General features: G+C 41.1%; 55 protein-coding genes, 2 tRNA genes, 1 pseudogene and 1 riboswitch (2 of these 59 running past the window's edge). Of the genes and pseudogenes, 40 read left to right on the top strand and 18 right to left on the bottom strand.

Translation table 11 applies throughout. The features are described 5' to 3' along the window. The 3 genes from nagA to NYR25_08855 all read left to right on the top strand — a co-directional run. Positions 1-974, top strand: the 3' portion of a protein-coding gene (gene nagA / locus NYR25_08865) for an N-acetylglucosamine-6-phosphate deacetylase (protein ID UWF33677.1). Its footprint begins 172 nt before the window's first position; only the last 974 of its 1,146 coding nucleotides appear in the window; its start codon lies off the left edge, out of view; its stop codon occupies positions 972-974. A gap of 566 nt (positions 975-1,540) precedes the next feature. Next, complete coding sequence (locus NYR25_08860) at positions 1,541-1,747, top strand: hypothetical protein (protein ID UWF33676.1); 207 nt, start codon at positions 1,541-1,543, stop codon at positions 1,745-1,747. A gap of 57 nt (positions 1,748-1,804) precedes the next feature. After that, on the top strand, positions 1,805-2,032 hold the full coding sequence (locus tag NYR25_08855; GenBank protein ID UWF33675.1) for a DUF2922 domain-containing protein: 228 nt from the start codon (positions 1,805-1,807) through the stop codon (positions 2,030-2,032). Between the two features lie 69 nt (positions 2,033-2,101). Here NYR25_08855 and NYR25_08850 read toward each other — a convergent pair whose 3' ends face one another. From NYR25_08850 to NYR25_08830, 5 genes are read right to left on the bottom strand one after another with little or no spacing between them, the layout of a single operon-like run. Next, positions 2,102-2,389, bottom strand: a complete 288-nt coding sequence (locus tag NYR25_08850) for a PTS sugar transporter subunit IIB (GenBank protein ID UWF33674.1) — start codon at positions 2,387-2,389, stop codon at positions 2,102-2,104. Between the two features lie 17 nt (positions 2,390-2,406). After that, a complete protein-coding gene (locus tag NYR25_08845; protein ID UWF34736.1) occupies positions 2,407-3,750 on the bottom strand; it encodes a PTS galactitol transporter subunit IIC in 1,344 nt (447 codons plus the stop codon). A 48-nt stretch (positions 3,751-3,798) separates the two neighbouring features. Then, positions 3,799-4,254, bottom strand: coding sequence for a PTS sugar transporter subunit IIA (locus NYR25_08840; GenBank protein ID UWF33673.1), 456 nt, complete (start codon positions 4,252-4,254; stop codon positions 3,799-3,801). Between the two features lie 14 nt (positions 4,255-4,268). After that, positions 4,269-4,622 (bottom strand): PTS sugar transporter subunit IIA, encoded by a 354-nt coding sequence (locus tag NYR25_08835; GenBank protein UWF33672.1) that lies wholly within the window; start codon positions 4,620-4,622, stop codon positions 4,269-4,271. Between the two features lie 49 nt (positions 4,623-4,671). Continuing rightward, positions 4,672-6,147 carry a PRD domain-containing protein gene (locus NYR25_08830; GenBank protein UWF33671.1) on the bottom strand — a complete coding sequence of 492 codons (1,476 nt, stop codon included), beginning with the start codon at positions 6,145-6,147 and terminating at the stop codon, positions 4,672-4,674. A 316-nt stretch (positions 6,148-6,463) separates the two neighbouring features. Here NYR25_08830 and NYR25_08825 point away from each other — a divergent pair, with 316 nt between their 5' ends. The 3 genes from NYR25_08825 to NYR25_08815 all read left to right on the top strand — a co-directional run bounded on the left by NYR25_08825 (position 6,464) and on the right by NYR25_08815 (position 9,056). Beyond that, positions 6,464-6,676, top strand: coding sequence for a hypothetical protein (locus tag NYR25_08825; protein UWF33670.1), 213 nt, complete (start codon positions 6,464-6,466; stop codon positions 6,674-6,676). A 437-nt stretch (positions 6,677-7,113) separates the two neighbouring features. Beyond that, entirely contained in the window at positions 7,114-8,316 is a 1,203-nt protein-coding gene (locus NYR25_08820) for a GGDEF domain-containing protein (protein UWF33669.1), read from the top strand. An 11-nt stretch (positions 8,317-8,327) separates the two neighbouring features. Next, positions 8,328-9,056, top strand: a complete 729-nt coding sequence (locus tag NYR25_08815; protein UWF33668.1) for an EAL domain-containing protein — start codon at positions 8,328-8,330, stop codon at positions 9,054-9,056. 192 nt (positions 9,057-9,248) lie between these two features. Here the strand turns inward: NYR25_08815 and NYR25_08810 are convergent. Continuing rightward, positions 9,249-10,667 (bottom strand): annotated as a pseudogene (locus NYR25_08810) (C69 family dipeptidase). 117 nt (positions 10,668-10,784) lie between these two features. Here NYR25_08810 and NYR25_08805 point away from each other — a divergent pair. The 7 genes from NYR25_08805 to gltX all read left to right on the top strand — a co-directional run bounded on the left by NYR25_08805 (position 10,785) and on the right by gltX (position 17,575). Further along, on the top strand, positions 10,785-11,372 hold the full coding sequence (locus NYR25_08805; GenBank protein ID UWF33667.1) for a DNA-3-methyladenine glycosylase: 588 nt from the start codon (positions 10,785-10,787) through the stop codon (positions 11,370-11,372). A 204-nt stretch (positions 11,373-11,576) separates the two neighbouring features. After that, positions 11,577-11,648: transfer RNA gene (locus NYR25_08800), tRNA-Glu, on the top strand. A 6-nt stretch (positions 11,649-11,654) separates the two neighbouring features. Next, a tRNA-Gln gene (locus NYR25_08795) sits at positions 11,655-11,726 on the top strand. A gap of 239 nt (positions 11,727-11,965) precedes the next feature. Beyond that, positions 11,966-12,547 carry a TetR/AcrR family transcriptional regulator C-terminal domain-containing protein gene (locus tag NYR25_08790; protein ID UWF33666.1) on the top strand — a complete coding sequence of 194 codons (582 nt, stop codon included), beginning with the start codon at positions 11,966-11,968 and terminating at the stop codon, positions 12,545-12,547. Between the two features lie 480 nt (positions 12,548-13,027). Next, positions 13,028-14,551 carry an amino acid permease gene (locus NYR25_08785; GenBank protein UWF33665.1) on the top strand — a complete coding sequence of 508 codons (1,524 nt, stop codon included), beginning with the start codon at positions 13,028-13,030 and terminating at the stop codon, positions 14,549-14,551. A 62-nt stretch (positions 14,552-14,613) separates the two neighbouring features. Further along, positions 14,614-16,050: a glutamate decarboxylase gene (locus NYR25_08780; GenBank protein UWF33664.1), complete on the top strand. Its 1,437-nt coding sequence runs from the start codon at positions 14,614-14,616 to the stop codon at positions 16,048-16,050. 19 nt (positions 16,051-16,069) lie between these two features. Next, positions 16,070-17,575 (top strand): glutamate--tRNA ligase, encoded by a 1,506-nt coding sequence (gene gltX / locus NYR25_08775; protein UWF33663.1) that lies wholly within the window; start codon positions 16,070-16,072, stop codon positions 17,573-17,575. A 228-nt stretch (positions 17,576-17,803) separates the two neighbouring features. On the opposite strand, the gene NYR25_08770 is transcribed toward gltX, so the two are convergent. From NYR25_08770 to NYR25_08760, 3 genes are all read right to left on the bottom strand, one after another. Then, on the bottom strand, positions 17,804-18,700 hold the full coding sequence (locus NYR25_08770) for a hypothetical protein (GenBank protein UWF33662.1): 897 nt from the start codon (positions 18,698-18,700) through the stop codon (positions 17,804-17,806). Between the two features lie 614 nt (positions 18,701-19,314). Beyond that, positions 19,315-21,120 carry an FtsX-like permease family protein gene (locus NYR25_08765; GenBank protein UWF33661.1) on the bottom strand — a complete coding sequence of 602 codons (1,806 nt, stop codon included), beginning with the start codon at positions 21,118-21,120 and terminating at the stop codon, positions 19,315-19,317. A 12-nt stretch (positions 21,121-21,132) separates the two neighbouring features. After that, on the bottom strand, positions 21,133-21,891 hold the full coding sequence (locus NYR25_08760) for an ABC transporter ATP-binding protein (protein ID UWF33660.1): 759 nt from the start codon (positions 21,889-21,891) through the stop codon (positions 21,133-21,135). Positions 21,892-22,056: 165 nt separating this feature from the next. On the opposite strand from NYR25_08760, the gene NYR25_08755 reads away from it, so the two are divergent. Further along, positions 22,057-22,347: a hypothetical protein gene (locus NYR25_08755; protein UWF33659.1), complete on the top strand. Its 291-nt coding sequence runs from the start codon at positions 22,057-22,059 to the stop codon at positions 22,345-22,347. Here NYR25_08755 and NYR25_08750 read toward each other — a convergent pair. Next, complete coding sequence (locus NYR25_08750) at positions 22,344-22,907, bottom strand: TIGR00730 family Rossman fold protein (GenBank protein ID UWF33658.1); 564 nt, start codon at positions 22,905-22,907, stop codon at positions 22,344-22,346. The two genes, NYR25_08755 and NYR25_08750, sit on opposite strands and share 4 nt — an antisense overlap. A gap of 303 nt (positions 22,908-23,210) precedes the next feature. Here NYR25_08750 and NYR25_08745 point away from each other — a divergent pair, with 303 nt between their 5' ends. Next, positions 23,211-25,136, top strand: a complete 1,926-nt coding sequence (locus NYR25_08745) for an acetyltransferase (GenBank protein UWF33657.1) — start codon at positions 23,211-23,213, stop codon at positions 25,134-25,136. A gap of 128 nt (positions 25,137-25,264) precedes the next feature. Here NYR25_08745 and NYR25_08740 read toward each other — a convergent pair whose 3' ends face one another. From NYR25_08740 to NYR25_08730, 3 genes are all read right to left on the bottom strand, one after another. Beyond that, entirely contained in the window at positions 25,265-25,987 is a 723-nt protein-coding gene (locus NYR25_08740; protein UWF33656.1) for a hypothetical protein, read from the bottom strand. Positions 25,988-26,009: 22 nt separating this feature from the next. Beyond that, complete coding sequence (locus NYR25_08735) at positions 26,010-26,219, bottom strand: PLDc N-terminal domain-containing protein (protein ID UWF33655.1); 210 nt, start codon at positions 26,217-26,219, stop codon at positions 26,010-26,012. Between the two features lie 61 nt (positions 26,220-26,280). After that, entirely contained in the window at positions 26,281-26,898 is a 618-nt protein-coding gene (locus tag NYR25_08730; GenBank protein UWF33654.1) for a DedA family protein, read from the bottom strand. Positions 26,899-27,091: 193 nt separating this feature from the next. Between NYR25_08730 and NYR25_08725 the strand changes: the two genes are divergently transcribed. The 3 genes from NYR25_08725 (at position 27,092) to NYR25_08715 (ending at position 29,895) form a co-directional block, all read left to right on the top strand. Next, positions 27,092-27,973 carry an ABC transporter ATP-binding protein gene (locus NYR25_08725; protein UWF33653.1) on the top strand — a complete coding sequence of 294 codons (882 nt, stop codon included), beginning with the start codon at positions 27,092-27,094 and terminating at the stop codon, positions 27,971-27,973. Then, positions 27,966-28,724: an ABC transporter permease gene (locus tag NYR25_08720; protein ID UWF33652.1), complete on the top strand. Its 759-nt coding sequence runs from the start codon at positions 27,966-27,968 to the stop codon at positions 28,722-28,724. Before NYR25_08725 ends, NYR25_08720 begins: the two co-directional genes overlap by 8 nt. Positions 28,725-29,379: 655 nt before the next feature. Beyond that, positions 29,380-29,895, top strand: coding sequence for a response regulator transcription factor (locus tag NYR25_08715; GenBank protein UWF34735.1), 516 nt, complete (start codon positions 29,380-29,382; stop codon positions 29,893-29,895). Between the two features lie 66 nt (positions 29,896-29,961). Here NYR25_08715 and rlmD read toward each other — a convergent pair whose 3' ends face one another. Beyond that, the gene (rlmD, locus tag NYR25_08710) at positions 29,962-31,434 is read right to left on the bottom strand and encodes a 23S rRNA (uracil(1939)-C(5))-methyltransferase RlmD (GenBank protein ID UWF33651.1); all 1,473 of its coding nucleotides are present in this window, start codon (positions 31,432-31,434) and stop codon (positions 29,962-29,964) included. A gap of 206 nt (positions 31,435-31,640) precedes the next feature. Between rlmD and NYR25_08705 the strand changes: the two genes are divergently transcribed. Further along, positions 31,641-32,180 (top strand): MerR family transcriptional regulator, encoded by a 540-nt coding sequence (locus NYR25_08705; protein ID UWF33650.1) that lies wholly within the window; start codon positions 31,641-31,643, stop codon positions 32,178-32,180. Between the two features lie 204 nt (positions 32,181-32,384). On the opposite strand, the gene NYR25_08700 is transcribed toward NYR25_08705, so the two are convergent. Next, on the bottom strand, positions 32,385-32,945 hold the full coding sequence (locus NYR25_08700) for an NlpC/P60 family protein (GenBank protein UWF33649.1): 561 nt from the start codon (positions 32,943-32,945) through the stop codon (positions 32,385-32,387). Between the two features lie 86 nt (positions 32,946-33,031). Here NYR25_08700 and NYR25_08695 point away from each other — a divergent pair, with 86 nt between their 5' ends. The 3 genes from NYR25_08695 to rihC all read left to right on the top strand — a co-directional run bounded on the left by NYR25_08695 (position 33,032) and on the right by rihC (position 37,835). Continuing rightward, positions 33,032-35,383: an ATP-dependent DNA helicase gene (locus NYR25_08695; protein ID UWF33648.1), complete on the top strand. Its 2,352-nt coding sequence runs from the start codon at positions 33,032-33,034 to the stop codon at positions 35,381-35,383. Positions 35,384-35,547: 164 nt separating this feature from the next. Beyond that, positions 35,548-36,819 (top strand): NupC/NupG family nucleoside CNT transporter, encoded by a 1,272-nt coding sequence (locus NYR25_08690; GenBank protein UWF33647.1) that lies wholly within the window; start codon positions 35,548-35,550, stop codon positions 36,817-36,819. Between the two features lie 101 nt (positions 36,820-36,920). Continuing rightward, on the top strand, positions 36,921-37,835 hold the full coding sequence (gene rihC / locus NYR25_08685) for a ribonucleoside hydrolase RihC (GenBank protein UWF33646.1): 915 nt from the start codon (positions 36,921-36,923) through the stop codon (positions 37,833-37,835). Between the two features lie 103 nt (positions 37,836-37,938). On the opposite strand, the gene NYR25_08680 is transcribed toward rihC, so the two are convergent. Further along, on the bottom strand, positions 37,939-38,412 hold the full coding sequence (locus NYR25_08680) for a GNAT family N-acetyltransferase (GenBank protein ID UWF33645.1): 474 nt from the start codon (positions 38,410-38,412) through the stop codon (positions 37,939-37,941). Positions 38,413-38,519: 107 nt separating this feature from the next. Between NYR25_08680 and rsmG the strand changes: the two genes are divergently transcribed. From rsmG to NYR25_08620, 12 genes are all read left to right on the top strand, one after another. Then, positions 38,520-39,251 (top strand): 16S rRNA (guanine(527)-N(7))-methyltransferase RsmG, encoded by a 732-nt coding sequence (rsmG, locus tag NYR25_08675; protein UWF33644.1) that lies wholly within the window; start codon positions 38,520-38,522, stop codon positions 39,249-39,251. 9 nt (positions 39,252-39,260) lie between these two features. After that, entirely contained in the window at positions 39,261-40,112 is an 852-nt protein-coding gene (locus NYR25_08670) for a ParB/RepB/Spo0J family partition protein (protein ID UWF33643.1), read from the top strand. Between the two features lie 13 nt (positions 40,113-40,125). Further along, positions 40,126-40,326: a DUF951 domain-containing protein gene (locus tag NYR25_08665; protein ID UWF33642.1), complete on the top strand. Its 201-nt coding sequence runs from the start codon at positions 40,126-40,128 to the stop codon at positions 40,324-40,326. Positions 40,327-40,712: 386 nt separating this feature from the next. Next, positions 40,713-41,819 carry a redox-regulated ATPase YchF gene (gene ychF, locus NYR25_08660; protein ID UWF33641.1) on the top strand — a complete coding sequence of 369 codons (1,107 nt, stop codon included), beginning with the start codon at positions 40,713-40,715 and terminating at the stop codon, positions 41,817-41,819. A gap of 26 nt (positions 41,820-41,845) precedes the next feature. Next, complete coding sequence (locus NYR25_08655) at positions 41,846-42,544, top strand: DUF1129 domain-containing protein (protein UWF33640.1); 699 nt, start codon at positions 41,846-41,848, stop codon at positions 42,542-42,544. 26 nt (positions 42,545-42,570) lie between these two features. After that, on the top strand, positions 42,571-43,713 hold the full coding sequence (locus tag NYR25_08650) for an IMP dehydrogenase (GenBank protein ID UWF33639.1): 1,143 nt from the start codon (positions 42,571-42,573) through the stop codon (positions 43,711-43,713). 234 nt (positions 43,714-43,947) lie between these two features. Further along, positions 43,948-44,442 (top strand): methylated-DNA--[protein]-cysteine S-methyltransferase, encoded by a 495-nt coding sequence (locus NYR25_08645; GenBank protein ID UWF33638.1) that lies wholly within the window; start codon positions 43,948-43,950, stop codon positions 44,440-44,442. Positions 44,443-44,560: 118 nt separating this feature from the next. Beyond that, positions 44,561-45,250, top strand: coding sequence for a response regulator transcription factor (locus NYR25_08640; GenBank protein UWF33637.1), 690 nt, complete (start codon positions 44,561-44,563; stop codon positions 45,248-45,250). Positions 45,251-45,268: 18 nt separating this feature from the next. After that, entirely contained in the window at positions 45,269-46,414 is a 1,146-nt protein-coding gene (locus NYR25_08635; protein ID UWF33636.1) for a HAMP domain-containing histidine kinase, read from the top strand. Between the two features lie 144 nt (positions 46,415-46,558). Next, the gene (locus NYR25_08630; protein UWF33635.1) at positions 46,559-47,806 is read left to right on the top strand and encodes a D-alanyl-D-alanine carboxypeptidase; all 1,248 of its coding nucleotides are present in this window, start codon (positions 46,559-46,561) and stop codon (positions 47,804-47,806) included. A 204-nt stretch (positions 47,807-48,010) separates the two neighbouring features. Continuing rightward, positions 48,011-48,799, top strand: coding sequence for an AzlC family ABC transporter permease (locus tag NYR25_08625; GenBank protein UWF33634.1), 789 nt, complete (start codon positions 48,011-48,013; stop codon positions 48,797-48,799). A gap of 21 nt (positions 48,800-48,820) precedes the next feature. Next, the gene (locus NYR25_08620; protein ID UWF33633.1) at positions 48,821-49,153 is read left to right on the top strand and encodes an AzlD domain-containing protein; all 333 of its coding nucleotides are present in this window, start codon (positions 48,821-48,823) and stop codon (positions 49,151-49,153) included. 128 nt (positions 49,154-49,281) lie between these two features. Here NYR25_08620 and NYR25_08615 read toward each other — a convergent pair whose 3' ends face one another. Both NYR25_08615 and NYR25_08610 read right to left on the bottom strand, forming a co-directional pair. Beyond that, positions 49,282-49,725 (bottom strand): GNAT family N-acetyltransferase, encoded by a 444-nt coding sequence (locus NYR25_08615; GenBank protein ID UWF33632.1) that lies wholly within the window; start codon positions 49,723-49,725, stop codon positions 49,282-49,284. 628 nt (positions 49,726-50,353) lie between these two features. Continuing rightward, positions 50,354-51,529, bottom strand: a complete 1,176-nt coding sequence (locus NYR25_08610) for a cyclopropane-fatty-acyl-phospholipid synthase family protein (GenBank protein ID UWF33631.1) — start codon at positions 51,527-51,529, stop codon at positions 50,354-50,356. 154 nt (positions 51,530-51,683) lie between these two features. On the opposite strand from NYR25_08610, the gene NYR25_08605 reads away from it, so the two are divergent. The 6 genes from NYR25_08605 to NYR25_08580 form a co-directional block, all read left to right on the top strand. Then, entirely contained in the window at positions 51,684-52,577 is an 894-nt protein-coding gene (locus NYR25_08605) for a hypothetical protein (protein UWF33630.1), read from the top strand. 140 nt (positions 52,578-52,717) lie between these two features. Beyond that, a riboswitch (Fluoride riboswitch) is annotated at positions 52,718-52,784 on the top strand. Positions 52,785-52,838: 54 nt separating this feature from the next. Further along, complete coding sequence (eno, locus tag NYR25_08600) at positions 52,839-54,125, top strand: phosphopyruvate hydratase (protein UWF33629.1); 1,287 nt, start codon at positions 52,839-52,841, stop codon at positions 54,123-54,125. Positions 54,126-54,217: 92 nt separating this feature from the next. Then, positions 54,218-54,907 (top strand): 2,3-diphosphoglycerate-dependent phosphoglycerate mutase, encoded by a 690-nt coding sequence (locus tag NYR25_08595; protein UWF33628.1) that lies wholly within the window; start codon positions 54,218-54,220, stop codon positions 54,905-54,907. 141 nt (positions 54,908-55,048) lie between these two features. Next, complete coding sequence (locus tag NYR25_08590; GenBank protein UWF33627.1) at positions 55,049-55,738, top strand: phenylalanine--tRNA ligase beta subunit-related protein; 690 nt, start codon at positions 55,049-55,051, stop codon at positions 55,736-55,738. Between the two features lie 275 nt (positions 55,739-56,013). Continuing rightward, positions 56,014-56,877, top strand: coding sequence for a DUF3737 family protein (locus NYR25_08585; protein ID UWF33626.1), 864 nt, complete (start codon positions 56,014-56,016; stop codon positions 56,875-56,877). 2 nt (positions 56,878-56,879) lie between these two features. Beyond that, on the top strand, positions 56,880-57,671 hold the 5' portion of the coding sequence (locus NYR25_08580) for a pyridoxal phosphate-dependent aminotransferase (protein UWF33625.1). It continues 396 nt past the right edge of the window; 792 of the gene's 1,188 nt are visible here — the first part of the coding sequence; it begins with the start codon at positions 56,880-56,882; its stop codon lies off the right edge, out of view.

Raw genomic sequence — 57,671 nt, 5'->3', positions numbered from 1 at the left:
TTCACGGATTGTTAAATCACGATGTGATGGATGCCGACGCCGAAGGGATCAACGCCATGTCTAAGGGATTGTTGGAATGCGGGGTAACTTCGTGGTTGCCAACTACCTTGACCGCTAGCTCGGATCAATTAAAGCAAGTGGTTCAAACGATTAGTGATCACGTGGACGACTTCGAAGGTGCCAAGGTTCAAGGAATCCATTTTGAAGGACCTTATTACACCGAAAAACACAAGGGTGCCCAAAATCCGAAGTACTTTGAGAATCCGAGTGTTGACGAATTTCACGCTTGGCAAAGTGCCGCCCAAGGAATGATTCGGAAAACCTCAATTGCTCCTGAACGAGAAGGGGCAGTAGAATTTACCGCTAAGATTAGCTCCGAAGGCGTAGTGGTTGCTTTAGGACATAGCGATGCGACCTTTGACCAAGCTAAGGCCTGTGTAGAGGCTGGCGCGACGATGTTTACCCATACCTTTAATGGAATGAGTGGGCTTAACCACCGTGAACCAGGGATGGCCGGCGCGGCAATGAGTTTAGATGGGGTAACTGACGAATTAATTTGCGATGGACATCACGTTAACCCTTATGTGGTTAAAATCTTGATGCAAACCAAGACTTCGCAAAATATTGCTTTAGTGACTGGCTGCATGAAGGCGGGCTTAATGCCGGACGGCAACTACATCTTGGGTGAATTCCCAGTTAAAGTAGCCAATGGGACAGCCCGACTAACGGATGGCAGCAACAGTTTGGCTGGTAGCATTTTATTGCTGAAGGACGCGGTAAAGAACGTGGTTGATTGGAACGTGGCTACTCCTGAACAGGCCATCATCATGGCGTCGGCAAATGCTGCCGATAGTGCAGGCGTTGGCGACCAATGCGGTCACATTTTACCAGGTCGGGATGCTGACTTCATCGTCCTTGACCACGAATTGAACTTGAACAAGACGTATTTGGATGGAATTAAAGTATTTGGTTAACAAACCACGCTAACCGTAAAACTAAGGCTAGGAGTCTCTGTAAAGAGGCCCCTAGCTTTTTTAGGTTAAATGAATTTTTGAACGCAAAAAAAGAGGTCGGAAATAATTCCAACCTCTTTAGCGTTGTCCCAGTATGAGACAGGACTTCAGTTTGAAGAAGTCTTATTGAAAGAAAGTAAAAAAAGGAGATGAAGTAGCCAACTCCTTGGGTAGAAGAATTAGCTACAGGAAAAAATGATATAACTTAAACACTCAGTACAGGGAACGGGCTCTCTGTACAACTAATAATATAGCTTGTTGTAAAAACGTTGTCAATAGTTTTTATTTATGCACCCGTTAATTATTTTCTTATTATAGTACGATAAGTTTTTCTTTAAAACACGGGTACAGGTTTAATTAACGGGGTTTCATTTTTATGTCGTAATCGAAATTCCGGTGAAAACGATTAAAAAAAGAATCTCAAATTTAAAAAAGTAGGTTTACTTTTTTACCGCGCAATTGTTATTAGTAAATGTAAGTCGTCGCGACACTTATAAACTTAAGACTTAAGAAATGAGGACAGTGAAATGAAAAAAACTTGGTTAAAGACGGGAATTAACTTCACAATGGAAGGAACCGGGCATGATAAGAAAGTACGGCGTTCCTTTGCTAACGTGGATAAAGACGTCAGTGCTGTACAAGTAGAAGAATTAGCACGGGCCTTAGAAATGCTTTCAGAAGACGAAGTGACGGAAGCACAAGTCGTCACTACCGAACAAGTAATTTTAAATTAAAACACGCGACGCGTTGGTTTATATATCGTTTAAGAATAACTCGGGAGGATCAATTCAATGAAACAATTAGATTTAGAATTTTTGAACGCTGCGGGAAAGACGCAACACTTAAAGTTAAAATATGCCAAGCAAGATCTTGACGAAGGTACGGTACGTTTAGCAATGGAAAAAATGATTGACACCAAGCTTTTCCAAAAGGAAGGGCAGTTACTATACGTAACGCCTAAAGCAGCTCAGTACGTAGAAACCATGCATGAACCAATTTTTGACGATGGTGAACTTTAGAAGATAAGTAAAGCGGTTAGGAAGAACCACGGAAGTTCTTTCTAACCGCTTTTTTGTAAGATCAATAATTTATTTAAGCTGTAGTTGATCAACAATTTGAGCAAAAACTTTATCCTGATTTACTCCGGTAAGTAATGGTACACCACTAATAACTTTATCTTTAATATTATCTGGCACCATTGTAGTACTTACAAATGCATCATAATCATCTACGTGGTTAACTTGCTCAGCAATGTTTCCCTTATATATTTTTACTTGGTTAGCAAAACCCTTTTCTTTAAGAAATTTCTGAATTTTTCCTTCTGCAAGTGTAGATGTTGCGATTCCGCTACCGCATACGACCATCAGTGTTTTCATTATAAGTCCTCCTTAAATTAAGCGCTTTTGATAGTTGTTTTTGAATTGTTATGAAATTTGTTCAACCAGATCATTAGTGTTAAAGTAACTAAACCGATTAGACCAATTCCACCCCACGAAATTAATTTACCAAGCCCAACGATTAACCAAGTGGTCCAAACTCCTCCATCACTCAGGACGGAAATTGACGAGTTACCTTGAAGGTTGAATTTGGCGACTTTAGCAGCTCCAGTTACGAGTGGAGCTACCCAAGAAGCAATATATAGACTCACAATAATATTTATACTTCCGGTAATAATTGTACGGAAAATATCCCCGCGGCATACTGCGGCAATTACTGCAATCATGTATACAATGGTTGCTAAGTCACCAAAAGGTAAAACATTATTGCCTGGTAAAATTACAGACAAGAATAAAGTGATTGGTACTAAGATTAGTGAAGAGGATAATACAGTAGAGCTCCCGGTTGCTAGAGCACTGTCCATTCCAATGTATAAATCACGTCCAGGGAATTTAGATGAGACGAACTTATTTGCTCCTTCAGAGATTGGAGCAAGACCTTCCATTAGTAGTGATACCATTCGTGGCATTAATACAAGAACAGCTGCAGTACTAACTCCTAGTTGGAGAATCTTAGAGATTGGATAACGTGCTAAGATTCCGATAACAATTCCAATAATTAATCCCATAACGGAAGAATCGCCGAAGATACCCATTTTCTTTTGGATAGTTTCTGGAGTGATTTTAATTTTATTAATACCAGGGATCCTATCCAGTAGCCAATTAATGGGTAAAGCTAAGAGATACCCAGGGGCTGAAGCTCCTTGAGGGAAGGAAACACCTTCTAGACCATATTGTTTTTGGACTATAGGTGCGGCCATGTCTGCCAACAGGTAAATAATCATTACATGTACTACCATAGTAAATAGTCCAAGTGCAAAATTGTGCGAAACTACGTATATTAATGAACCGGTAAAAGCGATGTGCCAGTAATTCCATACATCAACGTCTAGTGTTTTAGTGAGACCTAAGAGTAATAGGATAACATTTGTGATTACTCCTACAGGGATAGCTAATCCTCCAAGTACGGTTCCGTAAGCTATTGCAGAAGCTGCTGGCCAACCAATATCAATAGTTGCTAAGTGGAGACCAAAATTTTTAACCATTGCTTGGGATGCAGGACCTAAATTTTTAGTTAGAACACCAATAACTAAATTTAATCCAATAAAGCCGATCCCGATAGTTAAGCCAGCTTTGAAAGCTTTACTGGGTTTAATACCTAAAATTAAAGCGAAAACAAATAATAGAATTGGAAGCATTACACTTGCTCCCAAATTAACGAACCATTGTAATCCGTTCATAATAGCATCCACGAGAAATCCTCCTTGATAATTATTAATGTTTGAGTATTATTTTTCGATACCATTTTTTTTCATTAGTGCAATGAATGATTCTTTAGAACTAACTTGTTCAATTTCCTTGATTACTTGTTGGTTTTGGAAAAGGAGCATTAAATTCTGTAACATTGTTAGTTGTTCTTCAGATTTTTTCAAAGCAAGCATAAAGATAAATTTTACTGATACATCAGCATTGTCACCCATTTGCTTAAAAATGACGGGTTCTTTTAAGCGCATGAATCCGATCTGTGGTACAAGTACTTTGTCGGCATCGGTATGTGGTATTGCAACACCAACTGTTTCTGTTTGTAATCCAGTTGGAAAGTGTTGTTCTCTTTTTAAAACAGCATCCTTAAATTGTGTGGTTACGACATTTGACGTATATAATTTAGTTGCTATAAGTGTTTCTGCGGTGACACGGTCTGGAACTACGGTGTCCAACATAATTATTTTTCTATCAAAATACATAAATAAGTTCTCTCCTATACAAAAAGTGACAAAATTTGGTCACTTGAAGTTTGTGGACCAGTGATTGTATCTATATTTGATTGTTCTGATAATACATGCATCACTTCATCTATGAAAGTATCGGAATTAGATACAAGCAGAAAGGCGACTACCTTAACCTTGTTAGTATTCCAATTAATTGGTATTTTAAAGCGAATTATGCAAAATATATTTTGGAGTATATATTTTGCTTTTATATGTGGTAGGGCAAAATTTTGATAAATCAAAGTACTTCCTATATCTTCTCGATGAAGTAAATCTTTAATAAGTGTGTTCTTGTAGGCAATGGCTTTCTTTTTTACTAGGTAGTTAGCAAGCCATCTAAACAAGTCCTCTTTGGTAAAAAAATCTTCATTGTGGTTAAACACAATAATGTCATTAGAAATAATTAATCACCCCTTCCAAACGTTGCCGATCAGTTTTAGAAAAAATGGCGCTTGAAATAATCACTTTTGCATGGTTCTTGGGCTGGACATCTACAGTAGTAATGATTAGATCAATGTCTAAATACTTTTCCGGATTTTTTTCATATTCCACTTTAGAGATAACACCAATAATATTTAAATTTGGAAAGGCCTTATGGACTTTCGCATACAGTAATTTGGATGTGCCGATTCCGCTTGCACACATTATTAACGTGTTGATAAAACGAGAACGGTTTTCGAAATAGTTTGCAAAATATAATGTGATAAAACCAATTTCATCATCTGAAATATGGTTTTTTAGCCGGAATTTACGCTCTACTGCACAAGAAGCTCTTTTAATTTTTAAAAACAATTGGTGGTATTCAGTCTTAATGTCTTGCAGCAGTTTATTAAAAACCACTATTCGATTATTCAGGCGATTGAGCATAGGCTTAATGTGTCCAATTAAATCATTTCGTAAAACCTTGACGGATTTTTCTTGAGGGTCAAGATCTAAATATTCTATATAATAGTCAACAATTTGGATAACTAATGCAGGAACTTGTCCTTTAAAAGCTAAATCATGTACATAACGCATAGAAATTAGGTATTGTAATAAATTATATTTTTCAACATCTGGAAGCTGATAGTGGAGATAATCACTAATATTTTTTATTATATTAGAAGCAATTTTAAAAAAATTAGAATTATCAGTAATTACTTGTTTAACTTCGTCACAGTCATAGTTTTTATAATCTTGTAGGTGCACATATCCAATACGAAAACGTTTGATTAAAATGTATAAATGAGAAAAAATATTAACGTTATACGGATAGGGAATTTTAGTTCCCAACGCACGTTGAATCCATGACAATTGCGTAATTATAAAATGACGATCATAGTTATTGATATCTTCAATTTGATCTGCAAAATCACCTACGCTTTCTTGGCTCATGGCACCGCTATCAATTAAAATGCCATTGATAGCTTGTCGAATTGCTTCTTCGCTACCCTCAGCGGCTACGTTCCCATTTTTGTTGAAAAGTTTAATGTTATATTTTTTGAGTATATGGCTTATTTGCATGAGATCGCGTCGGATTAAATCAGTACTAACATAGTAGGATTGATATAAGTTATTCAAAGATTTACTCATCGGAGCATTGAAGAGAATGTTTGAAATCACTTGATTGCGACGTTCAACAGGGGAAAAGGTAACCTGTTGTGAAGTTGACGGGTGGCTTATTAATTGAGCATAAATATCAAGATCTAAACTATAACCCAACCCTCGACGGGAAATGATTAATGGTTTGTTAAGTTTAGAATTTATTTCTTTAACTGCACGATAAACAGTTTTTGTTGAGATACCTAATTTTTTAGCCAAAACATCAGCAGTTATTGGTCTAGTGTAATCGTTTAAAATTCTTACAATGCTATCAAAATATTTACCCAAAACATCAGCCCCTCACTAATAGTGTATTCTGAAAGCTAATAATGAACGTTAATTAAATGTCCATTGCAACGGACATTGTCTAGCGTTTATGTAAGAGATAATAATGATTATATTTTAGTGTATGTTTTACTTTTACGGTTGATTTTGTTTTTTATGTTGTTTTTATATAGATATATGCTGTTAAAATGTATTTTAAATCTTCTATATTAACAAATCACCCAACCAGTGGTATAACAGAGTTGTGGGGTGCAATAATAAAATGAACGGCATGGCTAAGCTTTAGTCATGGTCACCCAGTTTATTGGAGGCTTTTATTATGGCAGAAACATTGAAGACACAACTTTTGGATAAACAAATGAAGGAAGTATTTGATTGGAGTGACGATTCAACTCCAGTACGTGATGCAATGTGGAACCACGTTATGGACTCAAATGGCCACAACACAGTTAAGACAATTGCGGAAGCCAAGAAATGGGAAAGCATGAGCGATGCTGACCTAAAGAAGACCGCCGAAGATATGTTAAAATAAGCACTACTGTCTCGGACAGATAAATACCCTTGAAGCAGCGACATACCGTAGCTTCAAGGGTATTTTTTACGTGCAAAAGTTGCAAGCAGAAAATAATACTTAGATAAGTTAATTTTTAATAATATTAACTTGCAAATTATTTAATAAAAATCGTATACTTAAGAACGGTAATTGAGTCGTCGATATCGGGGAAATGACGCGATTTTAGCGACGTTGGAGGATAGCGGGGATAATTACTTTAAGGATTGACTTTTATTGGAAGATTAGGTTCTGATTTTGGTGTCGTAGAACGTTGGAAATAAGCCTTTGCATTTAGTGTGGGTAAGGGAGGATTATAATTAATTCTCTTGCGCTAGGCGAGGGATACCGGTTATTTCTTTGTGGACGACTACGTAAATGCCTTAATTGGAATAGCAAAAGAATAGGAGATATTTAAAATGCCTTTTAGTATGGTTGTAAGTCCAATTGGACAATGGTTTGCGCGTTTTTTTAGTTTTAATACGTTAATTATTGCGTCAATTACGATTGGTGTTTTATGCATTTTGACGTTAGTTTCGTACGGGATTGACCGCTTTTTTGGCAGGTATGAATCTGACACCATGGTTTATGAGGAAATTAGCTGGTTTGTTAGTCTTGCAATTGCGATGCTCTTTTTGCAAGCTACTTTCATGGCTTTAAATGCGGACATTGATAGTAGTCAACTGGGGTGGCAATATTCTAACGCCCAGTTTATTATCTTGTTTTACTGCCTATACATTGTGCATCGCAAAACGGTGCTGTGGTTTAACATGGGTCTGCCGATTTATATTTACGGCCTCGCAATTATTAAGCACCAAACCCAATTTAATATTTTAAATTTATTAGCAATGATTCTGTTGATTGCGATAATTTGGATTGTTTACCGGAATAGTGATTGGTTGATTGATAGTGCCTGGTATTACGCTACCCAATTCCTATTTGGGGTGGCTTGGTGGTCGATTCTGAAAGGAATTCGGACCATGACGGTCAGCCAAGTACTTTTATTAACGTTTGAGTTTATGCTGATGATGACTTTAGTCCACTTTGGAAATATTGAAGTGCGGGCGATGATCAAACGGTATATGAAATTAGAAAAGGATAACGGCTACGACTTCCTAACTGGAGTACGCAACCGGCGGACTTTCAACGAAGTTTCCAATGAAGTGTTTGAAGTATATTCCAACAATGATTTACCAGTAGCCATGGCGATGTTTGATATTGATAACTTTAAACTTTTTAACGATCAATATGGCCATCAAGTGGGGGATCGCGTTTTAAAATACGTTGCTCAGCTATTTTCAGATGAATTGTTTGAGCGAAAAGCTAACGCCCAACTATTCCGGGTTGGTGGAGAAGAGTTCACCATCATCTTCCGGAATCGAACGGCAACTGAAGCTGCACCAATTGTTAAAGAAATTCGTGATATTCTAGTTAAGAAGACTTTTGAAGTTAAAGACGACCTCGACGTCCGTATTACAGTATCAATCGGGGTCACTGATCTTAAGGAAAGTGACCAAAGCGCCAAGGACTTTTATAAACGTGTTGACAAATATTTGTATCAAGCTAAAAATAATTCTAGAAATAGTATATCTGTAGAGGGGGATGTTTCGTCATTAAGTTAGAGAAAGATAGGTTGGCCGAATTAGAATCTGCGGTAGATAAGTTGTGTTTTTATGAACAACCAATTTTCGCGGTAGGTAACGACGATGCCAAAGGAAAGCTTCAGGAATATGAATTATTATTACGTGAAGCTGGAGAAGATAATAAATTTCCGGCGGCCCTCTTTAAAGAATACATCCGCAATAACGATAGTAACCGGATTTTTTGTAATTGGATGGCTAGTGAACTAAAAGAATTAGTGAAGAATAAGCCAGATCAATATTTTAGTTTTAATATTGATCCCCAACAGTTGTTATACCCAAGCACGATTGAAGCTTTGGAAAGCTTGATTCCATACCAAAAGACTTTGATGGTGGAAATTACGGAGGCAATTCCAAGCAAACGGTATTTTGACCAATATTACAACAATTCAATGATTGAACCGATTAAGAAGGTTCATGAGTTAGGGTTCCGAATCGCAATTGATGATGTTTCTAGCGGGATGAACAGTTTTAACATTGTTCGGGAGTACGGTAAATATATTGACCGAATCAAGTTGTCGTTGTTACAATTACGCAACGTAAGCAAAGACTTAGTACAAGAAACGGTGATGCTGTGGCGCTCGATGGCCATCGATAACCAAATTGATTTGATTATTGAAGGAATTGATAATCTGTCAGTAAGCGATTGGTTAGTAGACAATAGTATTAAGCTACAACAGGGATACTATTGGGGAAGACCGCAGGCGATTGAAAAGAATTAGAGTGTGGAAGACACCGGGTGATTTTCGAGGATTAACTGGATTTGGAGGCTAGTCGCGGGTTGAGCGATTAGCCTCCAAATTTGGTTAACCAGAAAAAATTGGTGGCTGGAGCACGTGTTTTGATTAGGCAGCAGAGAAACAAATTTTCCTAAAAAAGAGACTGGGAATTATTTTCCCAGTCTCTTTTTCGTATTAAAGATTCTTATCCATATTAAACGTCAATTTCGAAAGCGTTAATCCAGTAGCGAGCAAATCATTGAAGTGATTCATTGTACGCTCTTTCATGGCAGCCACGGTTTGATGGTTAGCTTCGGTTAAGAACTTGGTTAATTCTTCACCAGATAATTCAGCGGCTTGACGATCAATTTCAGCAACCCGGCCACGCAAGAATTCTTTAGAAGCAGTTACGTAGTCCACGTTCTTTTGGATGAATTGGCTATAGTGGCCTTCCACAACGGAACCAACCGCGCGGTACATCCAGTAAGCATCATCCAAATTCATGGTTTGCTTAGTAGCACTGTAGCTTGGGTCCGTATCCGTAGCGTTGTTAAAGAACGGCACGTACGGGCTGAATGCTGGAACCCCGAAGTTAAGCCAGAAAATTGCGGAACGATCTTCAGGCACGTCGTTACGAATTTGCAAAACGTGCGAATTTTGCGTCCGGTTCATTGAAATTGGCCGGAACTTCAAGCGGTCCTTGTCATCACCATGGCCAAACGGATCGTATTTAGTTTCGTTGTAGTGCGAACTCAAAATGTTGCCCACGTCTTCAACCGTAATTTTACGGCTTGCTTGGCGAATGAATGGCAATTCTGAAGATTGCGGATCCTGTTCAATTTCAGGATTAAGATAGCGTTGACCATACCAAACCCGAGGAGTGTTGTAATGCCGGTCTTTTTCGGTATCGGTACCGAAGATGTGCCGGAAGTTCCAACCTTCATGGTCAGGGTTCAAATGGTATTTTTCAACGAATTCTTGAATGCCTTCCGACCACATAAAGTTGTCAGGGTCATTGAAGTCAACTTGTTGAATTGCCACTTGGTTAGCAGCTACGGCGTAAGAATCGTCAGGAATTCGTTGAGCAACCCAGTGATGCCCCGTGACGATTTCCATCTACCATACGTCATCCTTATCACTGAAGATGACGCCGTTACCTTCAGGAGAGCCATACTTAGCAATTAACTTACCTAAGTATTCTACGCCCATCCGCGCGGAATCAATGTAAGGAAGTACCATGGTTGGCATGGTGTCTTCAGCAAGACCATTAGGAACGAGCGGATCGTACGCCAGGGTCTTAGGATTGCCGTAGACACTTTCGGTGGCGCTCATGGCAACGTTCTTTTCGTTAAAACCACTTTCGTCATAGATTCCGTCCCGATCAGGATCAATGTTAGGAACGGCGCTGTGACGGTAGCCATTAGCAGGTAATTTTGCTGTGAACCCATTTTGTGAGGAGACGATGGTTTCGTCTACGCCACTTTCAGCGGGATGCATGTAAAAACGGTGCGGTGCGAGTGGCAAGAAAGTGTCGTCATTACGAGCGACCATGGTCGAACCATCGATTGAGGCTTTCTTACCAACTAAAACGGTTGTGCAGGCTTTTTCAGTCAAATTCAGGACTCCTTTATATTAATTATCTTCTATTCTAACGCAAATCTAATAATTTTAGGCCTTTTATAATAATTTTTTTAAAATTCGCCGATATAATGGGGGACGGAGGTGGCAACGGTGCAGGTTAAAACAATTTATCAAACGATGTACGCTCGAATGGGGAAGCAACCTTGGCTAGAAGAATGGCAGGAAACACCCTGGGAAGTCGTGTACGGAGGAATTTTAGTACAAAATACTAGTTGGCGAAATGTGGTCCCTAGTTTAAACAACTTGAAACTAAATTTTAACTTCAATCCGAAGTTGATTTTAGAATTAAGTGACGAAGAATTGCAGCAAAATGTCCGTCCGAGTGGGTTTTATACGCGAAAGGCGGCCACTATTAAAAACATTTTACAATGGGCAAAGGGCTACGACTTTTCGGTTTCACGGATTCAGAATTTAACTTCAAGCCAACTTCGAGCGGAGTTGCTAGCGCTACACGGGATTGGCCCAGAAACGGCGGATTACGTGTTGATGTACGCCTTTGAGCATCCGGGATTCATCGCTGATAAATATAGTAGGCGACTTTTTGAACGAATGGAATGCCCGTTGCCTAAGGGATATGAAGCCGCGAAAAAACTGGTGGAAGCAGAACTAGATTTAACACCGGAACAGTGGAAGAATTTTCATGCGATGATTGTGAATGATGGAAAAAGCAGAGTGTGAGAGCCCGAATAGTTTCTCAAAATTTTAAGAAAAAATAATATATTGCTATAAAAGCAAGGACGCATTTAAATAAACTTAGCGATTTTTCAAAATTGTTATAGGCTGTTAGTTATTTTTTGTTAACCAGAAAATCACTTACTATACAAATTTAATAAAATGTATGAAGACATTTTGTTGTAAGGAGGAGATAATAAATATGTTCACGACCCGTTGGTCAAGTGGTTAAGACACCGCCCTTTCACGGCGGTAACATGGGTTCGAATCCCGTACGGGTCATATTAATGGGTTATAGCCAAGTGGTAAGGCAACGGGTTTTGATCCCGTGATGCACTGGTTCGAATCCAGTTAACCCAATAAAGTTCAAGGTTGAGACACCTCTAATTTTTGTCAGTTTAGTGGTGTTTATAATCTTGGACTTTTTTGTGCTCCTTTTTATTTTAGAGTTGATTAAAATTCAACAATAAGCTTTTGCCAATATGTTAAGTAGAAATTTTGAACGAAATGTTTAGTAGTATACTGAAGATATAATTGAAAACGTTATCAATACGATACATTAATAGCGTTAAAATTTTTTAGAGAAATGAGTGAAAATGATGGAATCACAAGGAAGAAAGAAAATTTTTCAAGCACTGAAAAAACTAGTTTCAAATGAACCTTTCGACGATGTTACAGTGAAAGATATTGTGAAGAGTGCTGGTCTTAACAGACAAACTTTCTATTATCATTTTCAAGACAAGTACGACTGCCTTCAGTATTGCTTAGACAAAATTGCACTTGAAAATAATCGAAGTATCGATTACACGAAATGGCAAGAATGTTACTTAAGAATTTTTAGATACCTTGATTTAAACAGAAATTTTATCCAGAATATTGTAGATTCTTCAGCTTACTCTTTATTTGCCGACTTCGTACTAGAATCAATAGATTTGATGCTTCGAAGCGTAATTATATCGTTTAAGGATGGAGACAATCGGGTTTGTGCAGACTTTGACGGACAGCCATGGAAACTTTTTGAGTACGGTCTTCAGGGAATTATTATCAACTGGTTTAGAGATGGATTACGTGAAAATCCTGAACTGTTAGTTAATGATCTGTTAAATATTGATTCAAATCATTTAAAGATGCTGCTTGGGATTGAAAATTTGAACGAAGAAGTAAGTGTTAGACATGAATAGTGTTTAATTCGTATTTTAAGTTTTACGGAATAGATTAGATTCGCACATATTCATTGTTGAGATGTGCTTTTAATTATTAAATGGAGCATTTTTTGAAATTTTTACACGTTAATATTTAGCTGTTACCCATTACCTGTGCCCGAAATTCAACCGGACATAGGTTTTTTTATTTGACGGAGCTTTTACCATTATTATATTGATTAATACGGTATAAATACGTTCTTTTACAATACATATTATTGGCAATAAACGTGGTTTTTATAGATCAGCAACTGACTCACAGTAAAAAATAAGTTGATTTTCGGACATTTTTCAGCGAAGTGCACAAAAACTATACATAAACGACTTTATGTATATTTAAATAAGCTCTATCGATTTGTACTATGTACTTGTAACTAGTTGCTAGATAATAAATTTAAGATGATTGTTTGTCGCACTTTATGAAAGCGCTGACGAATGGTTAGAAGGAGATTTGCTATTATGGATACAAATGAAGTTGAATCCAATGCCGCAAATGTTAAGAGTGCAAATCGTTTAACAGGGTTCCAGTTGTTTTCAATGACAACGTCGATGGTTATGACTGTTTATGGGTTTGCAGCATTTGCAAAGCAGGGACCGACTGCCTTCTTCTTCCTGTTCTTAGCGGGAATTTTATGGTTTATCCCGGTTACCAAAGCTTCAGGAGAAATGGCATCTATTGACGGATGGAGTAAAGGTGGAATCTTTACTTGGTCTAGAAACATGTTAGGTGAAAAAACTGGTTGGGCAGCACTATTTTACCAATGGATTCATATTACAGTTGGGATGAACACCATGATGTATTTTATTATTGGGTGCCTCTCAATCACTGTGGGAATGCCGATTATCAATAACAACCCATTTGTTAAATTTGGGTTGATGATGGTTATTCTTTGGGGATTGATTCTTGTTCAACAAAAAGGTACACAAGTTACTGGAAAAATTGCCCAATGGTGCTTTAGCTTAGGTGTTATTATTCCTGTTATGTTTTTATTGATTATCTTTATAGTGTACTTAATTCAAGGCAATCGGATGCTTATTGACATTAATATGCATACTATTCTCCCTAAGGCATGGAGTGGAGATGTTCTTGTTGGGTTTGTGCCATTTATTTTAGCCTTTGCTGGTGCAGAAGGATCAGCACCTCATGTTAAGGATCTTAATGAACCAAAAGTATATCCCAAAGTAATGTTAGCTTTGGCAATCGCAGCGATTGCTTCAGATATTATTGGTAGTATGGCAATTGCTGGTACTATACCTAATGATCAAATTCAATTAAGTACTGGTATTGTTTATGCATACGGAGCCTTGGTTGCCAAATATGGAGTTTCGGTTGTCTTTATCGAAAAACTAAGTGGTTTCCTATTAGCTGTCGGTGTTCTTGGTGAAATTAGTAGTTGGGTAGTTGGACCTAACGCTGGAATGTTCGAAGCTGCTAAGTCAGGATTTTTACCACCAAGATTTTCTAAGGCAAATAAATATGGGATTGAAACCAATGTCATGGTACTTCAAGGAGTTATCGTTTCAATCATGGGTGCATTATTAACATTTGGTGCCGGTGGTAGTAAAGCAAACTTATCTTTTCAAACCGCAATGAGTTTAACAGTTGCTTTATACACTTTAATGTACATGTTGCTATTTGCAAGTTATTTAGTGTTACAAATTAAGCATTCATCCATCGATAGGTCTTATTTAGCATCAAAAAGTAAAGTGCTAAGAATCGTTTATGGCGTGTTGGGACTTGTACTATCAGCGTTTGGATTCGTAGTTACATTCTTCCCACCTAAAGATATGAGTGTGGCGTCACAACATACTTACTTAACGTTGCTTATTACAGGATTTGTTGTTGTATTTTTCATTCCATTTATTCTTTACCGTTATCACAAGAAATGGTCAGAAGAACTTGGATTGCCTGCTGAAGAAGATCAAACTAATCTTAGCGTCCCTGTCGGTAATGCAGAAGAATCGATGGAAAAAACAAAATAATTTGAATATTAACCTGAAGGAGGTAAGACAACAAAACTAATAATCTTGTTGCCAAATATATTATGGAAAAAGAGCAGATTTTAGATGAAATTGGTTTAGAACAGAACTTTTTAGGTAGTATTGAATCAGGTCAGTCATTACCAACTGATATTATGCCTGAGCACCCAATGCCAGCAAACATCGCTTCACAGCTTGTTGAACACTACCGTCTTAACGAAGCAAAAGCAAATCAAAATCTAGCAACTTTCTGTACAACACAAATGGAACCAGAAGCTGAAAAGTTAATGACAAATGCATTGAATACCAATGCCATTGACAAGTCAGAATATCCAAAGACAGCAGCAATGGAAAATTATTGTGTTAGCATGTTAGCTCATCTTTGGGGAATTCCTAAGAATGAAAAGATGTACAAAGACTTTATTGGTACTTCGACTGTGGGATCTTCAGAAGGTTGTATGCTTGGTGGACTAGCGTTATTAATGAGCTGGAAGCACCGTGCAGAAAATATCGGATTTGATACTAAAGATTTGCACCATCACCAGCCAAACTTGGTAATCATGTCGGGATATCAAGTAGTTTGGGAAAAATTCTGCACTTACTGGAATGTGGAATTAAGACAAGTTCCTATCGACCAAGATCACATGTCAATGGATATGGATCGTGTGATGGATTATGTCGATGAAAACACAATTGGTATTGTTGGAATCCAAGGAATCACCTATACGGGTGCTGTAGACGATATTCAGCGTCTTGACAAGCTTGTTGATGAGTATAACAAGAGTGCTGTAATGCCAGTTAAGATTCACGTCGATGGTGCCTTTGGTGCAATGTTTTCCCCATTTGTAGATGGATTTAATCCATGGGATTTTAGACTTAAGAATGTTGTTTCAATTAATGTTTCAGGTCACAAATATGGAATGGTATACCCTGGTGTTGGTTGGATTGTATGGAGACATAATACTGAAGAATACCTACCAAAGGAAATGCGTTTTGAAGTACCATATTTAGGCTCAACTGTTGACTCAATTGCCATAAACTTCTCACATAGTGGTGCACATGTTGTGGGTCAATACTACAACTTTATTCGTTTTGGGTTCAAAGGTTACAAAGCAATCATGGAAAATGTTAGAAATGTATCCAAAAAGATTACAAATGAGCTTGAAAATATTGGTATTTTTGAAATCGTAAATGATGGTAGCCAATTACCAATTAACTGTTGGAAACTGGCAGACAATGCTGATGTTAATTGGAATTTATATGATTTAGAGTCAGAACTTTCTAAGTTTGGTTGGCAAGTTCCAGCATATCCACTACCAAAGAACCGCCAGGATACAACCATTAGTAGAATTGTTGTAAGACCATCAATGAGTATGACAATTACTAACGATTTCATTGATGACTTGCACATGGCAATTCATAACCTTAATGAACAACATGGTGGAGTCGTGGAAGATGAGGCTGAAACCAAAGTTAGCAGTGCTATGACAATAAATAAGTAGATTGGGAGAAGAGTTACAAATGGATAATAAAAAAGTACGTGTTAGGTATGCTCCAAGTCCAACAGGCTTTTTGCACATCGGTAATGCACAATCGGCATTGTTTAATTATCTTTTCGCAAAGCATTTTAACGGAACAATGGTGTTAAGAATTGAAGACACCGACACAAAAAGAAATGTAAAAAATGGTGAACAAAGCCAAATTGAGAATCTTCATTGGCTTGGAATTGATTGGGATGAAGGCCCTGATAAGCCAAATCCCAGGTATGCTCCTTATCATCAAACACAAAGAGAAAAGCTATATTTGCGCTTTATTGATGAACTTCTTGAAAAGGGAATTGCGTACAAGGATTACACAACTGAAGATGAATTAAAGAAGATGCGTGAAGAGCAACGCGCAAACGGTGAGCCCCCTCATTATGATGGTCGTTGGTATGGACGGAGTAAAGAAGATCAGCTTAATGCAGAAAAGCTAGGAATTAAGCCTAGCGTTAGAATCCATTTGCCTAAGGATCATATCTACAAATGGCACGATATTGTAAAGGGTGACGTCCAATTCAACTCAAATAATATGGGTGGAGATTTCATTATCCAAAAGAGTAATGGAATGCCAACGTATAACTTTGCGGTTGTAATTGACGATTACCTCATGGACATTACGCATGTTCTTCGAGGGGATGATCATATCGCTAATACCCCGAAGCAAATCGCTGTCTACGAATCTTTGGGGCTAACGCCTCCTGAATTTGGGCACATTACTTTAATCTATAATCCAAAGACTCATAAGAAGTTAAGTAAAAGGGACAAGGAAACCCTTCAATTTATTAGTCAATATAAAAACGAAGGTTATCTTAGTGAAGCAATCTTTAACTTTATCGCCTTCTTGGGTTGGTCACCCGTTGGTGAAAAGGAAATCTTCTCTAAATCGGAACTTATTGAAGCTTACGATCCAAATAGAATGTCTCGGTCACCAGCGTTTTTTGACCAACACAAGCTTGACTGGATGAATGCTTCTTATATTAAGCAAATGTCAGTTGAAGAATTAACGAAACGGACATTGTCATTAGTTGACGAAGGAAAAACGGATGTTGCAGTTAGGTTGCGAGATTCCAATCTCCCTAATTTAAGGGGATTCTTGAGCTCAATTATTGATATTTATCAGCGTGAGGCTTATCGACTAAGTGATTTTATGAATCTGGTTTTGTTTTATTCTAATATTACTGAACAAAAGTTTGACTATTCAGATTTTGATGACTTCGAAAAGGATAATTTGATTAATGTTTTGAAAACATTTAAGGAAGAAGTGTTATCGTCCTGTAACAATTCTAGCTTGGACTTTAATAAATTGATTCAAGTTGTAGGTGAGAAAACTGGACTCAAGGGTAAAGAGTTATACTTCCCACTTAATATTGCCTTTGGAGGTAAGAGTTCGGTTCCACAAATTGCTAATATATTAACCTTATATTCGATTAGTACAATCGTTAGTTTGGCAGACAAAGCACTTGATCAATTAGTGATTAAAAAGTAAAAAATGAAGGGCTCTTTGACAATTGCTGTTGGTAAATTAGGTTTTTGAAAGTTCTAATCACTTGGTGATTAGGGCTTTTTTAGTATGTACGTGGAAGACGTAAAGTACTCTAAATCTAAACTTAAAAAATCTGCCATTAGCAATAGAGGAATCTATTACCAACAACAGATTGTAGAACTAAATAAAAATGTTACCAAGGCGGCAACGTTTTTATTTTTTGGTTATTAATTAATCATTAAAAGTATTTTGCATGTAGTGTTGAGCTAGTTTTGGATAAACAAGAGCCCAAGTGTATGGGAAATATTCTCTCCAAATATTATTAGTAAAGGCTGCTTGCAAGTGCTCAACTTGGGGAGTAGTAACCCTAACAGGTCTAAGTAAATCGGCAATTATTTCCATGCCTATGGTTGAAAAGATAGTAATTTGGATTTCGCCATTTTCATCAATGGCTTTAGATAATTCCTTTCCATTCAGTAAAGTGAATACATCGCTCTCAATTTCATTAAGAGCCATTCTTTGCTGCATTACATAAATGTTCCAATCAGATTCCGTTGATACGTATTGATCAAAGTAATAATCTAACAAGAAATTTACAAAAGATCCGGCGAAGTCTTCTGGCATAGGATATCCGTAGTTAGTAGGCCTATTAAAGACAGACGCTTTGCTAAAAAGATCTCGTAGAGTTTGGAATGGATTGGCAGCTTTTGAGTACATGGAGATAAAGCGCATTTGACGCTTATAAATATCAACAGCTTCTTCTGGAGTAACAGATCTAATGGTAGAAATGTCTAGCGACAGGTCTACCTTATCTATGAAACGGACGTTAGTATCAACTTCAATTTTTTTGTCCCGAATTAACTCCACATTATTTTTAAAATCTGCAAAACAGCGTTTTCGTTCCCTTAATGAAGGAAGCTTTTTGTGGGTTCTAAGCCAATTAACAAATTGAACACCTATGTTTTGTTTTTCGGCGCCGTATTCGGAGAAAAGCATAGCTTGCTGCTGTTCTTGGCTACTTCTCCTATTTAATGAAATTGCATTGTTTGCGGGTTGTAGATTGTTGAACTGATAGGTGCTCAATTCGTTCAACGCTGATATGAAGCTAGACAACAAGTACTTATGCATTTAACTCTCTCCTTTCACGACTTAATAAATATATATAGTTTAATGAAACTATATAAGAATATTATACGATAGAAAAATTACCAAGTACATTAAAAAAATGAGGCTCTAGAATAATGAGTGTGGATGAACAGTAAAAAATGCTTGTCGACACTTTTTTCGTGCAAAAAGGGACCATATCATCATTAATGATACAATCATGTCGGCCAAAACCAAATTGAAAGCAGATGTTAATATGGTCCCGTAAAGAGATATACAAGATAATTTAACTAAAAGTGACCCCAATATAAAAATAAACTCTGTTATGGAAGAAGAAGAGGGTTATTGCGTAATCGGTAATGTGTCTATTACCATATATCAACGTCATGCGCTTGTCGCTATCCAATGGACGAATTGAGGAAGTTATTCGTAAAATCAAGTAAATTAATCGAACAGTCTACGGCTATCGAAATTGGCAGCATCTAAGAGATCACATATTTATTGAATTTTCACTCAAAACTAAAAAAGAAAACCAATTCGTAGCTAAACGAAATGATTTCCCTTAACAGCTTCTATCCACACTTGTTGACAGAGAGCCTTTTAAACTGAATGTAGTTTTCCTATCCCTATTTAATACGTTAATTCTTCTTTGGCAATACGATCAACTTGTAAATCCAAGTAGTTAAGAAGTAGTAGATCAAATATACCACTACAAAGATAATTATTGGGTATTGAATATGGTAGTACGGGTTGTGTAATAGCGGTTTGAACATTTGAAGTCCAAACAAAACATCAACAACTCCCAAGATTCCCGGAAGGGCGAACAATACAAAAATTTCGTGATTGATACTCTTCTTCATCAAGGAACGCCGGGTTCCAATCTTGTTTAAGAGGTTGTAACGCACGGTATCTTGACGAGTTCCTGAAAGAATCTTAAACATCAAGCAACTTGCTAGCATTGCAAGGAATGCAATTCCTAAGAAGTAACCGATGAATTCTAGACCACCATAGATTCCACTGAGCACTAGGTAAGCTGGGAAAGTCCCCACTCCACTAATAAACTCTTCTGGCTGTGGATGTGCATTGGTTTGCATGTCGTAAAGCTTCTGTAAAACGGTGCGATTTTCACCAATGTTTTTAACGGTGATGAGGCTAACGGTACCTTTCTCACCATTCAGTTGGTCAAATTTAGCAGTAGGATAAAATTGAGGCGCAGTGTCGATCTTCGAACCACCGAGGCCAATGAAGTCCATGCTATGGCTAACGTCATTTTTTAAATCAGTTAGTGACGTCTTGACGCGCTTTGCTTCAGCGGGATGCTCAACGTTAGGATTGTACTTCACCGTATAGTAAGGGTGTTGTTCAAATTGGTCTTCATTATAGTAAACGTGTGAATTTGCAAACTTCTGGTCGTAGCTAGTTACTTGGACATCCGTTAGTTTGTTAACCAATTGTTTTTCTTTAGCAGTAGGGTTGTTGAGAGCCATAGTGTAGGCACTCTGTAATTTCGCCGTTGAATCAATTTCACGATTAAAGGCGGAACCAACCGTAATTGCTCCTAATGCTAAAGCAAAAAGTAACGAAGTAATGGTTAAAATCTTGTTGTAATCCCGAATCCGGAACATGATTTGCGAAAGGGTAAAGTTGTTTAACTTCCGTTGTGCAAACCCGGAATTCTTTAACCAATGGATGATCAACGTCATACTAGAACGGAAAATCAAGAAACTACCAACTACGATGGTAACTAACGCAATTGGAATTGCGGAAAGTTGAAGTTCCGTAATCTTAGCGAGTGCGTAATAACCAATTCCCACAAGGACAATTCCAGCAACGCCAGAGAAAAGCAGTCCAATGGGATTAATCTTAATTCGGTCGACGGTGTCAGTTTGCTTAAGTAGCTTTAAAACGGGCTTCCGAACTAAGGATTGTAGGTTAAACAGTGCGGCAATAAAGAACAGGATCAAGTATAACAAGATTGTTGTCAGAATTGCCTTGAAATAGATTGGGTTGAATTTATGAATTTCTAACCCAAGGTGGCTGAATAGTAGTTGTGAAATTCCACCAGTTAATCCTACACCTAATAGTAAACCTAAGACGGTAGCGATAATCCCCACGGCCATGGTTTCAAAAACCATGAGGCTACCAACGCGTCGTTTTTTTGCGCCTAGCATCATGAATAATCCATAATCATGAAGCCGCATGTTCAATAGGAATGAATTGGCATACATTACGTAAACAAACGTGATGATTACCAATAAAACTTCCCCAAATATAAAAACTGGGCTGGCAAATTTAAAGTTAGCATTTGCTTTGATAAAGTTTTCGTTAGTTGCCAAGTTGGCGAACATGTAAAAAATAGCCGAAGACATTACCAAACCAGTCAGCAAGACCACGTAATCACGAAGGTGGCTTTTAATATTAGAAAGAGCTAGTCTGAGTAACATTATCTAAACCTCCTACTGTTCAAACGTGCCAAGTTTTTCAAGAATTTCTTGATAGAACTCGGAACGTGAAGTACCGTTGCGCCGCAATTCTTGGCCAATGATTCCGTCCTTAATGAAAAGGATCCGGTGACAGAAGCTTGCGGAGAACGGATCGTGGGTAACCAAGAGGACGGAAACGCCTTGTTTTTGGTTAATATCCGTTAATAATTCCAACATTTCCCGGGCACTGTTAGAGTCTAATGCCCCAGTTGGTTCGTCACCCAATAGCAATGCTGGTTGATGAACGATGGCCCGCGCAGCAGCCACCCGTTGTTTTTGCCCACCAGAAAGCTCAGTAGGGTATTTCCGTAATAGATCTTGGATGGATAAGGTTTCTGCAACTGCGTGAACGGCACGTTTAATTGCACTGCGACGAATACCTTGTAAAGAAAGTGGTAACGCGATGTTTTCTTCCGCCGTCAAAGTTTCCAAAAGGTTAAAGTCTTGGAAGATAAAGCCAATTTCTTTAGAACGGAAATCAGCGATTTGGTTGCCCTTTAGACGAGTAACGTCCTGTTGGTTAATTAGTACCTGTCCACTGGTTGGCTTATCTAAAGTAGCTAACATGTTCAATAGGGTAGTTTTCCCGGAACCAGATGCTCCCATGATCCCCACAAATTCCCCTGTTTGAACATCAAAATTGATTCCTTTTAGTGCTTCGTATTGGCGTTCGTTTTTTCCCCCATAAGTTTTGCGTAAGTCCGAAACACTAACGATATTTTGGTTGTTCATAAAAGTCCCTCCCGAATTACTTAATTACTTATGTGACTAACTATATAAATAAATGAGTGAGATGTCAACCTTAAACTTTATTCTCTATTTTTGTCGCGATATTGTTACAATGGACTTAGTAAAAGATAACGATTTCTTCAATATAAATTACAAGGAGTGGCCGCAATGACACATACCATTGGAATTATATTAACCATGTTATATGGAGGTTTCTTAATCTATAGTGCGCTTCGAATTGAGGCACAGGTAGAAACCTGGATCATGGCGGCCAATATTATTGTGGGAGCGTTAATGCTCCTTAACTTCATCCAACCGTGGTTAGGGGTTGCTGGATTAGTACTCGTTCTGCCAGTTTCGTTAATTAACGGTCAGTTGATATTCTTCAACATTAACTGGCCCCATTTTGTGGTCCGGGTGATTGTGACAATCCTGTTGGTGGTGTCGCTGTTGGCTTAGTACCGACGAATTGCGGGAGGATTGTAATTAGTGATGAATTGGAAAATTTCGTTTAAAGAGTCTGAAAAGAATAGCTTCTCTCGAGCGGGTTTTGCCAAGAACCCGTTTTTTACCATGTGGTCGTAAAATTCTTGGAGAGCATCGTAGTAGTGGGCAACGTTATAAAGGACGCACGGTTTGGCATTTTCACCAATTAGCGACCAAGAATACACCTCTGCAATTTCTTCAAGCGTGCCTGGGCCACCGGGAAGGGCGATGAAACCGTCAGCCAGCTCCATCATCCGTTGCTTACGGACCGTCATGTTTTCAACCACCTCGAGATGTGAAATCGTCGTGTAACTAGCGCCACGGTCGGCAAGGTTTTGGGGTATGATTCCCTCTACGTAGCCACCAGAGTTTAATACGGCCGTAGCAATCTGACCCATTAACCCGTATTTGCCCCCACCGTATACTAGTCCAATTTGGTGGTTTGCTAAGTATTGTCCTAGTTGTTGAGCTGCTGCAGAATAACGAACGGATTCACCTTCGGCAGCGCCACAAAATACTGCGATTTTTCTCATATATAAAAGTTCCTTTCCTATTTCAAAGTTATAGCTATCTTACCACGCCAATTCGTCGTTTTAATAAGTGATGATGGGGTGGTAAAATCATCTCTGGTAGTGTTAGAGGAGGGGTTGAGCGCGCAAGCTGTTTGATTTGTTATACATTAATGTGTTAATTGAATAAAAATTAAAAATGTTTTGCACATATAGTTGGATATTTGGAAACATTATTATATGATATTAATCATTGAGCGTACATAATTAACCAGCGTCTACGGGGGAGAAAAAGTTGTTTATTTTGGATGTTAGAGGTAAGCGTGAATGAAAGAGTTTGATGAGATTTCTTTAGAATATAAGAATACGGGAGCGCGTCGGTATATTACTGGATTTGATGGGCTGCGAGTACTAGCCCTCTTAGGGGTAATTTTTTACCATTTAATGCCTTATAAGGTTCCGGGAGGCTATCTCGGGGTGCCAATCTTTTTTGCGGTATCGGGATACTTGATTACCGATATTTTTATTCAAGAATGGGATCGCAAGGGAAAGATTCAAATAGGAGCGTTTTACTTGCGGCGACTCCGGCGGTTATATCCGACACTAGTCGTTGTGCTAATAGGTAGCACGGCTTACATGACCATGTTTGCACAAAATTTATTGTCGCACATCCGAAGCATTATCTTGACCAACCTAACGTTTGTATATAATTGGTGGTTGGTGGGTCACGGACAGTCATATTTTGACCGGTACAATGGCGAATCGCCTTTCACCCATTTATGGTATTTATCGGTATTAGGTCAGTACTACTTTATTTGGCCACTGCTGTTGATTGTGTTATTGAAGATTTACACCCATCGGCGGGTACAAGTGGCGGGAATCCTTTTCTCACTAAGCGTTATTTCGGCGATGATAATGGCAATTTTGTACCATCCGGACACGGTAAACCGCGTCTACTACGGTACGGATACGCGAGTAGCACCATTTCTAATTGGTGCAGCCTTGGCATTTATTTGGCCGTCCACCAGGCTAAAGAAAAACCTCGATTTGCATAAAAATGCCGTTGCGAACATCATCGGGTTAATAATCATGGCACTGATGATTACGGCATTCTTCACCATGCCAGGAACTTCGGCATGGCCTTACTATGGTGGGATCTTCATTTTTTCCGTATTGTCAGTTTTGATGATTGCCATTATTGCCCACCCGTCCTTCATTTGGAACCGGGCGTTAACCAACCCCGTTTTTAAGTGGCTAGGTAGTCGGTCGTACGGAATTTATATGTATCAATTGCCGGTAATGGTATTTTACGAGCAAAAGGTTACTAATATTGCGGCTCATCCGGTCCTAAATACGCTAGCACCGTTAGTAATTATTTTGATATTGAGTGAACTATCCTACCGCTTTGTGGAAATTCCGTTGGCACAATTTGATTATCGTCATCTAGGTCGTTTTTTGAAGGAGATGTTTAACATCGAATCAGGATTTAAGTGGCGTCACGTGGGAGTGGCTGCCGTCTTGTTCGTTACCTTCGTTGCGATTTTTGGTGCAGTAACGGCGCCAGAAAAGGTTTCGCAAAAGACTGACGATTTACAGGCCAAATTAGCTAAGAACAGCAAAGCGACGAACCAGAAAAACGCCGCTGCTTTGAAAAAGCAAAAAGAAGTACAAAAAGATCAAGCTAAATCTAAGAGCAAACACGTTAAGTTGAGCAAAAAAGAAAAGACAATTGCTCAAAAGTACCACCTAACGGACCAAGAAATGGGCGCGGCTAAGTCAATCCCGCTGACCGGAGTGGGTGATTCCGTTTTGGAAGATACGGGAGCCGATTTGCAAGAAATCTTCCCAACCGCCTATATGTCGGCTAAGGTTGGTCGGCAAGTGGATGAAGCACCAGAAATATTAGCTTCCATGAAGAAACAAGGGGAGCTAAGTGATAACGTGCTGATTAACCTCGGAGCTAATGGTCCGGTTAATGCTAAACAGGTTGATGATATCGAAAAAATAGTCGGTAAGCACCGGAAACTCTTCTGGGTTAACGTTCACGTACCAACCCAAACTTGGGAAGGCTCGGTTAACCAGACTTTGAATAAGGCTACGAAGAAGTACGATAACTTACGAATCATCGACTGGAACGGTCCTGCTAAGAATCAACCAGGTTGGTTCTACGGTGATCACGTTCACCCTAATCCAGCAGGTTCTAAAGAATACGCGTCTATAGTAGCGAAAGCTGTTATTAAGGCGGAGCAATAAAAAGCTTTTAATCAAGAAATTAAAAATCATTTGAAAACTTAACTAGATACTTAGTTTAAACAAGTTAAAAAGGGAAACAGAACATCCAATTCTGTTTCCCTTTTTTGTATATAGGTTAATGATCCAATTTAACCCCGGGGCTTCTGCAGTACGAAGTGGTGTTTAAAAGTAGGTACGACATGTTCATCAGCCCAGCCCTGAACGTATCCTTGAGTGACGAAGGCCCAGACCGTCCCAAAGCCAAACGACCAAACTTGATGGTTAGCAATAAAGCTTAGTACCGTCATTGCTAGTGGAGGTACGTAACTTGCCCATTGGGAAGCTGATGCGCGGCCGTGCAAATATTTAAAGCGGAGAATGTAAGAAAGATCGTCGTTCGGGTGCATGATTAAATTAGCCCGCTGGTATAAGGAGACGGCGGTGGCCACCCAAAAAAGTCCAAAAATATCGATAATAATATCAAGGGCTAGTTGGTAAGGATGGCTAAAGTTGGCTTGAAGTTCACCAATCCTTAGAAAATCCCGAAAAAGGGGTACAAACCACTGCACCAGGTAGCTGAAGGGCACCACGAATAAAATGTTACGGATAAAGCGAGTCCAATCTAGTCGTTGGGTAAGCAACATCGCCAAAAAAGCTACCGCAACGCCGTAAATTACCAACACGGCGCCCATTACGTGGTTAGCAACGGCGGGATCTGTCGAATGAGTTACCCAATGTGAGATATTAACCGCGGAGGCCGTCCACACTGCACTTCCCATTCCGGTTGCTATGGTGAGGGCGTTAGCTGCAGAATTAATAATAATTGAGATTGTCAACCAGAAGAACCTTCTTCCAGCATCCTGAATTTTCAAACGAGGTCATCTTCCTTCTGGATTACTCGGACTCTTGGCCGAAAGTGAAATATAGCCACGGTCCGATTGGTTGGATGAGGGCAACCAACATCCACAAGACGCGGTTACCGCGTCGAAAACTGGTCGCGGTAAGAATGTCTTTGTACGCAAGTAAGGATGCGGTAACTTCAAAAGCAACTAGTGGTAAAAGTTCCTGCTGGCGACGTTTGCTAAGAAAATGGCGTTTATTCATTGTAAGGCCCTCCCAACTGATAATAGTTAACCCTATTTTACCATGAAAACGATTTCGGAGTTTAAGCTTTCGGTCGAATTCGTTTGAAATAATAAACTGCTCCGCCAATAAGGAGGAGGCCAACTAGCAGAACTGCTACCACGGAGGCGTACGTATCGACCATTGCGGAAACTTCTGCCCACGCACTTCCAGCGGCACGGCCTAAAAGAATGAGGACTAAGTTCCAAATTAAGGTGGCCACCGTGGTTAACAAAACGAAGAGCAGTCCTGGCATTTTTGCCATCCCCGCTGGAATTGAAATTAGACTCCGAATTACGGGAACAAACCGTCCAAAAAAGATTGTTTTAAACCCGTGACGTTGAAAGAAATTTTGCGCTTTAGTAATGTCACTATCTTTTAAGCGCAACCCGCGGCCTACTCGACTAGCTACGAGCCAATGTAAACGTTCCGGATTCAAATAACGACCAATTACGTATAAAAGCAGAGCTCCAATGACGGCCCCAACCGTAGCAGCGATTACGCTCCCCCATAGGGTTAGTTTAGACGTGAGGGTCATGAACCCCGTAAAAGTCAAAATGATCTCCGACGGGATTGGCGGCAAAAGGTTTTCCAAGGCAATCAGGAGCACAATCGCCAGATAACCAAAGTCGTTAATGAATTGCGTAATTTGTTGTTCCATAAAATCCTCCATAGTGGGGTGTTTTCTTCTATTATTCCGACTCGGCACTGAGAAGTCGACGAAAAGCACTTGGTAAGGGAGAAACTTAAACAGTTTTTATAAAGTGTGACAAATGTCATGACAAAGTAATGACATCTAGTACTGAATAAGGAGATGGTAATTCCCTAGAATATAGGGTATGGAGGATCTGCTAATGAAAAATACGGCGCTCGTGGAAGTCCACGAATTGAAGTTCAATTATAGTTCAAAAATGGTTTTACGCGGGGTAAACTTAACCGTGCCCACGGGAGAAATTATTGGCTTGATTGGCGAAAACGGTGCGGGAAAAACCACTCTTTTGAAACTGCTATTGGGAATCTTGCATTCCCCAAGTGGTGCAATTCAGTGGAATAAGGTTGCTAAACCAGAAGTGAACACGATGTTTCAAAATAATCTGAAGCTAGTGGGAGTAACCGTGCGGGATTTATTACAACTTACCGCTGCGCAATATCGTAATCCGCGCCCGGTAGCTGACGTAATGAAAGAATTAGCCTTAAGTTCGTTTGCAAAACGACCCTTAAACCGGTTGTCGGGTGGGCAGTTGCAGAAAGTAGCCTTTGGATTAACGTTGGTTAGCAATGCACAGTTGCTATTTTTAGATGAACCGACCGTGGGAATGGATGTCAACGCACGACAAATATTCTGGCGCAAAATTGAACAAATGCGCGTTCAGGGGAAGACGGTTTTAATTACCAGCCATTACTTGGCAGAAATTCAGGAAGTTGCCGACCGAATCTTGATTTTAAAAGCAGGTAAAATTAAGTTCAATGGTACTTTAGCTGAACTTCAGCGAGGCTACTTAACTAGTCAAATTAGTTTTGCAACCACCCTTCCTAAAGCGCGTTTCCAAGGGCTGCCGAACGTAAAGCAGGTTCTTGTCCAAGACCAGCAAGTTACGCTGGATACCACGGATAGTGATCAAACACTGCGGGCTTTGGCTCCGTGGCTAAACCAATTAAATAATGTAAAAATCACCGCCGCTTCGTTAGAAAACATTTTTACCGCGATGACCAAGGAGGATGACCGTCATGAATAAATTATGGGAGCAGTTGAAATTTGATGGAAAGCGGCTGGTATTCCGCAATCCCTCGTTTTTAATAATGTCGCTGGGGATGCCAGCCTTTTTCTACTGGTTATTCACTAAATTATTTGTGAACCCCTCAACCAATAATCATGAATTTGCCGGTAGTTATTTGGGAAGTATGATGGTGTATAGTTTATTGATTACCTTGCTTATGGGGATGTCTACCGCGTTAATCCGGGATCGGAACGAAGGGCTGACGGTGTTTTTGAAATTAAATCATCACCGCTTAGACAATTATTACGCTTCGTTTTTATTGTGGAACACGCTTAAAAACTTCATGGCAATGGGGATTTTGGGAACGGTCGCGGCTTATCTAAATTCAATTGCTTTAGATCCGGTACAATGGCTGACTTTATTGGGATTAATTTTAGTGGGGCAAATTCCAATTATGTTGTTAGCCGTGTTGTTAGCTAACGTTAAGCGGCAAGAAACGTTGGGGATGTTAATGAACTTAGTAACCTTTCCCTTAGCGATTGTGAGCGGATTGTGGTGGCCTTTAGAAACAATGCCAGAATGGCTTCAAAATATCGGGCGACATTTGCCCACGTATTTTCTAAATCGTACAATTGGACAAGTGATCAACCATGCTAAAATTAACTGGAGTAGTGTAGCGGGGATTAGCGAATGGATTGTGATTATGGCGTTGGTAACCGCAGGAGTGGCGCAATTATTAGCGAAGAGGAGCTCGGCAATTAATGCATAGTTTTAGGGAATCGTTGAAAAAGATTAAGTGGGAGACCTACATTTGGCTAATGTACTTGCCGTTTAGCGCGGCATTCTATTTACCAGCCCGGTCGTGGACGGACTATTTTTGGCTGCTGATGATGGTGGCTTTTCTCGTTGTCTACATATTGGTTACCGAGGTTCCCAAGTGGCGGAAGGTAACGATTCCGCTGGAATTACTAATTACTGGGTCGTTTGCCGTGTGGCCGTTAAACTTTTTCATGATTACTTTTACTGCTTGGCAGGTTGCGTTCATCCTTTCAACGATGCCACGGCGCTATTTTGGATGGTTTTTAGTGGCTTATTACGCTCTTTTAGGCGCAGGAATCATCCACAGTTTACAAATCAACCCGACATCTGGGGTGGAATATGCTATGAACGCTTTTGGATTGATTTTTCCAATTCTTTCTCCAATAATGTCGTATGGTTTTGCCCGTTCAGTCCAAATCCGCAAACAAATGTCCCAAAATAATCGCCGGCTTGAAAACTTAATTCGACGCGGTGAACGGGACCGGATCGCCCGGGATTTACACGACACTTTAGGGCAAAGTTTTTCAATGATTACCGTGAAAACGGAGCTCGCCCAAAAATTATTAAAGAAGGCTCCGGAACGGGTTCCTGATGAGCTCCGCGACATTACGGCTAGCGATGGGGCAACGGCTTGGCAAATGATCCAAAGACATTCTCCCAACGTGGCCGTTTTAGATATTGAGATGCCCAAATTAAGTGGGCTGGAAGTTGCGCAACGAATTCATGAAGAGCAATTACCAACTCGAGTTGTGATCTTGACAACCTTTGCCCGGCAAACTTATTTTGAACAAGCGGTGCGGGCTCAGGTTGCGGCTTATCTACTAAAGGACAGCCCAAGTGAGGAGTTAATTACCGCAATTAACCAGGTGATGACGGGAAAAATCATTTACGATCCGGCACTTGTTCAAAGTGTTTTATCTGCCGACCAAAACCCATTAACTAAGCGGGAAACCGAGGTTCTGCAGGTGGCTGCAAGTGGAATGCCGACTAAGGAAATTGCTCAACGATTATTTTTAAGTGAAGGTACGGTCCGCAATTATCTATCGGCAGTTTTTAGTAAATTGGGGGTCCGTAACCGGCTTGAAGCCGTCGAACTCGCACAAAAGAATTGCTGGATATAAAAAAACCAAGGAGTCTAACCAACTTTTGTAAAGTTGGAAGTTTCCTTGGTTTTTTAGCGTATTTATTTATGCGTCACGCAGCGTTAGTTTTACAACTGCTTCTACTCGGGCAGTTTGTGGGAACATATCAATTGATTGAATGTATTCTACGCGATATTTCTTCACTAACGGCACTAGGTCACGTGCGAGAGTGGAAGGATTGCACGATACGTATGCGAAATGCTTGGGAGCCGATTTCAAAATGGCGTCGATTAATCGGCGGTCAAGCCCTACTCGGGGAGGGTCAACGACAATTCCGTCAGGTTGGAAGCCTTCCTTTAGCCATTTAGGCAGCAATTTCTCAGCAGAACCGACTTCGTAACGAGCGTTGTCGATCTGATTAAGTCGAGCGTTTTCGTTTGCATCGGCAATGGCATCGGCAATCGTGTCCATTCCACGAACTTCTTTTGCTTTGTTAGCTAAGGATAGGCCGATTGTTCCAACTCCGGAGTAGGCGTCCACAATTCGCGAATTTGGGGTGATGGCTAACGCTTTGCGCGCTTCGTCGTACAGCGTAACGGTTTGTTGCGGGTTTAATTGGAAAAAGGCCCGCGCGGATAAGTTGAAGGACAATCCGTCAAGTTCCTCGCGAATGGTAGCTTGCCCACGTAGCTTTACGGTCTTTTCACCCCAAATTAGGGATTGGCGTCCTGGATTAATATTTTGCATAAAGGAGACGATCTCGGGGAATTGGGCGCCTAACTCGTCAATGACTTCCGTTACGTGCGATAGTTGGGGAGTATTAGTGATGAAGACGACTTGAGTTTCTTGGGTAGCTTGGGCGACCCGCACGACCAGCGTTTTCAATTCACCCTCGTTGCGATGTTCATCATAAATATCGACATTATACTTTGTAAATAGGGCTACCGCCGCCCGGATAATCTTCATGGTTAACGGATGTTGAACACTGCAGGTTGCAAGATCAACGAGTTCGTGCGTTCCTTCTTTATAAAGGCCGGCTCCGACTTGGCCATCGGTAAGTCGCCGAACTTGAAATTGAGCTTTGTTTCGGTAAGCAACCGGATTATCCATGCCGATGGTTGGACGTAGCTCATAATCTTGATAACCTGCAGGCCGAAACTTAGTTAACGCTTGACGAATGACGTCGCGCTTAAATTCTAGTTGGGCAGGGTACGCGAGGTGTTCGAGTTCAAAACCGCCCACCTCGTCGGCATAGTTATCGATGGGAGTCACCCGGTCAGGACTAACTTTTTTAATTTGATGCAAGACACCGGTAAGATAGCGTGGATGGACTTCGGTGATGCTGGCAAGTACTTTTTCACCTGGCAAAGCCCCCTTGATAAAGCAAATCGTCCGCTGGTAGTAACCAATTCCTTCCCCATTAATGCCGAGTCGTTTAATTTTCAGTGGGATTACCTGTCCTTCGGTAATCTGTTGGGCATTTTTGGGATTATGGTGGTAGTGACGCTGGTTTCGCTTAGTATTCGTTCGGGATTGCGAACGTTGCTTAGTTGATTTAAAGTTTTTCTTGTTATTCATAAATTACCTCGATTATTAAGTTCACTCAATTAGTCATTCTAACATAGATTGTTGAAAAACCAGTACGGGGGTAAAATAGATTGAACGGTGGGCTTAAAAGCGGAATTTGAAGTTCATTGAAGTAAAGAATGCGATTAAAACGGCTTTTTTGAACTAGAATTGTACTTCAGTTTGTAGTAAAATTAATCATTAAAGTGGGTGAAATAATGGCAAAAGATATTGAAGCAGATGAATACGCAACCGGTTCGGATGTCGTTGAAAAAATCGAACGAATCGGAAGCCTTGCTACGTTAGGTAACTGGGCAAAGGAAATGGAACGAAGCGGCCATAAATTCCAACATGATGGCCGTGGACGTCGAATTTATTCTGAAGAAGACATTCAGATTTTAGAAAAGATGAATGAGCTTTTGGGTGAAAAGAACACCCTTAAACAAGCTGTTCAGGCAACTTTGGGAGTTTCATCATCGAGTGATGAAGAAGACGAAGACGCCGAAAAAGACGAGCAAGATCAAGTTGAAGGTGATAACGTCCCAATGGTGATGGACGAATCAATGAAACGCTTCATCGCTGCTCAAAGCCAAGATATGGCGGACTTAAAACAACTGCTAACTAAGGTGGTAGAGCAAAACCAAAGTTATCACGAAGAAAATGCTAAGTTAGCCAAGAAAATTGACGACTTAGTAGAAAAGAACCAAAAAGCCTTGGAACAACCTAAAAAGGGTTGGTGGAAGCGCCACTTTGGTTAAGCTTTAAGTGAGTTCATGGTGATGTTTGGCACTACGACTGGTTTAAATAGATTACGTGAACTTAAGTTAACTGCACTGCTGAACTTCAATTATGTACTTAATAATACTGCACAAAAGGGACTGGGGAACTTTTAAGGCATCTTGATTAACAAGGTGTCTATTTCCCCAGTCCCTTTAAATTATCGTGAAGAAGCGTTTAAATAGCTAATGGTCGCTTAAAACTCGTCCATATCCGGCGATGAACGGTTGCCACCACGGGGTGTCGTAACTTTCACGAATCACCCCACGATTTTGGGCGTCGATCATCATGTGGTGACCCTTTGCTACGATTCCCACGTGATCAATGCTTTGTCCTTGGTTATAGGAAAAAAAGACTAAATCGCCGGGACGTACTTCTGAAGCATCGACGTGGCGCGCTTGTTGAAATTGCTGTGCAGCCGTCCGGTTTAAATTAATTCCCAACGCTTGGCGAAAGGCAAATTGGGTCAGCCCCGAACAATCGAAAGCGCTCGGCCCGGTAGCCCCCCACATAAAAGGCTGGCCAAGGTGTTGGTTTAAAACGGCTTCTAGTTGGTTGAAAGCGATGGGCGCGGCCGGTGGATTATTAAGTGACTGGGAAGTTTCTGGGCGCGGTGTTTCCGGAATGGCCGCTTTTATCAGCGGCGAGTTAGCCGGTAAACTATGTGCAGAAATTGGCGAGTTGCTTAAAGAAAATCCACCCATGGCTGCCACGACGGTAGTAAAAAGTATTGATCTGTAATTCATAAAATTCCTCCTTAAACGGTTTCGTAGGTAAATACGTTAGCGAGGAACGAAATATTTTTATTTAAGAAAAGTAGCGGGAGAATGTAATGGTACCAACAAAGATCGGGATTCGTCAGTTAGTAGAATTTATTTTGCGAAGCGGAGATTTGAATCCGACGATGAATAGCCAAAATACAGCGTTAAAGGGCGCGCAAATTCACCGACGCCTGCAGAAGAAACGCGGCGCGGATTACGAAAAAGAATACGCGGTCAAACGGGTTGTGGAAGTTGCTGGCTCTGAACTTACCGTTGAAGGCCGGGCCGACGGGGTGGTGATCGGAGACGAGCTTTTTATTGAAGAAATTAAAACTTCCGACCCACCTTATGAAGAACTCAGTGAAAATACTAAGACATTGTATTGGAGTCAGGCGAAGGTGTACGGAGCCATTCTTAGCCAGGATTTAGATTATGAGCAGGTAACGATTCAGTTGACCTACTATCAGCGGCCTACCGACGACGTGTTAGAGCAACAACAAACGTTTAGTCGTCAGGAACTGAGTGAATTCTTTGACGAATTGATCAACGAATACCAAGAATGGGTTCGGCGCCAACAAGATTGGCGTTCCATTCGAAACCAGTCGGCCAAAAAATTGGACTTCCCCTTTCCGGAGTACCGGGCAGGTCAACGCGAATTAGCGGTGGCAGTTTATAAAACCGTCCTCACGGAACAAAGGTTATTCGTGGAAGCACCGACCGGAATTGGTAAAACCATTTCGACCCTCTTTCCCAGTATTAAGGCAATCGGGGAAGCAAAAATGGAGCGGATTTTTTATTTAACGGCTAAACAAAGTACCCAGCACGTTGCGGAAGAGGCGCTTGAACTAATGGCTGAAGGTGGCTTGAAGTTAAAGAGCATTACCTTAACGGCTAAAGATAAAATCATTTTTCCAGAAGAAGTCGGGGTAAATCCGGAAAATAATCCTTACATGTTGGGATACTACGACCGGGTGAAGGACGGAATTCAAGATGCGCTGGATCACGAAAATCAATTTACCAAGGAAGTTATTCAAAAGTACGCAAAGAAGCATACGTTGGACCCGTTTGAATTCTCGCTGGATTTGTCGCTTTTTTGTGATTTGATTATTGGCGATTACAACTACTTGTTTGATCCCCGGGTGTACTTGCAGCGTTATTTTTCTAACGTGGATAAGGGAAATTTCTTTTTGATTGACGAAGCGCACAACTTGGTCTCCCGTTCGCGAGATATGTATTCGGCAGAAATTAACACCGACCAAGTGGTGAAAGCCCAAGAGCTTTTTGAAACTAGTGGACACGACGTCGACTCTTCAACGGTTAAGCGCTGGTTAAACCGGCTCGGCAACGAACTAACGATCATTCAAAATACGTTTGAAAAGGAAAATAAAGAAGCTTTAGTCGATTACCAACCGTTAGGACCGTTGGAAAACGTAATGCTGAAGTTCAACGAAGCGGTGCGGGAATGGTTGCCTAAGCAGCCGGATGGGGACTTAACGGACCAGATTTTGTCGGTATTTTTCGCGTGCAGCGTCTATTTAAAGATTGCGGAATATTATGACGAAAGTTACCGAATTATCATTAAAAAAACAGAAATCGGAGTTAACGTGCAGGAACAAATTCTGGATCCCAGTCCGTACCTAGATGCTTCACTCAAAAAGGGCCGGGGAGCGGTCTTCTTTTCGGCAACCTTAAGTCCGGTCGATTATTACCAAGAAACTTTGGGAAGCAGTGATGCTTTATCCTTACGGATGGACTCGCCGTTTGAGCAACAACAGCAGAACATCTTGATTACCGATTACATCGACACCCGCTTTGCCAATCGGGAGGAGAGCCTGCCGCAAATTGTCGCTTCAATTGATACGTTAGTAAGCGCTAAAGCGGGAAATTACCTAATTTTTTGCCCCTCGTACGCCTATTTAGACCAAATTGCCAGTGCTTTTCGCGTGCTTCGCCCGGAAGTGCAGGTTGAACAGCAAAATAACCAAATGTCGCCAGAAGACCGAACGGCATTTTTGGATAAATTCCGGAGCCCTTCGGCAACAACCTTGGTGGGCTTTGCGGTGTTGGGAGGAATCTTTTCGGAGGGAATTGACTTGACCGATGAACAACTAATCGGGGTCGGAATTGTCAGTGTGGGGTTGCCTGGCCTAAGCGTGGAACAGAATTTATTGCGGGATTATTTCGACGAAAAAAACGGCCACGGATTCGAATACGCCTATCAATTGCCGGGAATGAACCATGTTTTGCAGGCGGCGGGGCGGCTAATCCGTACGAAGCGTGATCGGGGAAACGTGGTGCTCATGGATCAACGTTTTGCCGGTTACCGGTACCTAAAGCTATTTCCGAAACATTGGAGCAAATATCGCCAAATCAGTTCGATTTTTGACTTAAAGAAAGCGGTTAATGGCTTCTGGCAGCGTTAGGTAAAACGATTTACCACAAATTGGAACGGACCACAATAGCAATTGATTGGATTTTGAAAATCTTTTCAAAATCTTTAGATTTTTTATTTACATACTAAATATTTGCCGTTATGATTATTACAACATCTGTTAATAAATTGGATTGTAAGAGGGAGATATTCGGTATGTATTTAGCAGTAAATGTGATTGGAATAATCGTATTTTTGGGCGTTGCCGTCCTATTTTCTAAAGACCGCAAGCATATTGATTGGAAATCAGTCGGTATCATGGTGGTAATTAACATTGTGTTAGCTTGGTTCTTAGTTAACTCTACCGTTGGGATTAACGCAGTTAAGGCTGCTGCGGATGGATTTAAAGGTTTAGTTGATATTTCGTATAAAGGAATTTCCTTTGCACTTGCTGATTGGGTCGACGTAAAGCAAATGAACTTTGTAACGAGTGCGTTGCTACCAATCTTGATGATTGTGCCATTATTTGATATTTTGACCTACATCGGCGTTCTCCCTTGGATTATTAAGTGGGTTGGTAAAGGGTTGTCCTTCATTACTCGCCAACCGAAGTTTGAATCATTCTTTGCCGTAGAAATGATGTTCTTAGGTAATACGGAAGCTTTAGCGGTTTCTGGTTTACAATTGCGGCAAATGAAGTCAGCGCGGTTAGTTACGATCGCGATGATGTCCATGAGCTGTGTTACAGCTTCAATTTTAGGTTCGTACTTATTAATGATGCCTGGTCAATACATAATTGCCGCAGTGCCAATTAACATTATCAACGCAATTATCGTCACCACGGTGCTCAATCCAGTTTCAGTAACGGAAGAAGAAGATACCATTGCTAAGATCGGTAGCAGTGCCGACACTGGAGCAACAACTGAAACCATCGAATCAGGTTCAGAAGAAGTTGCTGAAGAAACCGTTACTAAGAAGCCTGCACGGGAACCATTCTTCTCGTTCTTGGGCGATTCGATCTTAGGCGCGGGTCGTTTGATCTTAATCATTACGGCTAACGTAATTGCCTTCGTTGCTTTGGCAGCGTTGATTGATGCTTTATTAGGCAAGATTAACCCAGCACTTTCACTAGAAAACATTCTCGGGGTAATTATGTTCCCATTTGCTTGGCTACTTGGTTTCGATCCGAGTCACGCTTTCCAAATGGCTCAATACATGGGTACTAAGTTAGTTACTAACGAATTCGTGGTTATGGGTAAGGTTTCACCAATTTTGAAACACTTCACACCACACTTCTTAGCAACCCTCACCGTTTTCTTAACATCGTTTGCAAACTTCTCAACTACCGGAATGATTATCGGAGCGTTCAAGGGCTTAGTTGACCGGGAAAAGAACGATGTGATTTCTAAAAACGTTGGTTACATGTTGCTTTCTGGAATTTTAGTTTCCTTACTATCTGCCGGATTCATTGGCGTATTCGTTTGGTAAACTAGTTCAAAATTAAAAAAGCGAAAAAAGATGGACTCGGAGTTCATCTTTTTTTAGAATGGTAATGAGGACGCTTTCATAAAACCTTTGGAGGTAATTAAATGACAACAAAAATTATTATGGATACTGATCCAGGAATTGATGACGCAGCCGCAATTTCGGTTGCCATCAACAATCCCGAAATTGAATTAGAATTAATCACAACGGTTGCGGGAAACGTGACGGTTGATAAAACTACTAAAAATGCTTTGAAACTAGTTAAGTTCTTTAATGCAGGCGTACCGGTAGCTAGCGGTGCTGAACAACCGCTTTTAAAGCCGTTTGAGGACGCTGCCCGGGTGCACGGTGAATCCGGAATGCCAGGATACGATTTTGGTGAGGAACCTGCAGAAGTGCCAGCCAATAACGCCGTAGAGGTTCTTTACCAAACCATCATGGCTAACGATGAACCAATCACTTTGGTTCCTACGGGTTCTTACACGAACATTGCCTTGTTATTGAAGGAACATCCCGATGTTAAGGGAAAAATCAAGAAAATCGTCGCAATGGGTGGCGCAATTGGAATGGGAAACATGACCAGCGCGGCTGAATTTAACGTCTTTACGGATCCACACGCGGCTGAAATTGTCTACCAAAGTGGAATTCCGGTAGTGATGGTCGGTTTAGACGTTACCATGAAGGCATTGCTTACGCCAGAAACCATCGCCACAATTAAGACCTTGGGTAAGCCAGGTGAAATGCTGGGGGCAATTTTCACCCACTATTATGAAGGCAACGAAGGTGGGATCCCGATGCATGACGTAAACACGTTAGCGTACACCTTGAATCCGGAGATGTACCAAACCGAAGCCTACTGGGTTGACGTGGTTACCGAAGGACCAGCAATCGGGGAAACGGTTGCCGATATTCGTGGCGCATATCACGACGGTAAGACTAACGCAGAGGTGTGTGTAGACATTGATGCCGCTGCCTTTAACGAGTGGTTTATTGCGGAAGTCAAAAAAATGCGCGCCTAAGCTTTTAATTATGCCACCTAGGAATTACAGTTTATGAACTGCCAAAATAAAACCCCAGCTACGAGTGAAAACTCTAGTTGGGGTTTTTTATGGAAAATGATTTTTAGCGTCTTGGCAGGGGACGTTCTAAAACAATTGCATCACGCAGGTGCAGGTGGTTTTCATAAATCGGTTCGGGGTAATAAGCGGGGTCAACAAAATGGTCGCGTAAAACCTTTGTGCAGCGAAAGCCCCATTTTTGGTAGAGATATAGTTGCGCAAAACTAGTTGACCCAGTCTTGATTTGAAGTTTGTGGTAGCCCGCTTTAGAAGCGTGGTCGATGGCAAACTCGAGCAACTGACTACCATAATGTCGTCCTTGAAACGCCGGGGAAACGGCTAGGTTCATAATTTCAGCAACTTGGTTAGCAAGAGAATGGACGACAATGATTCCGATGGGCCGGTTTGTAGACACCATTTCAAAAGCAGTACTGCTAGATAAGTAACTGGCGATGCTTTTGAAAGAGGGGTCGGCCAAAAGCAATAGATCGTAGTGCTGCGGGGTAAACGCGCTTACCGGACGGATGGTTGGTTGCATATAATCCTTCCTTCCATATATAAATTGGCTTATTGCCAAAAGTGCGGGAATTGGTTAAAGTGGAGTTAGGAATATGAAACAATTAATGTTTCACAAGGAGAAAAAAGATGAATCCAGAAGAATTTCGTCAAGCACTTGCCAAACGGGGGTGGCAAATTAGCGACCACCAGATGGGGCAATTTGATACTTATTATAAACGATTGGTGGAGACAAACGAACACGTTAATCTAACCGCAATTACGGATGAAAAGGAAGTTTACCTTAAGCATTTTTATGACTCGGTAACCCCCTTGTTAGAAGCTCCCCAGTTTTTCACTTCCGGTACCGCACTATGCGACGTTGGTGCCGGAGCGGGATTTCCGTCGTTGCCAATGAAAATATTGTTGCCGAGTTTGAAGGTTACCATCGTGGATTCCTTGAACAAACGCATCAAGTTTTTACAGGGGTTGGTAGACGAGTTAGGCTTAAGTGATGTGGAGTTAGTTCACGACCGGGCCGAAACTTTCGGTGCTAAAAAATCGCCATACCGTGCGAGTTTTGCACTAGTTACCGCCCGGGCAGTGGCGCGCTTGAGCGTGTTAAGTGAGTTGTGTTTGCCACTGGTTAAGCAGGGTGGTCATTTTATTGCGCTGAAAGCGGCCCATACCGAACAAGAGTTGGCAAATGGTCGCCAAGCAATCGCAGTTTTAGGTGGTAAATTATTAGAAGATCAACAATTTACGTTGCCAATAACCGGTGATGAACGGCATTTAGTGGTAATTGAAAAGAAAAAGGAGACCCCGAATAAGTATCCGCGGAAACCGGGAACTCCAAGTAAAGATCCAATTGGCGAGAAATAGAAGGTTATCATGAATGAGAAACAATTAGAAGCACAGCTGAACGTTCCAGAAAATGCTAGTTACCAAATGATTGCAGTAGATAAAATTCGGCCGAATCCGTTTCAGCCACGGCGAATTTTCGACAGGAAAAAGTTGGTGGAACTGGCGAATTCGATTAAGGAATCGGGAATTTTCCAGCCGTTAGTTTTGCGCCAACCAATTTCGGCCGTGGAACGGTATGAAATTATTGCCGGCGAACGACGGTACCGGGCTAGTATTATTGCCGGGTTAACGGAGGTTCCGGCAATTATCCGGGATTTTTCGGACGAGACTACTCGAGAAGCCGCGATCGTTGAAAACTTGCAGCGTGAGGACCTAAGCCCGTTAGAAGAAGCGGAAGCCTATCAAGCAATGATTAAGGAGCTGGGGCTGACCCAAGCGCAAGTTTCCGAGCGGCTAGGAAAAAGTCGACCATACATCGCTAATTATTTGCGACTGCTCGGGTTACCGACCGCGGTCAAAGAGCTTTTACAAGCTGGCGAAATTTCCATGGGGCAAGCTCGAACGTTATTAGGGGTTAAACAAGAACGCCAGATAGAAAAGCTTGCCCAGCGGACGGTCCAAGAAGGATTAACGGTGCGGCAACTGGAAAAAATCGTCAACCAGATTAACGCGACAAAAACACCCAAGGCAACCGCAAAAGTGGTGCAACAACATAAATCCCCGTTCATTAGGGAAGTTGAAAACCAACTAGCAGAGCGGCTAGGCACTAAAGCCCTAGTGGTGGCCCGGTCAAAACAGAAGGGTAAAATTGAAATTAATTACGAATCGATGAGCGATTTAAACCGCATTTTAGAACTGCTACATATTTCACTAGATTAGGGAGGAAGATACCATGGAATACGATTTGCATAACGTTGTTCAAATGAAGAAGAACCATGCTTGCGGAACTAACCGGTGGGAAATTATCCGTTTAGGGATGGATATAAAAATGAAGTGTTTAGGTTGTCGGCACATTGTGATGCTTAAACGGCGGGAATTTGAACAAAAACTGAAAAAGGTGGTTGCTGAAAGACCCAATGAAGACGAGCTTTAAACGGTGCTGATCAAAATTTGGGACAGCAAACATCATTTTGCGTAGTGAATATAGAGAACACATTGTCAGTTGCTTTTCGTTAAGTTTTGGAAAGTAAAAAGGGGGATGTGTTCTTTTTTATAAAATAAATTGAAAAAGCTTGGAGCACTGAATACGTAGTGGTGGTTTAATTTTCAGGGAAAGGATGAGCATTTTTTATTTTGGGTTAAAAAAGCGGGTAACAGGACGCCGTCTTTTCATTTTTACGAGGCAAATACATCTGCAAAGTAAAGGAAAAACATTTTCTGGATTGCCGTTTTTAATCCAGTCACCACCTATTATCTAGACCATTTTTTTGATACCATAGAAACAAGAACACGCAATTTTGAAAGGAAAGTGTAATTAACATGTCATTAACAGCTGGTATTGTGGGCTTGCCTAACGTTGGTAAGTCAACCTTATTTAACGCAATTACAAAGGCGGGCGCCGAAATGGCGAACTATCCGTTTGCGACGATTGATCCTAACGTGGGAATGGTAGAGGTTCCCGATGCACGGTTAGCGCGGATCCAAGAAATTATTCCGGCAAAGAAAATTGTGCACACGACCTTTGAATTTACCGATATTGCGGGGATTGTTAAGGGAGCAAGTAAGGGTGAGGGGCTCGGAAATAAGTTCCTAGAAAACATTCGACAAGTGGACGCGATTGTTCACGTAGTGCGCGCTTTTGATGATGACAACATCACCACGGTGTCTGGTAAAGTCGACCCTATCGAAGATATTGAAACCATTAATATGGAATTAAGCTTGGCAGATTTAGAAAGCGTTGAAAAGCGACTAGCTAAGGTACAACGGGCAGCTAAGGGTCGTGACAAGGACGCTTTGGCTGAATTGGCAGTGCTGGAAAAATTGCACCCGGTTCTTGAAGCCGGCAAACCAGCTCGGGCAGTGGAATTTGACGAAGCTGAAATGCCAATTGTGAAGGGCTTATTCTTGTTAACTACAAAGCCAGTGCTTTACGTAGCTAACATTGCCGAAGATGACATGGCTGATCCAGAAAGCTCCAAGTACTTTAAGGAAATCAAAGATTACGTTGCCGAAGTGGATCCAGACGCCCAAGTTTTAGGGATTTCTGCCGAAACCGAACAAGAAATTGCGGAACTTGAAGATGACGAAAAAGCTGAATTCCTTGAAGCAGAAGGAATTGAAGAACCTGGATTAAACCGCTTGATCCAAGCTTCTTACAACCTACTAGGCTTGCAAACTTTCTTCACGGCGGGTGGTAAGGAAACTCGCGCCTGGACGTTCAAGAAGGGCATGACGGCACCGCAAACGGCGGGAATTATTCATTCGGACTTTGAACGCGGCTTTATCCGTGCGGAAACCGTTTCGTTTGACGACTTGGATAAGTATGGCAGCATGCAAGCGGTTCGAGAAGCGGGACGCTTGCGTCTAGAAGGTAAGGATTACCATGTCCAAGATGGTGACATTATCGAATTCCGCTTCAACGTATAAAATTACTGGATGAGGAGCAATAAAAAATGAGTGAAGAACCACGTAACGCGGGTGCGCAACAACGGCATTCGCGTCCTGAACATAAGCAATCAACGGAATTAACTAAGCGTAACGCCGATTTCATGCACCGCTTGCGTAAGGAATTACAGGCAAGCAAGTTAAGTGACGAACAACGCCAAGCTGCGTTAATCGACACGGAAACCCAATTGTTGGAGGGACAAAAAACGGGAACGACCGCAAAACAGTTGTTTGGAACCCCAACCGACCGTTTTAAAGCAATTGTGGAAGGCCCTAAGAAGGCTAAGATGGAAGCCCAAAGCAATAACATCTGGCTTCGCGCCGCTGATAATGGCCTTATTTTCATGGCCCTTTTTGCGGCAATGTACGCGTTAATGATGTTAATTCAACCAAAATCGGTTCAGGCAGCTCCTGGACCGGCCGGAATTTTGGCAATTATCTTGACTTCAGCAGTTGGTGGATTGGGGATTGCCTACATTTACCGGTTATTTGTTAACCGTAAAAAACGACCTTCCTTGTGGAAACAAGCTGGGATTACCGTATTGGCGGTAATTTTGTGGATTATCTTCTACACGGCCTTTGGAGCATTGCCACCAGCAATTAATCCGATGCTACCGTTGGCTGGCTACATCATATTAGCGGTTGCAGCCTTTGCCGGTCGGTGGTATCTTAGACGAAAGTTTCACATTGTTGGCGGTCTACTATAGTTTTAGATAAATAAAGGAGAGTATTGATGAGTAATTGGAATAATAAGTTTACGAAACAAGGATTAACGTTTGACGATGTTTTATTAATTCCTGGCGAAAGCCACGTGTTGCCCAACGAGGCGGACATTACGACGCAGTTAGCAGATAATTTAAAGCTTAATATTCCAATTATTAGTGCGGGGATGGATACGGTCACCGAATCAGCGATGGGAATTGCCATGGCTCGCCAAGGTGGACTAGGGGTCATCCATAAAAATATGAGTGCAGAGCAACAGGCTGCCGAAGTACGAAAAGTTAAGTCAGCTGACGTTAACTTTGATGACAATCCTAAAGCGGCGGTCGACGACCAGGACCGGTTGTTAATTGCTGCCGCTGTCGGCGTTACTAGTGACACTTTCGAACGCGCGGAAGCGTTGATTGAAGCAGGCGTTGACGCCATCGTAATTGATACGGCCCATGGTCATTCAGCTGGAGTTTTACGTAAAATTGCTGAAATTCGTGAACACTTCCCCGACCAAACCCTAATCGCGGGAAACGTTGCTACTGCAGAAGGCACTCGGGCACTCTTCGAAGCAGGAGTTGACGTAGTTAAAGTAGGAATTGGACCTGGTTCAATTTGTACCACCCGAGTGGTAGCTGGCGTGGGTGTTCCCCAAATTACGGCGATTTACGATGCAGCAGGCGTTGCTCGCGAATATGGCAAGCAAATTATCGCGGATGGTGGAATTAAGTTTTCTGGCGACATTGTAAAAGCTTTGGTTGCCGGAGGAAACGCCGTAATGCTAGGAAGCATGCTTTCCGGAACCGACGAAACTCCTGGATCCATCATTGAAGATGGCGGTAAGAAGTACAAGGCTTACCGGGGAATGGGCTCGGTTGGCGCAATGGAAAAGGGTTCGGCAGACCGCTATTTCCAAGGTGGCGTTAACGAAGCTAATAAATTGGTTCCCGAAGGAATCGAAGCACGCGTAGAATACAAAGGCTCGGTTGCCGCGATTATCTTCCAAATGTTAGGCGGATTACGTTCAGGAATGGGCTACGTAGGGGCTGCCACGATTCCCGATTTAGCCGAAAAGGTCCAATTTATTCAAATTACGAACGCTGGGTTGGTGGAATCACACCCACATGACGTTCAAATGACTAAGTTGGCTCCTAATTATCATAAATAAATTGAATATTAACTAAAAAGAAGCTGGAAAAACTAAAAAAATCCTTTTTAAAAATCAGTTTGGGGTATGGGCTTTAACAGAGCCCAAAGCCAGTTTATTCCGCTTAAGCCAAAATCGACCATTAATGCTAAATTCAGGCATAATGGTCGATTTTCAATTAAAGCTCACAAATTAACCGACTTTTGTCCCGCTCTTTTTTATACACTCCGTAACTTGATTTCGAGGAGGAACAAGATGAAAATTTACTATTCGGCGCTAGTCGCCGGAACCAACCGTTATTACCTAGGATCTACTGAAAGGGGATTGGCTTTTGTGGGCACCCCGAATGCTGACTTAACTGAAATGTATGAATTTTATCCAGCCGCTACACTGGTTCAAGACGAAGTTATTAATCAGGCGGCAAAACACCAAATTGCGGAATACCTACAAGGAAGTCGGCGTCAGTTTGGCTTACCCCTCGATATGGAAAACGGGACCGGGTTGCAACGCTTGGTTTGGGAAGCGTTAGTAAAAATTCCGTGGGGAACCACGCTTAGCTATTCCGCATTAGCGCAACGAATTAAGCGGCCAAGCGCGGTGCGCGCCGTCGCGACGGCCGTCGCACGGAACCCATTGTTGATCGTGGTCCCGTGTCACCGCGTGGTTTTAAAAAGTGGGCAGGTTGGCCAGTATCGGGGTGGCATCGCCATGAAGTACCGCCTACTAAAATTAGAGGGAGCGATTGGATAAAACCGGATGTTTTCGGTAGTTTTTAAGGATTACTAAAAAAACTTGCTTAAATTCGGGCATTTGTTCCCAAATTTGCTAGACTATAGTAAATGAGCGTAAATTTTAAAGGGGATAAACCATGAAAATTTTAGTAGTCGATGATGATAAAGAAATTGTTGAATTATTAGATATTTACATTAAAAACGAAGGTTACGAACCCGTGTTAGCTTACAATGGTAAGGAAGCCTTAACAAAGTTGCACACTGACCCAGACATCAAGCTCATGATCCTAGACATCATGATGCCTGAAATGGACGGGATGCAGGTGGTTCGTGAAGTACGCAAAGACTCGGAATTGCCAATATTGATGTTGTCGGCAAAGACTGACGACATGGACAAAATTAAGGGGTTGCTAACTGGGGCGGACGATTACGTTACCAAACCGTTTAACCCGTTGGAAGTAATGGCCCGGGTTAAGTCACTATTACGGCGTAGCGAAAAGGACGTGACGGACAATGCGCCCGAAATTTTGGACATTGGTCCGTTGACCATCAATAGTGATTCTCACGAAGTTAAAACTTTGGCAGGCAAGTCGGTGCAACTAACGGCACTGGAATTCGGAATTTTGTACTTGTTAGCTAGCCATCCTAACCGCGTTTTTTCTGCGGACGAAATTTTTGAGCGGGTTTGGCAACAAGAAAGTGTGATTTCTGCAAAAACGGTCATGGTCCACGTAAGTCATTTACGAGATAAGATCGAAGAAGCTACGGGCGGCGAAAAGGTGATTGAAACCGTCTGGGGCGTGGGTTACAAAGTGGTTGCACACTAGATTTTGGGGAGCAAGTAAATGAAGTTAACGGGTCGTGAAAAATACGAATTATTTGGCGAAGGGATTATTACAATTATCCTTTTGCTGTTACTAAATTTATCAGTTTTTATTTTGATTGATGGCGCGTTAAAAACCAATCCTGCATTGTCTAATGCCATTTTCTTGGTTAAAAATTCCATTAGCATTGGTGGAATCCAAATTTGGAGTTACCAGAATATTTTCATTGCCGTGATGTTTTTAGCTGATTTAGGCGTACTGTATTGGCGACTAGAACGTCGTTATAAACAGATGCAACTGCGGCACATTATCGCGGAATTACATTACATTGCAAACGGGCATTTTGATCATCGAATCCCGTTTGAACTGAGTGGAGATCACCAACGGGTCGTCGACAGTGTGAACTCGCTAGTAGATAGTGTAATTAGTTCGATGGAAGAAGAACGGGCGCTTAAACAATCTAAGGATGACTTGATTACCAACGTGTCTCATGATTTACGGACGCCGTTGACGTCAATTATTGGCTATCTACGCCTAATTGAGGACCATCAGTACCAGAGCACCGAGGACATCCTTAAGTACACGCACACGGCGTATTTGAAGTCGGTCCAGATGAAATCGCTCGTGGAAGATTTATTTGAGTACACGAAAGTTAGTCAATCCAATCCTAAGCTAAATTACAATAAGATTCACGTGGACTCCATGTTGCAGCAGTTGGCGGCTAGTTTCGAATTAGAAGCAAAGCAAAAGGGATTTGTGATCACTTCGACGTGCGTTCCGGAGGATTTGGAAATGATGGGGGACGCTGAAAAGATTGGCCGCGTGTTCAATAATTTAATTACCAATGCGCTGAAATATGGTACCAGTGGGAAGAATATTTACCTAAACGCACACCAGATTAACGACACGGTTATTTTTGAGGTGGCTAACGATGGGCAGAAGGTTCCCGCCCAGGCGCTGGGGAAACTCTTTGATCGATTCTACCGGGTGGAAGGCTCGCGTTCTAAAGCAACTGGTGGAACGGGACTTGGGTTGGCAATTGCGCAAAGCATTGTCGAGATGCATAATGGTACTATTGAGGCCCATTCGAATGATAAGCGAACTAGTTTTATCATCCAGTTGCCTTTAAAGCAACCGGTGCGGGGGGCGCAGCCAACTAGCAAGTAAAAAAATAAAAATGGCGAGAACGCTAGTGGTCAATTGGGCTAATTAACGTAAATGGAATGGTGGAAGCCGTTCTATTAACGGTTAAGTTAGCAAAAAATTGGACAACTAGCGTTTTTGATTACATAGGTATTAAAGGGAGTAGAAATGAAGAAAGTATTATTAATGATTGCGACGTTTTTGTTGTTTGCCACCGGGATTACGCCGGCTGCGGCTGCTATGCAAACGTCGTCACTGGTAAATCCGCAAGTAACGGCTAAAGCAGCGTTAGCGATTGATGAAGAAACGGGCCAAGTTTTGTACGATAAACACGCGGATCAGGTGTTACCGATTGCCTCGATGTCGAAAGTTCTTTCAGCTTATCTAATTATGAAAAGTGTCCAAAGTGGTAAAATGCGGTGGGATCAACCGGTGAAAATTAACGCCGACATTGCTAAAATTAGCGAAAACAACGAGTTGACGAACGTTCCTTTAACGGCGGGAAAAACTTACACCGTCAAAAATTTGCTGGATGCTTCGTTGATTTATTCGGCGAATGCCGCAATTATCGCGTTAGGTAAAGCACAAGCAGGTAGTTCACAGAAGTTTGTCGATGAAATGCGTGCTACCGTAAAGGGCTGGGGAATCAACGATGCCAAACTATATAACGCGGCGGGGTTACTAGAAAATCAGGTCGGCGCAGAAAAATATCCGGGTTCCCCGAAAAACGCTGAAAACCAAATGTCCGCTAACGACATGGCAGTGGTGATCCAGCACGTTTTAAAAGAATTTCCAGAAATTTTAAAGATTACCAAAATTCAAAAATTGGATTTTAATACTGGTAGTGACAAAGTAACCATGATCAACCATAACGAATTATTGCCTGGGGGAGCCCAGTATGACCAGCGTTACCACCTGGATGGCTTAAAAACCGGAACTTCGTTAGCGGCGGGGGAAGATTTCGCGGCTACCGGAGAGATTAACCATCGACGAGTGATTAGCGTGGTTTTAGGGGCCAAAACAGACCATCGGTTTACCGATACTAAGGCAATTTGGCAAGCTTTGATGACCAATTTAACGGTGGTAAAAACGAAAATGAAAAATCAGGCTTCCGTGATGATGAACTCGGCTAAGCAACGGCAAGTTAAATTACGTTTGGCGCAACCATTTACGTACTGGAAAACTAAAAAGGGCGGTCAAACTCTGAAGCTCAAGAAGGTGAAGTTGAGTTCCACTAAAACCAAGGCTCCCGTAGATAAGGACCAAACCATCGCCACGGGGCGCCTTACCGGATCTGCGCTAAGTTTCTTGCCTAATAAATCAGCGGTTAAGGTAAAGTTAAAACCAACCCAAGACGTTCAAAAAGCTAGTTGGTGGGTACGACTAGGTCGGACGATTTCGGGATGGTTTAAATAAAATGATTTTGAATTGAGTGACTATTTACAGCACGTTGAGGCAAGAATTTGAGTAGGAACCCTTTCGCTAAAGGCTTGAGTGGCCTTGCGAGGTTTTCTAACCTGCTACTATTAAAAACCAACCTTGCATGTTAAAATTAGTTCGTATGCTTTGCAAAAAATTAATATATTCTTAAAAGATCTAATTTTTTTGGGAGGACAAACTTTGGAACAAGTTGAAACAAAGGCACGTTGGAAGGAAACCTTCAAAGTTGCGTGGCCACTTTGCTTAAGTTACACACCAATTGGTTTAGCATGTGGTATTTTATTGCACGCAGCTGGTTTCAATACGTTGCTTACCGGTTTAGTTTCTTTGGTTATCTTTTCCGGAGGAGCCCAATTTTTAATTGCACAGATGTTAACGGTGAATGCACCGATTCTAACGATTGTTTTAATGCTTTTTTTCCTTGAATTGCGTTATGCTTTACTAGGATCGAGTTTGTCGAAGTATCTACAGGGAGAAAGCCATACTTCAATATTTACATTCGCGCTTTCATTAAATGATGAAAATTATGCGGTAAACTATTTGAAATTTGCTACCGATAAGAATTGGACCCCCAGTGATGCCCGTCAAGTTGAGCACTGGTCGTTACTATTTTGGACCGTGGCTAACGTGATTGGTTCGCTAATCGGGAGTGTCTTGAAAATTAATTTGACCGTCGTGGATTTTGCATTAACTGCACTTTTCATTTACATGATTGTAATGCAAGTTAAGTCACGATTGTCATTAGTGATATGTATCTTTTCTGGGGTGCTCGCGGCAGTTTGCATGATTGTCACCAAGAGTACTTTAGGTTTGGTAGTCTCAACGTTGCTAGCTTCCTTCACCGGTTTTTTGACGGAAGAACTATTGGTTAAAAAGCGACCAAGCAGTATGTGGCTACAAGCAATTGGCTCACGTAAGGGTGGACCAATTATCGAAAAAATTGATAAGAAAGAATCAGATATTCTTTAAGTTTGGTAGGAGAAATCACCTATGGAGTACAGTTCGTTTGATCATTTATTGATTATAATTCTTGGTTTTTTTGTGGCTTTTGCTCCACGATATTTGCCACTACTGTTTTTTTCAAAACGCCAGATTCCCGATTGGTTTAACGATTGGATGAAATACGTGCCAATTTCACTATTTACGGCGCTCGTCGTGAAGGGAATCTTTATTTCCAGTGATTATACGTTGATTACGTCAGGAAACTTAGCGTTAATCTTGGGCGCACTTGTAGTAATTATCATTGCCTATTGGACGCGTTCGATGGCTGTTTCCGTAATCGTTGGGTTGGTTACGGTGATGATCTTGACGTTGATTATTTAAATAAAACTAAACAAAAAGCCGGGAATTTTTCCCGGCTTTTTAATTTCAGTGAGGTTGGATATTAGCGTTATCAACGAAGACGTTTTTAATTATGAATTGGATGATGTGGTGAATAATGTACGATTATTTTAGTCTTTTCGCATGTGCAAGATGGGGTAAGGGTTGCCTTGCCCATCTAACGCGCTCCTTTGATAAACCGAAAAGCCCATACGTTCGTAAAATCCCCTTGCAAGTGGGTTTTGTTCATTTACGTCCAGCTTGTTTACTGAATATTTGTTTATTCCATATTCTAATAATTGCTTGCCCAATCCCTTCCCGCGGTGAGCGTCAGCAATAAATAGCATTTCTAAAAAGTGATTGTTAATTCCCATAAAACCGACGGGCTGCCCAATTTCATTTTCTATAATGATTAGGTGGGCCACACTAGTTAAAGCTTCTGGGATGTAACCCTTTATTTTTTGGATTTCATCGTTTGACAAAAATAAATGGGTTGCTTTAACGGAACTTTCCCAAACCTTTAATAGATCTTGGATTAATTGAGGAGAAGGGGCGCTTACTTCTACTATTTTCATGTTAACGTCCTACTTTCGAATAATTAACTTAATATATAATTTTATTGGATTTTTGCCGAGAAGTCGATGATATTTTAAGACTGCCGCATAACTGGAACGAACTCCGAACCCCAACTTCTTCCGGTTAACTAAATTAAGGAATCAATCGCATAAAACGCGATTAATTCCTTAATTTTTCGACTCTTCTGCAGTATGGACGAAACGAACTCCAGCCACCAATCTTTTCCGGTTAACAAAATCATAAAACTAATCGCCAAACCCACGATTAATTTTATGATTTTTTGTTTTAGCTGCATAACTGAAACGAACTCCGAACCCCAACTTCTTCCGGTTAACTAAATTAAGGAATCAATCGCATAAAACGCGATTAATTCCTTAATTTTTCGACTCTTCTGCAGTATGGACGAAACGAACTCCAGCCACCAATCTTTTCCGGTTAGCAAAATCATAAAACTAATCGCCAAACCCACGATTAATTTTATGATTTTTTGTTTTAGCTGCATAGCTGAAACGAACTCCGAACCCCAACTTCTTCCGGTTAACTAAATTAAGGAATCAATCGCATAAAACGCGATTAATTCCTTAATTTTTTTAATCCTCAGAAGTTACCCGGGGTTCTCCGTTCTCTTTATTTTTCATACATATAATCCCGCGTCATTGGAAGGACCCGACCACTTGCTCCCTTAGTTAGCAAGTATTGGATTACGTCAATGTTGCCAGATTCAAACGAAGCCGCACACGCTTGTAAGTATAAGTCCCACATCCGAACAAATTTTTCGTCGAACATTTCACGGACCTCGTCGCGATGCTTGTTAAAGTTAGCGTCCCAAATTTCAGTAGTCCGTTGGTAATGACGACGCAACGGTTCCATGTCGTCAATTTGGAGGCCACTATCGATGATGTGTTGGATATTTTCAACTAAGCCAGGAACGTACCCACCAGGGAAGATCCATTTATTTAACCAACCGTTGTTGGCACCACCTTGTTGCCGGGTGATTCCGTGGATCAATGCAACCCCATCATCCTTCAAATACTTAGCTACGTTATCAAAGTAGATGCCTAAGTTTTCTTTACCAACGTGTTCAAACATTCCTACACTAGTGATGTAGTCAAATTTCTCGTCACCAAGTTCACGGTAATCTTGCAACCGAACTTCCGCAACTCCGCTAAGTCCTTCTTCTTGGATGCGTTGGTTCACCAAGTCGTATTGTTCTTGGCTGAGGGTCACGCCAACCACCTTTAAGTTAAATTCCTTAGCAGCGGTGAGCATTAAAGTTCCCCAACCACAACCGATGTCTAGAAGAGTTTTTCCTGGTTGTGGATTTAGTTTTCGAATAATGTGGCGAACCTTGTTCATTTGCGCAGTTTCCAAGCTATCTTGGTCGCTTTCAAAGTAAGCACACGAATAAGTCATTGTTGGGTCTAACCATAGTTTATAGAAGTCGTTTCCGATATCGTAATGGTTTTGAACGTCCTCTTTACTTTCTTTTTCGCCATGGCCTTGTTTAGGAAGAAAATGAATAAACTTTTTGTTGTGGAAAAAGCTATCTGCGTTTTCATAAGCGGAAGTAATTAGTTTTTGTAAATTACCATCGACGGTAATCGTACCATCCATGTACGCCTCCCCAAGGGCGATTGAAGCATTCTTAGTAATGCTTTTAATCGGAATGGCCTTTTTAAAAGTGATGGTTGCTTGGGGTTCTCCCGTTCCGTAAACTGCGGAACTGCCATCCCAATAATTAACTTTAATTGGGATACCAAATGAACGTTTTAAAAACGTTTTATAAAATTGTTTCTCAAGCATGATTCAGGTCCTTTCCAAAAATAGTTATACAACTGTTATAACGTGTTTGGGTAAATATTTCAAATGAGAAGCTAATGAAAACGAATTCCCTAATGTGGGTAATGAAGCCTTACGTGGTATAATTAGGCAGATACCTGAAACGGGAGGAATACCGATGAAAAAGTGGATTTGGGCGGTTCTGATTTTTTTGGTCGCCGGAGTGGTCGGTGGGTACTCAGTTGCTCATTATCATGAAAATGAACTGCAATATCAACGCAATATCACCAATGGACAAACGGCGATTGTCCAAAAGAACTACGCGGCCGCAAAAAACTATTTTTCACGGGCCCTCACAAAGAAAAAAAGCGATCGACAGGCAACCCACCTGCTTGAGCAAACCCAGCAGTTTACCCGGGCAGAATCGGAATTTAAGAGTAATGAATTTACGAGCGCACGTCTGGATTATAAAAATGTGCTGAAAATTTCAGACGGTTCGAAGGTTTTAAAAGAACGCAGTCGGGCGCGAATTAAGCTAATTAAGAAAATTAGGACTAATTTCAAGAAGTTTAATAAACAGTTGGAAAAAGCTAAAAAGTTGAACGAGGCGTGGGACTTTTACGCTTCGAATGCGCAATTAGACTTGATGCTTAGAGACGAAGAATTTAGTAAGGGATATTACGGTGCCCTTCGTGATCAGGCGCTGACACTGCAGCGTTTTAACAACGCTGGAATCGTTGCTGATCGGGATGCTTTTAATAATGATACCACCCCTGATAATAATCAGGGTTCGGGTAGTAAGGCAGCTAATCCAAAAGTAAAACCACGGTACGAAGGGCCAACGACGACGCCTTCTACTGCACCTAAGAAGAAGCCTAAGGATAGTTCCAAAGATAAATCTAAGGAAAAATCCGCAGATAAGGAATCTGGTGATAAGCAAGGTGATGCTAGTTCGACTGATTCAGGATCAACGGAAAGCAGCTCGGAAAGTGACAAAGCTCCTAAAGCTGAAAAAGAAGCGGAACGGGACGCGGTAAAAACTTCACCAGTGGCTACTTCCTCACGAAAATAAAATCAGGTTGCGGTTTCAAATTACTGAAGACTGTTTATCGAAGGATTTAGCGGGATATTTAAAAGCCAGAAGGTTAATTGCCTTGAAAAAATTTCAAAACGGCTTGTAAAAATTATTCGGCGGCACTATAATGTGGCTGTAACTAAATAGGCGATGACGTTCGCCGTAAAAATAATTAAACAATAATTTGATGACGTCTATTATTTCTAGGAAACCTAGGGGTAATAGACGTCTTTTTTGTTTAAGAGGGGGAATTTAGTAATGACACTAGTTATCGAAAACGTTAAAGCACGGGAAATTTTTGATTCACGAGGAAATCCCACTGTTGAAGTTGACGTGCAGCTATCTAACGGAGTGAGGGGCCGGGCCGCTGTACCATCAGGCGCTTCGACTGGGGAAAAAGAAGCCGTAGAATTACGGGATGGCGGAAAGCGTTTGGCCGGTAAGGGAGTATTGAAGGCAATTAGTAACGTCAATAATAATATTGCGGTAGCTTTAAAGGGTGCGGATCCTTTCAACCAAGCGAATGTTGACCAAATAATGATTGACTTAGACGGTACCAGTAACAAACGGAAATTAGGGGCTAACGCGATTTTAGGAGTATCCATGGCTACCGCAAGGGCGGCGGCGAACGCTCTTCACGTCCATTTGTACCGATATTTAGGAGGAACTGATTTAGAATTACCACAAACTTTCCATAACGTAATCAATGGTGGTGAGCATGCCAACAATCGAATCGATGTTCAGGAGTTTATGATTACACCGGTAGAACGGACTAGTTTCCGGGATGGATTTGAAAAAATCGTCAATACCTATCACACGCTAAAAAAGATCATCGCCGATGCAGGATATTCCACGGGATTAGGGGATGAAGGTGGCTTTGCGCCAGACTTACCTTCCTCGGAAGACGCTTTGAAAATGTTACACGAAGCGATCGTTAAAGCAGGGTACGTCCCGGGAAAAGAAGTTGCGATTGCTTTTGATGCGGCGGCATCATATTTCTATAATCGAGAGACCAAGAACTATGATTTTGAAGGCAAGACGTATACCCCACAAGAACTAGGCGAATATTACGGAAAACTGCTAAAAGAATTCCCAGAAATTATTTCGCTAGAAGACCCGTATGGAGAAGAGGATTGGGATAATTTCGTGAAGTTTACGGATGAATATGGCAAGAAAGTACAAATTGTGGCTGACGACCCGGTTTGCACGAATCCGCGCTTGATTCGGGAAGCAATCAAGAAGGGGATGGCAAATTCAATTTTAATCAAGTTAAATCAAATTGGAACGGTCACGGAAACACTCGAAGCCATCCGGGTGGCCCGGAAAAATGGCTATACCACGATGATGTCGCACCGTTCTGGTGAAACCGCGGATACATTTGTCGCGGACTTTACCGTGGCCACAAACGCTGCGCAACTAAAGGCGGGTGCGCCCGCACGGTCGGAACGGGTGGAAAAATATAATCAACTTTTGCGAATTGAAGAAGAATTGGGTAAAGCCGGAACCCGCTTAGCGCACTTCCCTAACCAAATCGATCTTGATTAAAAACTTCTTTATTTTAGGTTTGTGCTTAGCGGTTAAAAATTGTAAAATTAGAACGTTAGAAATTTATTTGAAGAAAGAGGTATTCAAACGATATGGCAAAATTAGTTTTGATTCGTCATGGTCAAAGTGAATGGAACTTATCAAACCAATTTACTGGTTGGGTTGACGTTGATCTTAGTGATGAAGGTGTTAAACAAGCAAAAAATGCTGGTAAGTTAATCAAGGAAGCGGGTCTTGAATTTGACCAAGCTTACACTTCAGTATTAACTCGTGCCATCAAGACTTTGCACTATGCTTTGGAAGAATCTGACCAACTTTGGATCCCAGAAACCAAGACATGGCGTTTGAACGAACGTCACTACGGTGCATTGCAAGGCCAAAACAAGGCTAAGGCTGCTGAAAAATGGGGCGACGAACAAGTTCACATTTGGCGCCGTTCATACGACGTACTTCCTCCATTGTTAGACGCTAGCGATGAAGGTTCAGCTGCTAACGACCGTCGTTACGCAAACTTAGACCCACGCATCATCCCTGGTGGCGAAAACCTTAAGGTGACTCTTGAACGGGTTATTCCTTTCTGGGAAGATGAAATTGCTCCTAAGTTGCTTGACAACAAGAACGTTATCATTGCTGCACACGGTAACTCACTCCGTGCTTTGAGCAAGTACATCGAAAACATTTCTGATGAAGACATCATGAATCTTGAAATGGCAACTGGTGAACCAGTTGTTTACGACTTCAACGACAAGCTTGAAGTTCAAAGCAAAACTAAGCTTAACTAATTTAATTTAGCTGAGTTAACGAAAAGGCTGAGGAAAAACTTCCTCGGCCTTTTTTTATTTTTTAGTTTTGTTGCATTTGCATCTATTTTGTTAGATAATGGCTGTGAATTAATCTGTAAGTATTAGAGGAGGAAATTTAATATGCAACCATTAATCGTTGACGATCAAATTTGGGACTTATTTCCCAAAGCACAGTTTCAAGTATTGGTAGCCCATGGAATTGATAACCACCAAGCGTCCGCGCAGTCGGCACACTATCAGGCAATGCTAGACAAAGCTGTTAAAGAAGCTCAGAAATTTATTACTGATGATGTCTTCCGAAATAATCCGGTAATTAGTGAATGGCGAGATGCGTTTACCAAATTTAAGAAGAAAAAGGGCGCCCGTTCATCAATTGAGGCGCTACTTAAACGCGTTTCCCAAGGGAAAACACTTAGCCCCATTAATCCATTGGTCGATATCTATAACAGCATCTCACTCGGGTTTGGCGTACCGTGTGGGAGTGAAGATCTACAAAAAATGGATGGCACGATGCATCTCGGAGTCGCTAAGGGTGGCGAAAGTTTCCGACCCCTTGGAGTAGAAGAAGATGAACCGGCATTGCCAGGGGAAGTCATTTATTACGACCAAACTGGAGCTATTTGTCGCTGCTTTAATTGGCGTGAGGCTCAACGCACCATGCTAACTGAGGAAACTACCGATGCGGTATTGGTTATCGAAGCGGTTAACGCTGACCAAGCGCAACGTGCACAACAAGCTGCTGAAGAATTACAGCAACGGATCAAAACCGAGTTAGGCGTGGATGCGGAACGTATGGTTTTGAAGAAGTAACCTTGGCTAATTTTGCTAAGAAAGTCGGGTTAAGTATAGTAAAAAGACTTTTGACACGTGCTTTGAGTTCGAATTGAAAGTCAACAAATTAAAAGGGGTTCTCAAGATGTAAAAGTTTTGAGAATCCCTTTTTTTGGTACGGCTCCCAATATTAATCCAATTGATAAGTAAATGTTATAAATAACGATAACCAATAAATATTTAACATAGTTAAGCGGACGCCATATACTATGAATATTGGAAGTTAAGTAAGCTTAATGAAAAGAGATGTAAGAATGCAAAAAATAAATGAAAACTACTTTGAAGGAGAACGATCACTGTTTAATGCTCGTGATTTAATAATTGAACAAGCTACTTTTGGCGAAGGAGAGTCGCCTTTAAAAGAGAGTCAAAATATTGAATTAATAGATACCGTATTTAAGTGGAAGTACCCCCTTTGGTATGCAAAGCACGTTAAAGGAGAAAGGATAATTCTAGAGACGATGGCTCGCTCGGGAATTTGGTATACGAACGATATTGAACTTAATGATTCAACTCTTCAAGCACCAAAGCTTTTTCGAGTGTGCAATCAAGTTAAGCTAAATAATATTCATTTTTCAGATGCGCAAGAAACCCTTTGGAAATGCAACCAGGTAACGCTGAAAAATGTGCAAGCTAATGGTGATTACTTCGGGATGAATAGCACCAATTTATATATCGACCATTTGGATTTAGTGGGTAATTATTGTTTCGACGGGGCTAAAAATGTGGAGGTGCACAATTCGCGACTGGTTTCTAAAGATGCCTTTTGGAATTGTGAGAATGTCACCATTTACGATTCCATAATCAGTGGTGAATATTTAGCGTGGAATACTAAGAATTTAACTTTAATTAATTGTACAATTGAAAGCGAACAAGGGCTTTGTTATGTAGATGATTTAAAAATGATTAATTGTCGGGTTTTGCGGACTAACCTTGCCTTTGAATATTGTCGGAACATTGACGCAGAAATTACTACTGATGTAATGAGCATTAAGAACCCAATCAGTGGAAATATTCGAGTTGCATCCGTTGGTGAAATAATTATGGATGATCCAACAATTGATCCACAAAATACCGTAATTACCCAAACAACAACACGGTTGCCGAAAGGAGCGTAACGATGAGTGATTTTGATCAGATAATCAACCGAACCAAAACTAATTCCATTAAGTGGCACGTTGCTAAAAATGAGTTGCCTATGTGGATAGCAGATATGGACTTTAAAACGAGTCCCGCAATTGTTCAAGCATTACAAGAAAAGGTTCGAGATGGAATTTTTGGGTATGAAGAAATTCCGCCGGCATACTTTAATGCAGTGGCAAATTGGTATGAACGGGTGCATGGTTTTCGTCCAGATCCCGCATGGATGACGTTTGCAACCGGAGTAGTTCCCGCGCTTTCTTCAGCGGTTCGTCGGCTAACTGCTGTAGGAGATAATGTTTTAGTGCAAGCACCTGTTTACAATATTTTTTATAATTCAATCGTGAATAACGGGCGCCACGTGGTTTCAAGTGACTTACTTTATGACGAAAACAAACACGTCTACCATGTGGATTGGGATGATTTGGAAGCAAAATTAAGTGATCCGCTAACGAATATGATGATTTTATGCAACCCACACAACCCGATTGGATTGATTTGGTCACGGGAGACGTTGACTCGACTTGGCCAACTCTGCCAACAATACCACGTGAAAATTTTTAGTGATGAGATTCATGGAGACCTCACTTTTAATCAAACAGGTTATACACCAATGTTTAGCTTACCAGCAGAATTGATTCAAAACTTGGTGGCGGCGGTTTCTCCAAGCAAAACGTTTAACGTGGCAGCAATGCATGCAGCAACTGTGTTGGTACCAAACAAAAATTTGCGGGCCCAAATTAACCGTGGATTGAATAGCGAAGAATTGGCA

Origin of the sequence: Pediococcus acidilactici, from assembly GCA_024970065.1 — a bacterium.
Classification (GTDB): domain Bacteria; phylum Bacillota; class Bacilli; order Lactobacillales; family Lactobacillaceae; genus Pediococcus; species Pediococcus acidilactici_A.
The sequence above is the reverse complement of the archived record's forward strand: the minus strand, read 5'-3'. Positions and strand labels throughout refer to the sequence as shown.

Excerpts from the sequence above, each read along its gene's own strand:
- NYR25_08750 (UWF33658.1), bottom strand. The coding sequence starts at position 22,907 with ATGAGAAAAATCGCAGTATTTTGTGGCGCTGCCGAAGGTGAATCCGTT.
- rsmG (UWF33644.1), top strand. The coding sequence starts at position 38,520 with ATGAATCCAGAAGAATTTCGTCAAGCACTTGCCAAACGGGGGTGGCAA.
- NYR25_08785 (UWF33665.1), top strand. The coding sequence starts at position 13,028 with ATGGATACAAATGAAGTTGAATCCAATGCCGCAAATGTTAAGAGTGCA.
- NYR25_08790 (UWF33666.1), top strand. The coding sequence starts at position 11,966 with ATGGAATCACAAGGAAGAAAGAAAATTTTTCAAGCACTGAAAAAACTA.
- NYR25_08605 (UWF33630.1), top strand. The coding sequence starts at position 51,684 with ATGAAAAAGTGGATTTGGGCGGTTCTGATTTTTTTGGTCGCCGGAGTG.
- NYR25_08650 (UWF33639.1), top strand. The coding sequence starts at position 42,571 with ATGAGTAATTGGAATAATAAGTTTACGAAACAAGGATTAACGTTTGAC.
- NYR25_08585 (UWF33626.1), top strand. The coding sequence starts at position 56,014 with ATGCAAAAAATAAATGAAAACTACTTTGAAGGAGAACGATCACTGTTT.
- eno (UWF33629.1), top strand. The coding sequence starts at position 52,839 with ATGACACTAGTTATCGAAAACGTTAAAGCACGGGAAATTTTTGATTCA.
- NYR25_08765 (UWF33661.1), bottom strand. The coding sequence starts at position 21,120 with ATGTTACTCAGACTAGCTCTTTCTAATATTAAAAGCCACCTTCGTGAT.
- NYR25_08700 (UWF33649.1), bottom strand. The coding sequence starts at position 32,945 with ATGAATTACAGATCAATACTTTTTACTACCGTCGTGGCAGCCATGGGT.
- NYR25_08845 (UWF34736.1), bottom strand. The coding sequence starts at position 3,750 with ATGAACGGATTACAATGGTTCGTTAATTTGGGAGCAAGTGTAATGCTT.
- NYR25_08855 (UWF33675.1), top strand. The coding sequence starts at position 1,805 with ATGAAACAATTAGATTTAGAATTTTTGAACGCTGCGGGAAAGACGCAA.
- NYR25_08615 (UWF33632.1), bottom strand. The coding sequence starts at position 49,725 with ATGAAAATAGTAGAAGTAAGCGCCCCTTCTCCTCAATTAATCCAAGAT.
- NYR25_08610 (UWF33631.1), bottom strand. The coding sequence starts at position 51,529 with ATGCTTGAGAAACAATTTTATAAAACGTTTTTAAAACGTTCATTTGGT.
- NYR25_08595 (UWF33628.1), top strand. The coding sequence starts at position 54,218 with ATGGCAAAATTAGTTTTGATTCGTCATGGTCAAAGTGAATGGAACTTA.
- NYR25_08735 (UWF33655.1), bottom strand. The coding sequence starts at position 26,219 with ATGAATAAACGCCATTTTCTTAGCAAACGTCGCCAGCAGGAACTTTTA.
- NYR25_08780 (UWF33664.1), top strand. The coding sequence starts at position 14,614 with ATGGAAAAAGAGCAGATTTTAGATGAAATTGGTTTAGAACAGAACTTT.
- NYR25_08690 (UWF33647.1), top strand. The coding sequence starts at position 35,548 with ATGTATTTAGCAGTAAATGTGATTGGAATAATCGTATTTTTGGGCGTT.
- NYR25_08695 (UWF33648.1), top strand. The coding sequence starts at position 33,032 with ATGGTACCAACAAAGATCGGGATTCGTCAGTTAGTAGAATTTATTTTG.
- NYR25_08620 (UWF33633.1), top strand. The coding sequence starts at position 48,821 with ATGGAGTACAGTTCGTTTGATCATTTATTGATTATAATTCTTGGTTTT.
- rihC (UWF33646.1), top strand. The coding sequence starts at position 36,921 with ATGACAACAAAAATTATTATGGATACTGATCCAGGAATTGATGACGCA.
- NYR25_08820 (UWF33669.1), top strand. The coding sequence starts at position 7,114 with ATGCCTTTTAGTATGGTTGTAAGTCCAATTGGACAATGGTTTGCGCGT.
- NYR25_08590 (UWF33627.1), top strand. The coding sequence starts at position 55,049 with ATGCAACCATTAATCGTTGACGATCAAATTTGGGACTTATTTCCCAAA.
- NYR25_08720 (UWF33652.1), top strand. The coding sequence starts at position 27,966 with ATGAATAAATTATGGGAGCAGTTGAAATTTGATGGAAAGCGGCTGGTA.
- NYR25_08725 (UWF33653.1), top strand. The coding sequence starts at position 27,092 with ATGAAAAATACGGCGCTCGTGGAAGTCCACGAATTGAAGTTCAATTAT.
- rlmD (UWF33651.1), bottom strand. The coding sequence starts at position 31,434 with ATGAATAACAAGAAAAACTTTAAATCAACTAAGCAACGTTCGCAATCC.
- NYR25_08850 (UWF33674.1), bottom strand. The coding sequence starts at position 2,389 with ATGAAAACACTGATGGTCGTATGCGGTAGCGGAATCGCAACATCTACA.
- NYR25_08640 (UWF33637.1), top strand. The coding sequence starts at position 44,561 with ATGAAAATTTTAGTAGTCGATGATGATAAAGAAATTGTTGAATTATTA.
- NYR25_08655 (UWF33640.1), top strand. The coding sequence starts at position 41,846 with ATGAGTGAAGAACCACGTAACGCGGGTGCGCAACAACGGCATTCGCGT.
- NYR25_08745 (UWF33657.1), top strand. The coding sequence starts at position 23,211 with ATGAAAGAGTTTGATGAGATTTCTTTAGAATATAAGAATACGGGAGCG.
- NYR25_08860 (UWF33676.1), top strand. The coding sequence starts at position 1,541 with ATGAAAAAAACTTGGTTAAAGACGGGAATTAACTTCACAATGGAAGGA.
- NYR25_08825 (UWF33670.1), top strand. The coding sequence starts at position 6,464 with ATGGCAGAAACATTGAAGACACAACTTTTGGATAAACAAATGAAGGAA.
- NYR25_08730 (UWF33654.1), bottom strand. The coding sequence starts at position 26,898 with ATGGAACAACAAATTACGCAATTCATTAACGACTTTGGTTATCTGGCG.
- NYR25_08670 (UWF33643.1), top strand. The coding sequence starts at position 39,261 with ATGAATGAGAAACAATTAGAAGCACAGCTGAACGTTCCAGAAAATGCT.
- NYR25_08760 (UWF33660.1), bottom strand. The coding sequence starts at position 21,891 with ATGAACAACCAAAATATCGTTAGTGTTTCGGACTTACGCAAAACTTAT.
- NYR25_08665 (UWF33642.1), top strand. The coding sequence starts at position 40,126 with ATGGAATACGATTTGCATAACGTTGTTCAAATGAAGAAGAACCATGCT.
- NYR25_08770 (UWF33662.1), bottom strand. The coding sequence starts at position 18,700 with ATGCATAAGTACTTGTTGTCTAGCTTCATATCAGCGTTGAACGAATTG.
- ychF (UWF33641.1), top strand. The coding sequence starts at position 40,713 with ATGTCATTAACAGCTGGTATTGTGGGCTTGCCTAACGTTGGTAAGTCA.
- NYR25_08755 (UWF33659.1), top strand. The coding sequence starts at position 22,057 with ATGACACATACCATTGGAATTATATTAACCATGTTATATGGAGGTTTC.
- NYR25_08635 (UWF33636.1), top strand. The coding sequence starts at position 45,269 with ATGAAGTTAACGGGTCGTGAAAAATACGAATTATTTGGCGAAGGGATT.
- NYR25_08630 (UWF33635.1), top strand. The coding sequence starts at position 46,559 with ATGAAGAAAGTATTATTAATGATTGCGACGTTTTTGTTGTTTGCCACC.
- NYR25_08705 (UWF33650.1), top strand. The coding sequence starts at position 31,641 with ATGGCAAAAGATATTGAAGCAGATGAATACGCAACCGGTTCGGATGTC.
- NYR25_08840 (UWF33673.1), bottom strand. The coding sequence starts at position 4,254 with ATGTATTTTGATAGAAAAATAATTATGTTGGACACCGTAGTTCCAGAC.
- NYR25_08680 (UWF33645.1), bottom strand. The coding sequence starts at position 38,412 with ATGCAACCAACCATCCGTCCGGTAAGCGCGTTTACCCCGCAGCACTAC.
- NYR25_08645 (UWF33638.1), top strand. The coding sequence starts at position 43,948 with ATGAAAATTTACTATTCGGCGCTAGTCGCCGGAACCAACCGTTATTAC.
- gltX (UWF33663.1), top strand. The coding sequence starts at position 16,070 with ATGGATAATAAAAAAGTACGTGTTAGGTATGCTCCAAGTCCAACAGGC.